The sequence below is a fragment of the Shewanella inventionis genome, assembly GCF_014641855.1.
Lineage (GTDB): Bacteria > Pseudomonadota > Gammaproteobacteria > Enterobacterales > Shewanellaceae > Shewanella > Shewanella inventionis.
On the sequence record NZ_BMII01000012.1, the window covers coordinates 58,592 to 116,262 of the forward strand.

Genomic DNA, 57,671 nt, shown 5'->3' on the forward strand with positions numbered 1-57,671 from the left:
ATCAAATGGGTTACCCACTTTATGGTCAGTATATTTACGGCCTTTGTCGTTAGTCACTTTAGGCATATGGCAATCAACACAACTTACATTGTTTTGACCGTGAACACCTAACTGCCAAGTTTCATAACCAGGGTGCTGCGCTTTTAGCATTGGCGTTTTAGAAACCGCGTGAACCCAATCAGAGAACTCCATGCTGTCGTAGTACACTTCCATTTGTTCAACGGTAGTGCCCATATCCCAAGGGAATTTAACAAAGCCAGGACGCTCTGCTGTTTTTTCAAAATAGTACTCTACGTGGCACTGAGCACACACCATTGATTGCTTATCTTTACGAGAAGCTTTATCAAATGGGGTATTTAGTGTTGTCATTGCACGCTCTGCAAATGGACGAGACATGCGTAATTTTGGAGAGCCTTTTTCATGGCAATCTGCACAACCGAGTGCGTTAACAATTTCAGGGCCGCCTTTAGCCCATTTACCACTAAAGTAACCGTCTTCGCCTTGCTCTTCAATTACGCGAGGTACGTCAGGGCTTTTACAGCTCCAACAAGCCATTGGCATTGGGCCATCTTCCGCGTTTTTAGGTGCGCCAGTACGTAATGTGTTGGTCACATCCGTTACCGCGTACATATGGCCGCGAGGTGCGTTATAGTCTTTTGCGAAACCGTAACCAGCCCACAACACAACTAGGCTAGGTACTTGCTCCAACATATCAACAACTTCTTCGCTTTCTGCAGTTGCATGCCAGCTGTTATATTGATTTGAAAATTTATCTTTATAAACCTCACTACGAGGCTCAGTTTTATCACTCGCCATTGCGCCAGCAGCCATAAAGCTTGCTGCGATAACGGCACTGAGTGCAATTGATTTTGCGTTCATCTTCATCACCCTTTATCTCCGTGTTACATTATATTTAGTTTAATAACCACGACATCTCCAAGGTCAAAAGTAGCTATTAACCCCAAATTTATACATACCTCCAATGGGGTATAGAGAAGAAAGTTTGCGCCAGATCAACATGTAAACAGGATGTATCTCACAGTTCTGTAAACTTGCTAATGTAAAGCAGGCAAACCTAATGTAGAACACACTATTAGACAGGGGGCAGAAACCCTACTTTAGTCTGATGCTGATACTATTATTTACCAAGCAAAGTAGGATTTTATGTTTACTCGAGGCAGTCTCACCTCAACAATTTTAGGCTTAATGCTGTTGTTAATTTTATTATCGTCAAGCTTAGCGGTTTTTTCGATCGTGAATTTAACCTTCAGTCTTGGTGATGCTAAGGGGATAAATGCCTCTGGCTCTATGCGTATGCAAAGTTACCGCTTATTGCTATTTACCAATGCAGGCAGCATTAATACCCATGAAAAAATCGTCGAATTTGAAAACACCCTTAATTCAGATGCACTAAAAAGAACACTCGATTGGTATAGCCCTAAAGAGTTAAGCGACCAATACCTGCTAGTGATCGACAAATGGCAAGTTATGAAAAGCTATATAGAGGCTGGTGACGCCCGCCTTTATTCTGCTGCATTAAAAGACTTTGTCGATACCATAGATACACTAGTATTGAAAATGGAACTGTTTGCTGCATTTAAGCTAAAATTGCTAGTAATCGGCCAAATAATTGGGTTAATTATTTTATTAGCGATTGCTTTTGTTGCCGTGGTGTTTACCCGTAAACGAGTCGTTAAACCGCTGCAATTATTAATGGACAGCGCCGCGACTATCTCTAAAGGTAACTTTAAAGTTAAGATGCCTAAAACAGATTATATTGAACTCACAGCACTAGGTAACGCGTTACAGAAAACAGCATCAGAATTAGCCGATCTTTATGATGACCTAGAAGGGCAGGTTAACGAAAAAACCACTGCACTCACCCGAGCCAATAACGAATTGAGTTTTCTTTATGACAACCTCGTGATGCTTCATGCCGACAAACTTGACTACAGAGCATTGCAATCTGCTATCAATCAGCTCAAATACTATGAGGATTTAGATTATCTCAGATTAGTCATTAACCATGAAGACGGTTCAAATGATGTAATTAACGCTGAAGGTGGCTGGCCAACAAACAAAAATGAAATTAATTCGGTACACTTTCCACTGACGATAGAAGCCACACAACTAGGTTATTTGGACGTAATATCAAGCCAGACACTTAACCGGCAACTGTTTGAAAACTTTGCCATGATGCTAACCCGATCTATCACCATTCATAATGCCACTGAGCAACGTCAGCAATTAGCATTAATGGAAGAACGTGCGGTTATCGCCAGAGAACTACATGACTCGATTGGTCAGGTATTATCATTTTTAAAAATTCAGGTCAGCTTGCTGAAAAAAAGCCTAGTGTTAAGTTGTCGCAGCCCTGAAGTAGAAGCACAATTGGTGGAGATCAACGAAGGTGTCAGCACGGCTTATGTACAATTACGTGAGTTACTGTCTACATTTAGATTAACCATTAAAGAGCCAAATTTAAGCCAGGCTATTGAGGTAATGCTTGATCAATTACGGCAACAAACCGATGTTGACATCAAGCTAAATTACAAATTATCGGCGCATTTACTTGAAGCTAAACAGCATATTCACATTTTACAATTAATTCGCGAAGCGACACTCAATGCAATAAAACACGCCAACCCTAGTCAAATAGTGATAGATTGTCAGTTAACAGCCAATGGCATGATAACCATCGCAATATGTGATGACGGTATTGGTGTTTCGCATTTACAAGAACGCGACCAACATTTTGGTATTGGCATTATGCATGAACGAGCCAATAAATTAGATGGCGTAGTGTCATTTAACAGTAACAAGCATGGCGGTACCACCGTTACGCTCAGTTTTCCACCTCAACAGGAGCCTTTAAATGGGTAAGCCGTATTCCGTACTTGTTGTCGATGATCACCCTTTGCTAAGACGTGGTATTTGCCAACTGATCACATCAGACAGTGACTTTTTACTTTTTGGCGAAACCGGCACAGGTTTAGATGCACTCACAGCCGTAGCCGAGAATGAACCCGATATTATTTTGCTAGACCTAAATATGAAAGGCATGTCGGGCTTAGATACACTTAACGCAATGCGCCAGGAAGGCGTTACCGCAAGGATTGTCATTTTAACCGTCTCAGACGCAAAACAAGACGTTATACGCCTATTACGTGCCGGCGCAGATGGTTACTTACTCAAAGACACTGAACCAGACTTACTGCTTGAACAACTCAAAAAAGCCATGCTTGGTCATCGCGTTATAAGCGATGAGGTAGAGGCTTATTTGTACGAATTAAAAAATGCAGCAGATGATAACACCTGGATCGACAACCTCACTCCACGTGAATTGCAGATATTGCAAGAACTTGCAGAGGGTAAGAGTAATCGAATGATTTCAGAAGACTTGCACATCAGTGAAGGCACGGTGAAAGTCCACGTGAAAAACTTACTGCGTAAAGCTAACGCAAAATCGCGCACAGAAATGGCGGTCCGTTATTTAAACCAATAACACTTGCAGCCTACATTTTGTATAAAGTGATCCCCACTCAATTAAGTGTGGGGTAAGCTTTATTTCTGATTGATAAATGCTAACCAACTTTGTAATACAGACTCAAAATCTTCTAACCCGCAATAGGATTCAGATTCAGCATCATATAAATTCATTGCCTCATCTAAATCATAGTCTTCTTCAAAATCAATGACATTAGCAAATACCCTAACTTGTTCTGAATCGATATCAATCGTTAAATCTGCGCCAATATCACGCCAGTGATTTTGACTGCCTGCTTTAATCATAATAATTTGAGTGAGTATATGATTCGCCCGGCTGTTATCATCGCCAAGCTCTTCAGCAAACCATCTCCCCAGCACTTCATGATCCATACTAAACTCAGCAAAAACCGTTCCTTCTAGGCGGTTACGACGAAATTGGTATTCCATTATTATTGCTCTGTAATTTGCGTTCCCTCTATTTTAACCGAAGAAAAGCAAACCTGCTGCCAGTAATCTATTGCGATGAACTAAATGATAGATAACTATCCAGTTTTACCTGCCATGCTCGTTATACTTGGGCCAAGCTCAAAAATAGCGTAAATTGCTTCGATAGGCGAAAACGAGAGATCAAAAATAATGAACAAAGGTTTTATTTACAGCTTACTGTTAACTGGCCCCAATGCCGGCCAGTCACTTACCGAACAGCAAGTGGCTCAATGGCAGCCACAAGACGGGCTATTATGGTTACACCTTCGCTATCGTGAGCCCAAAGCGCGTAAATGGATCTTAAACTCAGGGCTAGAACGTGTTGAAACTGATACGTTATTGGCAACAGATACACGCCCTCGAGTTGTCAATTCAAACAAAGGTGTCTTGCTCGCACTACGCGGGGTTAATTTAAACCCCAACTCAGATCCTGAAGACATGGTTGCTGTGCGCATTTATGCTGAAGAAAACAGAATAATTTCAACCTGCGAACGTCAATTACAATCTGTCATCGATATTGCAGATGCCATCACCCAAGGCAAGGGGCCTATAGATACCGCAGCGTTCATCATGGCCATTTGTGAGCGCTTAACCCAGCGTAAAGTAGAGTTTATCGGCAAACTTGAAGAACAACTCGACGAGCTAGAAGAGCGCGTTGTCACTCAAGTGAACAAAACCTTGCGTACTGAAATTGCAGAACTGCGCAGGCAAACTGTAGTACTGCGTCGCTACCTTGCACCACAACGAGAAGCGTTTTCTCGAATGCTTCACGAGACCAGTGAGTTATTTGACGACAACGACAAAGTGCGTTTACGTGAAATCCATGAAACCTTAATTCGCGTTATTGAAGATCTCGACGCCATTCGCGACAGAGCCAGTGTGACTCAAGAAGAGCTGCAATCGCAGCAATCTGAACAAGTAAACCAGCGATTGTATTTTTTATCTTTAATCTCAGCAGTGTTTTTACCGCTCGGTTTTTTAACAGGCCTACTCGGTGTCAATATTGGCGGTATCCCCGGCGCAGAGACAAATTGGGCATTTGCAGCTTTCTGTGGTGGGTTATTTGCCCTTATCGCGTTACAAATGTATTTGTTTTATCGCCTAAAGTGGCTTTAATTACATAGCCAACAAAAGACTTTATGGATTGCAGACAACAAAAAAGGACGCTGGGCGTCCTTTTTCATTATCGCGTGTTGCAACTGGGCGCTAACCCAAAATACAAGCTGCACACACTATACAATCAATTATTTAGTTGCCGCTGCAGCTGCTGCAGCCGCTTTTTCAACTGATACAAGTTCAACTTCAAAAATCAAAGTTGAATTAGCTGGAATAGTCCCAGTGTCTCGCTCACCATAAGCTAGATCTGCAGGGATAACAAACTTGTACTTAGCACCAACAGGCATTAACTGTACGCCTTCAGTCCAACCAGGAATAACGCGATTAAGTGGGAACTTAGCGGTTTCACCACGCGCATATGAACTGTCAAACTCAGTACCATCAATTAATGTACCACGGTAATGTACTTCAACAGTGTCTTCTGCAGCAGGTTTGTCACCTTTACCGGCTTCTAACACTTCGTATTGAAGACCAGATTCGGTGGTGGTTACGCCTTCTTTGGCTTTGTTCTCTTCTAAGAATTTTTTGCCTTCAGCAATTGATTTAGCCGCTAATGCTTCAGCTTGCTCTAAACGCTTGTCGTTTAACTTTTTGTCTAGATTTTGCAATACCGTTTGCATTTCTTCTTCGGTTAATTGCATTTCTTCGCCTAAGCCATCGCTAAAGCCTTTGATAACCATGGTGCGGTCAACAGCAAAACCTAACTCTTCTTGCTCTTTAATATGACCAGACATGTACTTACCAATTGAACCACCCACACTGTATGCTTCTTTTTGAGCGTCAGTTGTTAGCTCTACTTTCTTTTGTGCAACGTCTTGTTCTTGGTTACATGCAGTCAATCCAACAACAGCTAATGCAACTAACGATAATTTGTAAATAGATTTCATTAAAGCTTCCTCAGCATCCTTTAGTGGTTACAATAACCTAATACATTCAACTACGAGATGTTTTAGTGGTCATGTTCGTTTGCCACTTTATACTAGTTAATGGGGTTATACCATTGGGTCGACCTTATATCACAGGGTTTACGACAATAATTCAAGGGGCAAGTTCATGACAAGAGGTTTAATGCTGTTATTTTGCTCAACTTGGCTCTGTGTATGGTGTTTATCCGCTTGCCAACCTGTACCGAGTCAGTCAATCGAAATCACCACAGACGCCAGTTATAGTGCCAGCCTATCAGACAACGCAGAGCTAGCATTAATTAGCACGGCTAATAATGGCGTCCAAGTGTGGGACCTAAGCGGCCCGAGCATGACTTACCAATGGCTTCAAGGCAAAAAAGATAACACCAGCAATGTCATTGACACCGCCATCTCAGCCAATAACACCTTTGCCGCCACTATAAGCAGTGACTCCTTAGCTATTTGGCGCTTAGATGATGGAAGCTCTGTTGGATGGTGGTCACTGCCCTCTTATGCTCAAAGTGTCGCTATCGCTGATAATGGTCAAACCTTAGTAGGACTGGTTGATGGTTCGGTAATGTCATTATCACCACAGCAAAATCGTTTGATTCAATTTTTAGGTCACCAAGAAAAAGTGAACAGTGTCTCAATAAGTGCTGACGGTCAAAAGGCTCTGACAGGGGGAAATGATGGTAAAGTTATGCTTTGGTATAGCCAAAGTGGTCAGCCTATTCAGCAATGGCAATTGAGCTCACGCATCACCAAGGTACTCATTAGTGATAGCGGTAACTTAAGCTTTGCAGGTGACATAACCGGTAATGCCGCGATATGGCAATCAACAAGTGGAACCCAAATCAGCCAGTTAAATATCATCCGCAGGCAAATGAACTTCTCCTCAGCGCGCTTTGTCAAAAATGATCAGCAACTACTGACTGGCACGCCATCTAAAGAAATCTTTTTATGGCTCGTTGGGTCTGGTACACAAGTGGGTCATTGGCAAGTTCAGCTGAGTAAAAACACCCAAAACAGAGGCGCTGTAGTATACTCTGCCGCAATGACCCCAAATGGCGCTATTGTCAGTATAAGTAGCCAAGGGTTAATTGAATATTGGCAGCAGTAACAACAATAATTAGAGGTTTACGTGGAGCACATTTTACACAAGATTGACGATCTTGAAATGAAACTGTCTTTTCAAGAGGTCATGCTTGAAGATCTTAACCAAGAAGTGATAAAACTCAATGCGTTAGTTGCCAGACAGCAACAGCAAATGATATTAATGGTCAATAAATTACAGGCCATGGAGCCAAGCAACATGGCTTCGCAAGCAGAAGAAACGCCACCACCACACTATTAATATTGTTATGCTATCCACCCAATCTAGCGTACGGTTTACTCGCTGGTGAATAGCTTTACGAAGTAAAATAACGATTAGCAGGCAAATATGCATTCAAGTCAACATCTCACAATAGCAACGACAGGCGATAACATTCTGACGTTAAAAGCCGCTCCTGTGACAGTATTTGATGACGAACTAGCCGTACTTGCCAGCAATATGTTATTAACCATGCAAAAAGCTAACGGTGTCGGCATTGCTGCAACACAGGTATTTAGCAACACGGCAATGTTTATAATGGCATCCAATCCAAACGAGCGTTACCCTGATGCGCCTATCATGGAACCCACCGTGGTCATTAACCCCAAAATCTTATCGGTATCCACTGAAACAGAAAACGGTATTGAGGGGTGTTTGTCTGTCCCTGGGAAACGGCTCAACATTGTGCGTCACCGCCAAATCGAGGTGCAATACCAATCACTCAATGGTCAAATACACCACCAGGTTTTACAAGGGTTTGTCGCTCGAATTTTTCAACATGAATATGATCACTTGCAAGGTATCACTTTGCTTGAGCGTATTAATCTGATGACACCTCCAATAGAGGTCTTACCATGTTAAAAACAGTTTCATTATTATTAATATTATCCTGCTTAACGGGTTGTGCTTATAACAGTGTATTCATTAATTACCCATCGCAAATTGCCCCTTACAAGCAGCAATTAAACAGCGAATTACCCGTCGCAAATATAGATGAGTTAGCCAATAATATTGATGGAAATGATGGGCTATTATATGCACAAGAAACCGGACGAATTATGCAAGTTGCTGGCGATTTTGAGCGCAGCAAAACCTTCTATCAACAAGCTATTACGGCCTACCAAGCCTTTGACGATAAAGCCATCATTAGCGCCAGTAAACTCGGATCTGGTGCAACCAGCCTACTCTTAAACGATAATGCAATACCTTATCGCGGTCCTGGTTATGAGCGAATTATGCTGCATCAATACCAAGCCCTAAATTATTTGTTTAGCGGTGACGCTCAAGGTGCATTAGTTGAGGTGCGCCGCAGTAACGAGCTGCAAAGCATGGAGCAAGCACGTTACCAACAATCGCAAAAGTCAGTGCAAAACATGGCTAATGGCACTGTTGATGCGCAAATGGCACAATTAAGCCGATCTGCAGGTAGTGTCACCAGTTCATTTTTAAATGCCTATAGCTATTACATAACAGGTTTATTGCACGAACTGGCTAACGAACCCAATGACGCCTTTATCGATTACCGCAAAGCTGCGCAAATCACACCAGATAACCGCTATTTACAACAAGATTTAGTGCGACTTGCAAAACAATTAGCGATGCCACAATACGACGAATTTAAACAACGTTGGGGCGATGCAATTACCCCTACACCAGAGCAAGGCCAAGTGGTATTTATAGTTGAACGTGGTTTTGTTCCAGAAAAACAAAGCATAACGGTTCCATTCCCAATCAATGACAACTTACAAAGTGCCTCGCTTGCCACTTATCAACCCCAAAGCCCGCTGCCGTTTGCAAGCAAAATACAGGGGTTAGATACCCCCTTAGAAGCACAAAACATCGCCAATATAGACGCGCTTGCGATAAATGCATTAAAAGAAGATTTGCCCGCTGCGTTATTTCGCCAAGCAGCTAGAATTTATGCAAAATACGAATTAAACCAAAGCGTGCAAAGCAGCAGCCGTCGAGCGAATAACCAGGTTGATGCTGGCGCACTGGTGATGCAAATTTTTAACGTAATCAGTGAGCAGGCAGATCGTCGTAGTTGGTTAACCTTGCCGCGCCAGGCGCAAATCGCAAAGCAATTTGTTGATGCGGGCCATTATGATATTCGTGTAAATAACAGCCAAAACACTAAAATTGAAGTAAAACCAAACCAGACAACATTAATTTGGGCAATAGAGACTGGAAATCGTACCCGTTTTTATTCGATAATCATCTAATAGATAATAACCTTATCAACTGTCACTCATCACCATTGGAATTTATTATGAAAAACTTGAAACTGATATTTGTGTTAGCCGCAGTGATAGGGCTAAGCGCCTGTCAATCTAAAGTAGAATATGGCAACGCCACCGAAGTCGAAACCGTCAACGAAAACTTTGGCTCTACCGATCTACAAGATATTGCAGCTAAAATGGTCGACTCCATGATGACATTCCCACCAGTGGTTGTGATCACCCAAAATAATCGTCCAATTATATTTGTAGATAAAATTAAAAATAAAACTTCTGAGCATATTGATACTGAGTCTGTAACTGACACTATCAGTAACAAGTTACTGCGTTCTGGTAAGTTCCGTTTTATCGACATGACCAAAGTAGACACGGTACGTAAACAATTAGACTATCAAAATAATGCTGGCATGGTAGACCCAACCACAGCGATAAAATTTGGCCGTCAAATTGGTGCGCAATACATGCTCTACGGCAACCTATCGAGCATCGTTAAGCAAGATGGCAGCACTAAAGACGTTTACTACAAGATGACCATGCGTTTAATGGATCTTGAAACAGGCTTAATTGAATGGTCAGACGAAAAAGAAATTCGTAAGGTTAAATCGAAGTCATTTTTGGGCTTGTAATACACAAGCACATAGCAATAAAGCCGACATTGATGTCGGCTTTTTCATACACCCAATAATAAGTTAGGAACACTAACGTGAAATTGTTATCCACTGAATTGTTTAGTCCACGGGTTATAAAGACCAGTTTCGTTGCCCTATGCTGCGCGAGCATAATGAGCTGCAGTAGCTCATTATCAACCTCATTGTTACAACGTGATGGCTCAGCTTATATTAGCCAAGCACAAGCTCAAGCACGCTCAAATGTCATCACTAATGTACAATATGATCTCACCTTCTTTTTAAGCGAACATAGCCAATTCAGTGCAAAATCAATCGTCCATTTTGACCTAAGCAGCGTCCCTAAATCATTAACACTGGACCTCAACAAAGCTAACATTAAACAATTCACCATTAATGGCACCAAGGTTTATCCTAACTACAACGGCGCTTATATTGTGATTAATCAAAGCCTACTGGTGAGCGGCAATAACACTGTAGAAGTTGAGTTTACCCGTGAGCACAGCACTAACGGCGAAGGCTTGCATCGTTTTGTCGATCCCGTCGACAACAAGGTGTATTTATACTCACACTTTGAGCCAGCTGCCGCACAACAAATGTTTGCCGTATTTGACCAGCCAGACTTAAAAGCCACTTACCAAATTAATGTCCATGCCCCAAAAGATTGGCATGTGATCAGCGCCATGCGAGAAACCAATGTAGTCGATCAGGGTGATACTAATCTATGGAGCTTTCCTGCCACACCCAAATTAAGTCCATACAATTTTTCAATGCATGCTGGGCCATATAAAGTTTGGGAAGATAACTCAGGCCGCTACCCTATGCGTTTATTCTCGCGTCAATCAGTTGCAGAGCAAGTCACACCACAAGATTGGTTTACTTACACAAAACAAGGGTTAGCATTTTTTGATCGTTATTTTGGAATTGATTATCCATTTAAAAAATACGACCAACTCCTAGTGCCTGATTTTTTATATGGCGCGATGGAAAACGCAGGAGCCATTACCTTCTCTGAAGATCGCTTCTTATTTAATGGCCAAATGACAGCTGAGCAAAAAGAGCGATTAGCCGGCGTCATCATGCACGAAATGGCCCACCAATGGTTTGGTGATCTCGTCACTATGAAATGGTGGAATGGCTTATGGTTAAACGAAAGTTTTGCCTCATTTATGGGGACATTGGCCACTAGCGAAGCCACAGAATTTAGCCATGCTTGGCGTACTTTTTATGCTTCAGGCAAGCAAGCTGCTTACCACCAAGACAGTTTAGTCACCACGCACCCCATTGAAGTACCTGTGGCTACCAGCCAAAATGCCTTTGATAATATTGACGCCATTACCTATCAAAAAGGCGCATCGACCATCAAACAGCTTAGGCACTTACTAGGCGAAGAAACCTTTCGCCGTGGTGTTAGCCAATACTTACAACAATACAGCTACAAAAATGCTGAACTTAATGATTTTATTAATAGTTTAGCCAAAGCCAGTGGCCGTGATTTATCGCAATGGACAAAAGAGTGGTTATACGCTGCGGGGGTCAACACCATCAAAGCACAATACACTTGCCAAGGTAATCAAATAGACTCATTTGCAGTTGTCCAAACAGCAGAAGACAGCCAACATCCAACACTGCGCGAGCAACGAGTACAAATTGGTTTATTTACCAAGCATCGCTACGGTTTAGAAATGCAACAATCCGTTGCCGTAACCTATAAGGGAGCTTACACCGAGGTTAACGAACTCATTGGTGAAATCTGTCCAGATTTAGTGTATCCAAACTATGATGACTGGGGGTTTGTGAAAGTTGAACTAGACCAGAAGTCATTCACCACAGCTAAGCAACAACTCGGCCAAGTAAGCGATCCACTTCTGCGTTCTATGTTATGGCAAAGCATGTGGGACAGTGTCGTTGATGGTAAAGCATCAATGGAGCAATTCATCAATATTGCGCTCATCAATGCACCACTGGAAAAAGACTACACCATATTAGGTCAGGTGCTTGATAACCTGCAACGAGCCAAAAACTATCTCGACTTAATGGCTCCTATGCATGCCAGTTATAACAGCAAAATCTCAAAAGCACTCAGCCAAATGAGCCTTAGAATGAGCATGGAGCATTACCGCAACCGTGATTTTCAGCGGCGCTGGTTCGATGCCTACATCAGTTTATCGAGTCATGGAGATGCACTAGAACATATCCAGTCTTTGTTGAAAAACAAAAGCCATATTAAAGGGCTTAACTTAGATCAGGATTTACGCTGGGCAATGATCCGCCAACTTAACCGTTATGATTACGACGATGCTCATGCATTATTAGCAAGAGAGAAAAGCCTTGATCAATCAGACTCTGGAGAAAAAGCCGCAATTGCTGCTGAAGTTATACGTCCAGAGTCGGCCCTTAAACGTCAATGGCTAAATTGGATTGAGCATAACAACAGTATGGCATTCTCAAAAATCAGGGTTGCTATGTATAACCTCTACCCTGCCGAGCAAAAGCTATTAAGCGCTGCAACAGCAGATCAACGCTTTGCTAACTTGCAGCTAATGGATGATAAAGGCCCAGTGTTTATGCGCAGTTTCGCATCACAACTTATCCCTATGGATTGTAGTTCAGCCAATATTGACAGCATTAACAGTGTATTAAATCGCGAAACAGGGCTATCTACATTGGCCAGACGCGCGCTGCTTGAAACTCGTCAACAAGAACAGCGCTGTGTGAGCATTAAGCAAAAACTCTAATATCCATTCTGTAAAAACAAAAGCCGGAGCAATCCGGCTTTTTTATGTTTATACCTTGATGTTTGTAACGGTATGACTCAACGGCTTAGGATAGCAACTTATACCAATTCCACTAATTATCTGGTCATTCAGCGGGAATTCTGTACCTTCTAGGCAAGTAATAGGATTGTAGGCATAGTTGCTCTCGGCAACTGCTCCTGCGTTGCTCTACCTCCTGCATCCATGCAGTCGTACGTCAAAATACTATTAAGCAGCATAGAAGGCACAGAAACCCGCCTTGCAGGAGACGCTCAGACAGTCCATTTCTTTGTTGCATTGCCTTAGAAGGGAATAACCATTATTTCAACAATGCGCCTCAAACTGAACAGTCTGAGCGACTCTGATTGGTCACATAATTAATGGAAATGGTATTAAACCAAATTAGCCTGCACGTAATGATAATATTTTGCTGATATCCAATGGTGGTTGATATTGACTCAATGCTTGGTTTGTTTGATCAACAGCGTAAATCGACATACGGTCAGCCAACTCATTACCTTCAATGCCACTGTGTGCTGCCACATGCTTTAATGCGAATTTATCTTTCATCTCGTCATATAACTCATGCGCTTGTTTGATGATATCTAAATTGGCAATCTCACCGCCTTTGCGAGTCCAACCTTTTGCCTTCCAACCATAAGCCCAGTTGCTAATGCAGTTAATTGAATATTGTGAGTCACTCATAATGCACACAGTTTGACTGTTTTCGATGGCGTTTTTTGCCATCAGCAATGCTTGATACAACGCATTTAATTCAGCAGTATTGTTGGTACCGTTTGGGTTAAATAAACCATACCATAGCTGGGCAAGTTGGCCTTTGTGGTATACCGCAATTCCCGACCCCGCTTTACCCGGATTAGGCTCACAACCACCGTCGGTGTATATCACCACATCAAACTGGCTTAACACAGCCTCATTATCGCTAATGGATTTTGTTGTGTTAACAGATTGGGGGCTTACAGGCTTTGCCGATGTGCGGCCAATACTGCTAGTTGGTGACTTAGCAAAAGCCGCTTTTGCCTCTGCCTCAGTGGCAAATGATTTGTATTTAGCTTGAGGAAACTTATCAACTGAGCGTTTAGTCACATCCCAACTCGTAAAAATTCCGGTTTCACGCCCAGCCCAAACTACATAATACTTCTTCGCCATTGTGTATACCCATGCAAAATCAATGCTGTATGATGCCACGATTAAGCAAGCCTTTAAAACAAAACCTGCAACTTTGGCAGGTTTTGTATTGGCTAAAAACAGTTCACTTTACTTCACGACAATGGGGCCATCAATATCCTGGTAATTAACACTCCCCGAGCCAGCATTAACGACCTCAAGCCCTTTGCTATTATTAACATTAATGCTGCCAGAACCATCACTAATGGTGACTTGGCCTTGCACCTGACTAATATGAATTGAGCCAGAACCATCAACAAGATTAACCCAGCCATTAACGTGATCGATAGTTATCGAACCTGAACCATCTTTTAAGACTAAATTACCCTTAGCATGGTTAATCACCACAGAGCCAGAGCCATCATCTAGGGTAAGTTCGCCAATGTTATTCATCACTATGCTACCACTGCCGTCATCAAGATTGATGGCAGCTGAAACATCATCGATACGAATAGATCCTGAACCGTCGGTTAGATCTAATGCTAAAGTGCTCGGTACTTGAACACGTAAATCAATATAGGGCGACTCTTGCATAAACCCATCAGACTCAATGCTAGCAACCAAAAAGCCCTTGTCGCCTTTTTGAGTCAGGGATAAATCCATGTCAACATCGTCAGCATCTTTGTCAGTGTAAATATCAGCGCTGACCTTAATTTGCGTTAAGCCGTCGACACCTTCAATAACTAATTTACCCGCACCAGTATTCGCCACTAATTGAGTAATCTCGCTAGCATCTAAGCTTAATTGTTGTTGTGTCAGGGTTAAATCGGTATCAGTTAACATCGAATCAGCCACACCAAACACTGACTCTGCTTCACTTTGAGAAGCGCCAAATAGCGTTGCGCCTAAAATTAACCCCACAGTCACACTCACAGTTGCAATACGAACAGACATAGTATTAATTCCTTTTATAAACACATAAAAATAGATTAGGCTTTATCGTATTCGTCTGCGACCGCCGTTATATAGAATCTATAGCAGGTTTCATGCCAAACACTAACATGCTGTTTTATAATAAATAAAAAGTATAAGCTAATTTTAAATTAGCATATTTAACCAACTAATTATCGAGTTACACAAAAATTAGCCAATATAACAACGGTAAAAACGCCTTATTCTTTTTGACATTAAGAAGCACTTTTTATGACCACATCTTCAACACCACAATTTATTGATGTTATTGTCGGCTCTACCAATCCGGTAAAAATTAATGCCGCCAAAAATGCCATTGCCCAATATTTTCCAAGCAGCACCATACGCTGTCAGGGTATGCATGCGCCCTCGTTAGTGGCAGAACAACCTATGACCGAAGCAGAAACAAAATTAGGTGCAATAAACCGCGCGCGAGATTGCCAGCAACAGGCTCAAACTGCCGACTTTTATGTTGCAATGGAGGGCGGTGTAGATCAATTTGATCATGGTCCAGCCACATTTGCTTATATGGCCATTATCAGTAATAACACCTTATCTGTCGGTCGCAGTGCCAACTTACCTTTACCACAGATTATTTTTGATGCACTGGAAAATGGTGAAGAGCTCGGCCATGTAATGGATCGACTATTCAATACTGAAAACATTAAACAAAAAGGCGGCGCAATTGGTTTACTGACACAAGGTTTAGCCACAAGAGAAAGTATTTACACTCAAGCACTAGTGCTAGCAATGACCCCTTTTGTTAATGCGGAATTATTCAATGACTCAAACCACTAAACAAATCACCCATGCACATTTGCACATTCGCCAACTCACACCAGCAGACAACGCAGCGCTAGCACAGGTTATTCGAGATGTGTCGGCAGAATACGGATTAACGCCTGATAAAGGTTTTAGTGTGGCAGATAAAACCCTCGACTGTTTAAGTGAGGTCTATCAACCTGAGGGATCACAATACTGGGTGATTGAATACCAAGGCAATGTAGTTGGCGGCGCAGGCGTTGCTCCACTCGCCGGCAATGATGGCGTATGCGAATTGCAGAAAATGTATTTTAGTCACGTTATTCGCGGTCAGGGCATGGCAAAAACATTATCACGTCAATGTATTGAGTATGCAAAGCAGCAAGGCTACCAATCCATGTATTTAGAAACAACCGCCGTGTTAGGTGAAGCCCTAGCACTCTATAAAAAATTGGGGTTTCGCCACTGTCAGCACTTAGGGCAAACCGGCCACGATGCCTGCGAAATCGCAATGATCTTAGATTTATAGCTTAACACGTTGCATTAATCTCCCGAATGCGTTGCTTTAGATTGTTTTTTAAGCGGTCCTCACCTAGCAGCCTGATAGCGCTTTGCAAGTAGATAAAAGCTTGGTAGCCTCAGATTAAGCACATTCCATAGGAGGAAGATAATGGAATATCAACGTATCGGACACTCAACCCTTGAGGTCAGTAAAATTTGCCTCGGGACAATGACTTGGGGCGAACAAAATACCCAAGCACAAGCTTTCGCGCAACTCGATTACGCCATTGGGCAAGGTATTAACTTTATTGATACCGCCGAAATGTACCCAGTACCTCCCAAAGCCGATACTCAAGGCGAAACTGAACGCATTTTAGGGCGCTATTTAAAAGCCCAAGGCAATCGTGACGAGCTCGTTATTGCCAGTAAAATTGCCGCGCCTGGTGGTAAAGGCGACTATATTCGTGACAACATGGCCCTCGACTGGCGCAACGTTCATCAAGCAGTCAATGACTCTCTTACCCGTTTACAAATCGACACCATCGACTTATACCAGGTGCACTGGCCAGACCGAAATACCAATTTTTTTGGCGAGATGATGTATGAGCACGATGAAGATGAGCATTACACCCCAATTTTAGACACCCTTGAAGCCCTCGCAGAAGTCATCAAACAAGGTAAAGTTCGCTATATCGGTATTTCAAACGAAACCCCGTGGGGCTTTATGAAATACCTAAAACTGGCTGAAAAACATGACTTGCCACGCATCGTGAGTGTGCAAAACCCCTATAACTTGCTTAACCGCAGCTACGAAATTGCCATGTCTGAAATTAGCCACCGTGAAAATGTGCCGTTACTGGCCTATTCGCCATTGGCATTTGGCACATTAACGGGTAAATACGAGAACGATCAATGGCCAGAAGGCGCACGTCTTACGGTATACAAACGATTTGCTCGCTACAACAGCACGCCCGTTGCATTGCAAGCCACTCAGGCTTATATCGACCTTGCACGTGAGTTTGACTTAACCCCAACAGAAATGGCCTTAGCGTTTGTAAATAGTCGCAAATTTGTGGCGGCTAACATTATTGGTGCAACAGACTTGCATCAGCTCAAACAAAATATCGACAGCCATAAAGTGACATTGTCGGCTGAGTTAATGGCCAGGATCAACGAACTGTCGGCGCTGTATCGCTTTCCTTGTCCGTAAATTCACTCGTAACGTAGCGCAAAGGCCACAAAACCTTGCAATAGGCATCAAGATCACTGAAGATCTTGATGCCTTTTATTTTAAAAAGAACCCAATACTGATGAAATCGACATCACCAATTCCGTCTCAAGCGCCATTTGATCACCAAGCCATTCGCGATCAATTTCCGGCATTAAAACAGACCATAGGCGATCATCACTTGTGTTATTTAGACACCGCAGCCACCAGCCAAAAACCACAAGCCGTGATTGATGCGATGAACGAGTATTATCAACTCAACAATGCCAATGTGCACCGCGCAGCACATCAATTATCAACCCGAGCAACTCAGCAATATGAAGCCGTTCGCCAGCAAGTGGCTCACTTTATTAATGCCTCAAAATCCCAAGAAATTATTTTTACTCACGGCACTACCGAATCAATCAATATGGTGGCCTACGGTTTAACGCCACAATTCACCCCAAACGATATCATTTTAATCGACACAGCAGCGCATCATGCCAACATAGTCCCCTGGCAAGAGCTCGCTAAGCGTTCGGGGGCGACAATCAAGCCAATACCGCTAACCGCAGATGCACAGCTTGATATCAAGGCCTATGAACAGCTACTGCAAGCCAAACCAAAGCTAGTTGCCTTATGCCACGTATCAAATGCACTGGGCACAGTTAACCCCATTAACGACTTAATCGCCATGGCAAAAAACGCAGGGGCATTAACCTTAGTCGATGGCGCCCAAGCAGTCGCCCACCTTGATGTCGATGTACAAAACACTGATTGCGATTTTTATGTGTTTTCAGGCCATAAAATGTACGGCCCAACAGGAGTGGGGATTTTATATGGCCGCTTTGAACAATTAAATACATTAACGCCAATGCTTACCGGCGGCGAAATGATCAAAACCGTTAGCTTTGATCGTACTGAATACGGTGAGCTGCCAAACAGGCTTGAGGCAGGTACGCCAGCAATTGCTGAAGTCATAGGGTTAGGCGCTGCAATCAGCTTTTTGCATGGTTTGCCACGAGAACACATTCATGCACACGAGCAAAAATTAATGCAGTACTTACAAGCACAATTGCTTAACCTCGGTGATGTCAGCTTGTATGGTATTGCAAACGATAAGCGCCAAATCAATGTGGGATCTGTTGCCTTTAACTTGGCAGGTGAGCACCATCAAGACGTAGGGATTTTATTAGATCAACAGGCCATAGCAGTGCGATGCGGTCATCATTGTGCCATGCCTTTAATGAATGAGCTTAACTTGGCAGGTTGTTGCCGTGCGTCCATCGGCATCTATACTAATAAGCACGATATTGATCAATTTATCCAAGCGTTAAATACGGTAAAAGAGTTACTGTTATAACTTGGCAATTAAAACGTTTTATGAGACAACACAGTTAATGACACTAATAAGTCCAAAAAATATACCCGACAGTCAGCTATTTACCGACTTACCAGCCGACGTAATTGCCGCGGTAAACCACATAGAACAAGCTAAAAACTGGCAAGATAAGTATCGTCACATCATGCTACTGGGTAAACAATTACCGACATTAGCAGATAATTTCAAGCAAGCTGACGCTCAAGTTAAAGGCTGTGAAAGCCAAGCCTGGTTATACCATCATCAGCTAAACGGCCAACACTATTACCTCGCAGACAGTGATGCGAGGATTGTAAAAGGGTTAATTGCAATTTTACTGGTAGCAAACCAAGGTAAAACCACCGAACAAATTAACCAGTTTGACGTATCGCACTACTTCGACACATTAGGATTAAGCGGTCAATTAAGCCCATCACGTACGAATGGACTCGCCGCATTAGCAAACGCAATTAAGCTCTACGCAAACGGTGTTATCACCTAATTTCTGGCAAAACTAAGGAATAATAATGACTCATAAAGTCTGCAACCCAACACGCCGCAACATCATCAAAGGCCTTGGAGCAGCCACATTATTAAGCCCACTTTGCACGCTTTCAGCCTGGGCCGCTAAGCCTCGACGAATATATATAGATGGACTGTCCTTTTTACCTAGCAATATTGCTGACGTAAAAGCGTCAAAACTTGATGGGTTTATTGCTGATATCTCGGCAATCGAGACCATAGAACAAAGCGATGGCACCCAAAATTATAAGCGCACCTACCAGGCTTGCATTAACAGCATAAAACAAGCTGCCAATACAGTTAGCGCCAATCCAGATACTTATTTACAAGGGTTAACGGGTGCAGACATAGACAAAGCAAGAGCTCAACAACGCACCGCTGTATACTTTCAAATCCAAGGTGCTGATTGTGTTGAATCCGATGGCATATCAACCAATGGCGACCTTCCGCTTTGGCCACAACTAGACTCACTGCATCAACACGGGCTGAGAGTTCTACAACTGACCCATCATTACGGTAATCGCTTCGCTGGTGGTGCCTTAGACAACGATGGACATCAAGGCCTTAATAATCCGCTAACGCCTGCAGGACGTGCACTAGTAGCAGAACTCAATCGCAAAAACATACTAATTGATGTCAGTCACGCAAGTGAACAAACAGCGTTAGACACCATAAAAGTAAGCCAATCACCCATAGTACTTAGCCATGGCGCAGCAAGACATTTTGTTAATCATGCGCGCTGCTCATCAGATGAAGTCATTCGTGCAATTGGTGACAATGGTGGCGTATTTGGGGTCTTTATGATGAGCTTTTGGCTTACAAACAAGCCCGTACCAACCATAGAGGATTATATCAATCAACTTGAATATATCGCTAAAATTGGTGGAGTAGATTGCGTGGCGATTGCCAATGATTTTCCACTGCGCGGCCAAGAAAATCTTTTAGCATTAGAGAACAACAATAACGAAGGCGTAAAAGAGTACCTTGACTGGTGGCACAGCCTACAAAGTAAAAACGTACTCGGTTTTGACGTAGAGCCTAAACACGTAGTGATCCCAGAGTTTAATCATATCGACCGCATGAGCCGCATCGACGACGCCCTCAAAAAAGCCCGCTTTAAATCATCAGATCGCGATCGTTTTATGGGCGGAAACTGGCAAAGAGTGATGAAAAAGGTGCTGATTTAACCTCTGGTAAAAGTAAAAAGGCTGAATAGTAATATTCAGCCTTTTTTTAATTATTTGTTAAATGAGGTTAACATTCGCCGTTTAAATTCCCGCGCCAGCAATTTGCCTCGGTGGGTTTAACACCTCAATGGCTTTTAAATAAGCTAATAAACCATTCACTTGAGTTTCAAGATCGCCTTTGCTGGTATCAATGGTTAACTCAGCAGATTCAGGCACTTCGTAAGGAGATGAAATACCGGTAAAGTTAGCGATTTCACCTTTACGAGCTTTGGCATATAAACCTTTAGGATCTCGCGACTCACACACGCTCAATGGCGTTGATACGTGCACTTCAATAAACTGACCTTGAGGAAACAATGCCCGCACGCGATCACGTTCTTGACGTGTCGGAGAAATAAATGCCGACAACACCACCAAGCCAGAATCCACCATTAATTTAGATACTTCCCCTACACGGCGTAAGTTTTCATCACGATCTTCGAGGCTAAAACCTAAATCTTTACATAAACCGTGGCGAACGTTGTCACCGTCTAATAAATAGGTATGAAATCCGTGTTCAAATAACGCTCTCTCTAATGCCCCCGCAAGCGTAGACTTGCCAGAACCAGACAAACCAGTGAACCATAACAACACTGGGTTTTGGCCTTTTTGCGCGCCACGGGCAGCTTGGTCTATCGAATGTTGATGCCAAACAATATTGCTCATAATAGCTCCTGATCTACGGCAATATATACCGCATTAAAACTCATACTAAAACGGGAAAAAATACGGTACAGACAACAGTACAATCACAGAATAAAGAATCGATAAGGGTAATCCTAAACGAACAAAATCACTTAACTTATAATTACCTGCGTTGTATACCATCAGGTTAGTTTGATAACCGTAAGGAGAAATAAAACTCGCACTGGCGCCAAACACCACAGCCATAATAAACGGGCGAGGATCAACGCCAAAACTCATTGCTATTGCATAAGCCACAGGGAATGCTAACGCAGCTGCAGCATTGTTGGTTATCAGCTCTGTGACAACTAGCGTGATAAAATACACACCCACAAATGCAGCAAACACACCATAGCCGTTAAACACACTCAATAATCCCTGGGCCATTTGGTCAGCCAAACCAGTAGTCACCATTAGGTTTGCTAACCCTAACGCACTGCCAACAATAACCACCAATTCAATTGGGAACCGGCGCTTAAGTTCTGTTAAGGTCACAGCCCCAATAGCCACGTAACTGAGTAGTAATAGCACCAACCCTTTTGCTAATGGCAATAACTCAAAAACACTTGCCAGAATAGTTAACGCGAATCCCGCTAATACCCAATTGCCACGCTTTTCATCTAAACGAACACTCAAATCTAAACCGCTAATGGCGGCAAAGTCTGTGGTCAAATTAGGGCATTTTGAAAAACGATCGCCTGGCGTTAAGAGCAGTACGTCACCAGGTTGTAATACGATGTCACCTAGCCCACCTTTTAGCGGTAGATGACCACGACGAATCGCCATAACCGCTGCGTCAAACACTTCACGAAATCGAGAATCCTTTAAAGTCGTCCCAACCAAGCTCGATGATGGTGCTAATACGGCTTCGACTAAGTTTTGTCCTTTAGCGTGCTGCTTGCCAAACCACTCTAAGCCATCAAATTGATGCAATAATTCAACCGACTCAACTGCACCGCTAAATCGCAATACATCATCAGCTTGCAAAACCAGCTGTGGTGGCACAGGGCAAATACGAATACCGCTACGCTCTAACTCAACTAAATAAAGTTTTTTTAGTGCCCGCAAGCGGTTATCAATTACGCTTTTACCGACTAAACTTGATGTTTTAGCCACATGCGCTTCTAGTAAATAAGGCAGTGATTCATCTTCCGATTCTTCACGTCTATCCGGCACAAAATTAGCTAAAATGGTTAATAAAACCAATCCACCCACAACCACCAACGCACCGACTTGCGAAAACTCGAAAAAACCCAATGGTTCTAAACCTGCGTTTTCAACAAATGAGTTAACAATTAAGTTAGTTGAAGTACCAATTAAGGTTAATGTGCCCCCGAGAATAGCAGCGTAATTGAGCGGTAATAATAACTTAGCAGGGGCATGAGCCTGATTACGGCGCACAACACCAATTAACGAGGCCACTACAGCGGTATTGTTAGTAAAAGAGGACAATAATGCTGTCGACACCCCCAGTTTAGCTAAGGTTGAAAATAGCGAACCTTTACCAATCACTTGACTTAATTTGCCCAATAAAGAGGTTTTTTCCAGTGCTGTGGCCGCTAGCACCAACAGTACTAAGACAATTAAACCATTATTGGTAAAACTGCCCAGAGTGGTACTTAAATCGACCAATCCGAGCATGTAACATAACAATGAAGCGAAAAAAAACATGGCGGCCGGTGTAGCAAGCCCCGCAAGGAGTCCACCGACCAATGCTAACAAGATAATCGCTAACAACCATATTTCGCTCATTGATTATTTTCCAAGCAGACTAATATCACGAGCATTCCAGTGTGGAAAATGCTTACGCACTAGGGCATTAAATTCAATTTCAAATGCACTAAATTCAGTGTTGGTTTGCTTTTCACCTTGATGACCACTGACCACCATAACAGCGGCCACTGTCGCATTCGATAAACGATCGATTAGGATCATTCCACCGGTGTCACGCACCAGGCTATAGGCATCTAAAACGACAGATTCAGTTAAATCTAACTTAACCCGTGCAATGGTATTTAAGCTCAACGTCGTCGCAGCGCTGCGCTCAAGTGTATTAACGTCGGTAACGTATTCGATTTCACTCACAACGGCCTGGGTCTTCTTACCCGCGACTTTTACATCGTATAACTGACCAATTTGTAATGGCTTTTCATCCATCCACACTAAGTCTGCCACGATATGATTAGCTATTTCTGGCGCGCTGTCAGGTTTCGCCAATAAATCACCACGAGAAATATCAATTTCATCTTCAAGTGTGATAGTCACAGCTTGACCAGCTACAGCCTCTTGTAGATCACCATCAAATGTCACAATGCGTTCAATTTTACTGCGCTTACCTGAAGGTAGTGCAACAACCTCATCTCCAACCTTAAGCACACCCGACGCTAACGTACCTGCAAAGCCACGAAAATCCAAATTAGGACGAGACACATATTGCACAGGGAAACGAGCGGGTAACTCACTGAGTTCACGTTGAGTATCAATGGTTTCAAGCAGTTCGAGTAAGGTACCACCTTGATACCATTCACACTGAGTACTGCGGTTAACCACGTTGTCGCCATTTAATGCCGATAACGGCACATAATGAATGTCTAAATCACCAAAGTCTTTTACAAAATGAGCGAAGTCAGCTTGAATTTTATCAAACACTGTTTGATCAAAACCGACTAAATCCATCTTGTTAACTGCGACTACAAAGTGGCGTAAACCAAGAAGAGAAGCAATAAATGCATGACGCTTAGTTTGCGTTTGAACGCCGTAACGTGCATCAACCAAAATCACGGCCAAATCACAAGTCGACGCCCCAGTAGCCATGTTACGGGTATATTGCTCATGGCCCGGCGTATCTGAAATGATAAACTTACGTTTTTCACTAGAAAAGTAACGATAAGCCACATCAATGGTAATGCCTTGCTCACGTTCAGCTTGCAAGCCATCAACTAATAACGCTAGGTCAATCGCTTCACCTGTTGTGCCCATTTTTGCGCTGTCGTTTTTTAAGTTTGCTAATTGGTCTTCATAAATCTGAGCGCTATCGTGCAATAAACGACCAATCAAGGTACTCTTGCCGTCATCAACACTGCCACACGTTAAAAAGCGTAATAAACCTTTATTTTGCTGTAACGCTAGGTATTCTTTTACACCGTGCAGCTGTATCTCTGCTGCCATACGGTCTGTATTTGCTGTTGCTTTATCCATCATCTCTCTCACTCAAATTGTGTCTAGTGGCGTTGTCCGCAGGGGCTATTAGAAATAACCTTGACGTTTCTTGTGCTCCATAGATGCACTCTGGTCTGAATCAATTAATCGACCTTGGCGTTCACTTGAGCGAGTCAGTAACATCTCTTCAATAATTTTTTCTAACGTATCGGCTTCAGATGGCATTGCCGCCGTTAACGGATAACAGCCTAATGTTCTAAAACGCACGCGCTCAACAGATTCAAGATCACCTTCTTCAATAGGCATGCGGTCATCATCTTTGAGAATAAGTTGGCCGCCTTTATTAACTACAGGGCGAGGTGCAGCAAAATATAACGGTACAATTTCAATATTTTCTTGATAGATATATTGCCAAATATCAAGCTCAGTCCAGTTAGACAATGGGAACACGCGAATGCTCTCGCCTTTATTTACTGCACCGTTATAGGTACGCCATAATTCTGGACGTTGATTTTTAGGGTCCCAGCGATGGTGTTTATCACGGAACGAATACACCCGCTCTTTTGCACGAGACTTTTCTTCATCACGACGTGCGCCACCAAAAGCAGCATCAAAACCATACTTGTTTAAAGCTTGCTTTAACGACTGGGTTTTCATGATGTCAGTGTGTTTAGCGCTACCATGAGTAAATGGGCCAACACCTTGCTCAACCCCTTCTTGGTTGGTATGAGTTAATAACTCAAATCCAAACGCTTTTGCTTGAGCATCACGAAAAGCGATCATTTCTTTAAATTTCCAACCGGTATCAACATGCAATAGCGGGAATGGAATTTTGCCTGGATAAAAGGCTTTACGCGCAAGATGCAGCATTACCGATGAGTCTTTACCTATCGAATACATCATGACAGGGTTATCAAACTCTGCGGCAACTTCGCGAATGATCTGGATACTTTCAGCTTCCAGTTGTTGTAAATGGCTTAATGAACGGCCTGCCATGATGAGTCTCCATTACCTTATAAGCTGTCTAAACAGCGGGTTAAAATTGTATCGCTACAGCGCTTTAGCTGCAGCCTCTAAATCGGATGTGTGTTTATCTGTATTCGGCTCAAACCAGTGTAAGCTGTCGGCAAGCTCAACCACTTCACCAATAATCATTAATGCTGGCATCTGTAATGCTGGGTCTGCTGCTAGTTGGGCTAACTCACCCAATGTTCCGAAAAAACGTTGCTGCGCTGATGTCGTAGCTTTAGAAACTATTGCCACAGGAGTATCAGCGCTTCTTCCTGCACCGATTAAGCCTTCGCTAATAATGTTGGCATTTAAAATACCCATATAAACCACTAGCGTGTTATTAGGATTGGCATAACCTTGCCAATCCATAGGGCGACTGGCTAACTGGCAATGTCCCGTAATAAAAGTGACACCTTGGGCATAATCGCGATGAGTTAACGGAATGCCAGCATAAGCAGACGTGCCACTTGCTGCAGTAATACCTGGCACTACTTCAAAAGCAATGCCCGAGGCCACTAGTGTTTGTAACTCTTCACCACCACGACCAAAAATAAATGGGTCGCCGCCTTTTAAACGCACCACATTTTTACGGGTATACGCTTTGGTCACTAGCAGTTGATTAATATCATCTTGGGCGGCACTGTGTTTACCGGCACGTTTACCTACGGCAATTTTTTCAGCACTATGGGGAATTAAATCTAAAATATCTTGGCTCACGAGTGCGTCATACAGCACGGCATCTGCACTTTTAAGAATGCGATAGGCTTTTAGGGTTAATAGCTCAACGTCACCTGGACCTGCGCCAACTAACCATACTTTGCCTTTGGCTTTCTGGCCTGGCATCGATACTAATTCCATCACAACGACCTCAAGATAATTTACTAGGCTCAAATATAACGGTTTACATATTCCATATACAATAGTAAAAAGTTAGTTTTTATAACAAAAAAGAATATACAAGTCTTTTGATCTAAACCTGATATTCAGTCGTCATCGTTATACTGTAAACCGACAATATTGAAGTTTGTTCGACAAAAGCAACACAATTGATAACAATGTGTCTTTAAGTATGTGTAACGACAATTTTGCTAATGGATAACGTAATGATAAAAAGCACTCAATACCTTGGAATATCACTGTTGCTTTTAGGCAGTATTACCAGCGCATTTGCTGAAGATTCACTAGTAGAAGAACGTGTAAAAGAAGAACTTGCTACCTCAGAAAAACCCTTTGTGCTCACACCGCACAAAGCCAATTATTTGCTGCCTGTTACCTACCAAACCAGAACAAACCCATCACCATTTGAAGCTAGATACCCAGACGATGATATTGATATCGACAATTTAGAAGCTAAATTCCAAATCAGTTTTAAATTTCCGGTGTGGTACAACGTTTTTGGCGATAATGGCCATTTATATGTTGCTTATACCAACCAATCATACTGGCAAGTGTATAACCAAGACGCGTCATCACCGTTTCGTGAAACCAACCACGAACCTGAAGTGTTTATGCTGTTTAACAACGACTGGAAAATTGGCGGTTTTACTAACTCATTTTTAGGCTTTGGTCTTGTGCATCAATCTAATGGGCAAACCACTGAGTTATCGCGCAGTTGGAATCGCATTTATGGTAGTGCTGTATTTGATAAAGGCCCATTCGCATTAGGATTAAAAGCGTGGTGGCGAATTCCTGAAGATGAAAAAGAAACCCCAACCGCAGCTGATGGCGACGATAACCCTGACATTAACGACTACATGGGCAACTTTGAGTTAACGGGTGTGTATGGCCTAGACGAGCATCGTTTTACGCTATTAGTGCGCAATAACTTCCAATCGCCAAATCGCGGCGCGCTTGAGTTTACCTGGAGTTATCCAGTGATGGGTAACTTGCGGATCTACACCCAATATTTTAATGGTTACGGTGAAAGCCTTATCGACTATAACCACCATAATCAACGTATTGGTATTGGTATTGCGTTAAACGATATTTTGTAATTCGTGTGCGTTAATCCAGGATAAAACAAAAAAGGTGGCCTAATTAGGTCACCTTTTTAATTGCTATTAAGACCAGATGAGTACTACTCAGCGCTGGCTTTGCTGTTCACTTTAGAGCCAATCACAATACCTTTATCGCTAAAGTCGAAAGACATTTTTAACCGCATATTGTAGTCTTTTAGTGCCTCGAGCTCTTCAGGCATAGGCTCGCCGCTCATTTCAATCACATCCACTAATGGCATAAACATTTTTTGATAATCCACTGCAAAATCAAAAAAACCATTGGCTGATAATGTTTGTTTAAATAAGCCATCAGCAAGTTCAGTTCCTTTATCACCAGTATAAACCACTAAATGATTGCCTTTAACGGCCATTTTGGCACTCACGCCAAATTCAGGTGGTAGCATTAGTAAAGGTGTAATATCAACAGGATCACCATTATCTTTTAACTCGATGCTGGCTAAAGGCGGGAAGAATGGCTTCACCATATCAATTAACATGCTTGGGTTTTCAGCCGAAATACTAATTAACGCATCTAGCTTCTCAAAACTTGGCTCACCATTAACCTCGGTTAATTTATAATCTGCCAACGTCACGCTCATGCCTTTGACGCCATTGGCCATGCCAGTCATCATCCCTAACATTGCAGGGTTTAATTCATCAAGTTCGCCTTGCATTTGGGCTAACGCTTCACATTGATAACTTGGGGTTTGCAGATCTTTCCACACTTCGGTTAGCGCTGGAGCAAGTTGGCTTACATCCATTCCAAGAGCCATCGATAAAATATTATCGTGGTCGCTGTTGTCAAACGCAGGAATAAAGCCACGCATTTTAGCCAGTGCAGACAAAATAACCTGGTTATTGCTTTCAACTACGACAACGGCATCGATGTCGCTTTCTTCACGGCTAATTGAATAGCTATTTAAGCCCATCACGGTGCGTGGCCAGTTGGCGGCTATTGCTGCAAACTCGGTTTGGCATGCAGGCACTTTTAATTCAGCAAAGGGATCTTCACCTTGAGTTTCGACCATTTTGCTAATTTGTTTCGCAAGCATATTGCCATCAGCAGTGGTTAAGCCTTTGATCAATTCAACATGGTTAACAAAACTAATGCTGTCTTGCATAAAGCCATGACTTTTAGCAATGTCTTGCAGCATTGTCGTGCCACTTAATGGCTGCTCTACGGTTTTTTCACCAAGGGCCATTTCAAGCAGCTCTATTTGATTAAACGAGGTATTTAACGTTACGGTTAACCAGCCTTGTTTTTCAGCAAACACTAGGTTGATTTGCTCTTGTTCATTGGCATCGGTTAATGCATAAGCACGATACTCTGTGGTGCCAACTTTTCCTGTTGTATGCATTGAGCCACTGTCTTGCTCGGCACGGTCAAGCTCAGCCCAAAATGCACTTGGGTTGCTTAACTGTATTTTCATGACTGGCAGCGCACCTAACGTGTAAAAATAACTCTTAATGGTGTCTGGTAATCCATAGGTGGTTAACAATACATCAGGGGTTGGCAATACGTTCATATATTGCTTGTACAAGCTGACAAAGAATCGCTCTTGCGCCGATGAACTGGCATCAAGCTGAAGCAGTTCATCCATACCATTAACTTGGTAATTACCTGCAATACTGTACAAATAATCTTTTAATGGAAAAGGCGCCAATTGGCCTGAGAATACAACGGTGTCTGCAGGGATAAAATCGAGCATAGGATCATTTTTAACAACCGATGCATCTTGTTGTAACAGGAAATACCCACCTGCACCGACGGCTAATGCCGCTGCCGCTATTGCCATTTTGTTCATCTATAAACTCCAATTTATATTGTTGTTAACTCTTCCATGAGATGAGTTAGCGTTAAAATGATGTTGTACATTCAAAATTTATTATCGATTACACCGATAAACTGCGGATTAATCTAACATTAAATGAAACATTACGCATTAGTAGTGGTGATTCAAAAAAGGCAGTAAATGGGCAATTCATTCAAACAAGAGGATGAGAGGCAGACAAAAAAGATCAGGAAAGGAAAAAATAATACCCGATAACCCATACAAAACAGGGTTACCGGGTTTACAGTGATGATTGCTTATACGCTAACAAGTCAATCAAAGTGCTCGAGGAAGCGAGCGAAGCGTTTGAAGGTACGCGGGTTGCAAAAACAACCTCAAAACGTCAACAAAAACACTCTCTACGGGAACGTCTAAATCTAGACTAGTATCGGCATACTTGCATGAAAATTTAAATAAAAATTAATCGTATAATGCATTATTTGCGTACAACACCATGATTTATCAACATTACAAAATAATGACTTGTTGATAGCATGATATAAATTCAATCTTTTGGGTGATATGTCGTGAGCCAACAGCTGACATCACACTCAATCTTATCGCTAACATTTACTCGTTTTATTGGCTGTAATACCAATTCCACTAATTATCTGGTCATTCAGCGGGAATTCTGTGCCTTCTAGGCAAGTAATAGGATTGTAGGCATAGTTGCTCTACGTCAAAATACTATTAAGCAGCATAGAAGGCACAGAAACCCGCCTTGCAGGAGACGCTCAGACAGTCCATTTCTTTGTTGCATTGCCTTAGAAGGGAATAACCATTATTTCAACAATGCGCCTCAAACTGAACAGTCTGAGCGACTCTGATTGGTCACATAATTAATGGAAATGGTATAAATGCAAGGGCGTGTTTATCTTTATTGATAAACACGCCCCAGTAAGCCTTTACGTCATTGAGAAATAAATTAAAAATTAAATATCAAAGTGCAAACCACACTCACGCTTTAAGCCATTAAAGCGGGTTTCTTCTTCTGTCATACCTAATTCTAACGGCTTGCTAGAATGAGTATCACCCACTGACACATAGCCATGATCCCACAAAGGATGATATGGCAGATTATGCTCAGTTAAATACATGTGTACGTCTTTATTGTTCCATTCAATAATAGGCAGCAACTTAAAGCGTTTGCCGCTGATTGCCAATATGGGCAATGCCTCACGCGTGCTCGACTGACTGCGACGTAACCCCGCAAACCAGGTGCTGACATTCAATTCAGCTAATGCGCGCTGCATAGGCTCCACTTTATTGATGCGGTTATACTTTTCTAGGCCATCAATCCCCTGCTCCCACAGCTTACCAAAACGCGCTTCTTGCCACGCTTGAGTTTGCTCAGCCTGGTACACTTTAAGGTTGAGGTTTAAACGCTCAGTTAACTGATCAATAAACTGATATGTTTCAGGAAATAAATAGCCTGTGTCGGTTAAAATGACCGGAATATCGCTTTGTGCCTGAGTCACCATATGCAACATCACCGCGCCTTGAATACCAAAGCTTGACGACAAAGCATGCTCGCCTGGTAAATAGGCTAATCCCCAGGCTACACGCTCTTGAGCCGTTAAACCCGCTAAAAACTGGTTTATGCTTTCCAGCGCAGCCACTTGCTCATCTTTAGGCGCTGATAACAGCGCCTGCAATTGAGCGGGAGTCACACTATGATCGACGCCTGCACCTGTTGATGCAGTCGTTACCACTTCTTTAGGCATGAAAATCCTTAGCGGCGTCATTAACCGCCTTCACAACGCCAATGCGCACTGTGAAGTTACCAAAGGTTTCGCCAGCATCACGCTCAGTGGCGTAGCGGCCAAACAAGACATCCAACTCAGCTAAAATTTCAGCTTCTTGAATGTTTTCTTTATGCATTTTATTTAAACGCGTGCCTTCAAAGCTGGCGCCTAAATACAAGTTATAACGACCAGGCGCTTTGCCCACTAAGCCAATTTCAGCAGCAAATGGACGAGCACAGCCGTTTGGACAACCTGTCATACGTACAACAATAGATTGCTCACTTATACCGTGTTTTGCCTGTAGCGCATCAACATGATCGATAAACTCTGGGAAATAACGCTCTGCTTCAGCCATGGCTAATGGGCAAGTCGGTAATGCTACGCAGGCAATAGAATGGCCGCGAGTACCACTTAATACTTGACCTAATAAGCCGTGTTTACGGGCTAAGCCTTCAATTTCAGCCTTATCTTCAGCAGCAACGCCGGCAATGATCATGTTTTGGTTAGAAGTCATGCGGAAATCGCCTTTGTGAATTTTGGCAATTTCACGTAAACCCGTTTGCAGGGTTTGACCAGGCATATCTTTAATGCGGCCACTTTCAATAAACAGCGTTAAATGCCACTTATTATCGATACCTTCAACCCAACCATAACGATCGCCGCGATCGCCAATGATCACGTCACGTTTTGGTTCAAATTTAACCCCGGCACGCTTTTCAACTTCGGCTTTAAATGCCTCATAGCCATGGTCAACAATGGTGTACTTTAAACGCGCACGTTTACGCACAACACGGTTACCCCAGTCGCGCTGAACAGTCATAACCGCTTCTGCAAACTTGGTGACATCTTCTGTTTTGATAAAACCAAAGTCATCCGCTAACCGTGGAAAGGTTTCTACTTCGCCGTGGGTAGACCCCATGCCGCCGCCAGCAACGAGGTTAAAGCCAACTAATTCGCCATCTTCTGCAACGGCAATAAAACCAAGATCGTTAGTGTAAACGTCCACGTCATTATCAGGCGGCACAGCAACAGCCATTTTAAACTTACGTGGCAAATAGGTTTGGCCATAAACCGGCTCTACGGTTTCAGTGCCTAATAGCTTTTCTTCATCTAACCAAATTTCAGCATAAGCACGAGTGTGCGGCAGCAAGTGATCAGATAAATGCTTGGCAACCGCGTAAGCCTGTGCATGTAACTTTGACTCAACAGGGTTTGGGTTACACATTACGTTACGGTTTACGTCACCACAGGCGGCAATAGAATCAAGCGCTGCGCGATCTAATCCCTGGATTAGCGTTTTTAAATTACGCTTTGGAATACCATGGTATTGAAACGTTTGACGCGTGGTTAAACGAATGCTGTTTGATGTGGTCAATGTTGATGAAATTTTATCAACTTCTAACCACTGCTGTGGGGTACAAATACCACCAGGCACACGAGCACGTAACATAAAGCTATGCAAAGGCTCTAACTTTTGCTCTTTACGCTCGTTACGCAAATCGCGGTCGTCTTGCTGGTAAAATCCATGGAATTTAATTAACTGCTGATCGCCATCGCTAAACGAGCCGGTCACTTGGGTGTCTAACCCTTCCTGGATGCTACCTCGCAAATAATCACTGTCAATTTTTAAGTATTCGTTTACTGCTAACTTTTGCTCACTCATGGCCTGGGCCTCTCTCAATTCTGTTCTATTCATTAGTGCGGTTGGGTTGCGATACTTGACTCACAACCGGGTCGAATTTAATACACGTCTTTTTGATAGCGTTTTTCGCTACGTAGTGTTTCAAAGTATGCTTCGGCGTCATCAGCGCTTAAGCCACCTTGTTCAACCGCAATATTCACTAATGCTTGGTGTACGTCTTTTGCCATGCGTTCTGCGTCACCACAAATATACACATGAGCGCCATTTTGTAGCCACTGCCATAAGGCTTCAGCCTGTTCTGCAATACGATGCTGGACATACACTTTATGAGCCTGATCGCGTGAGAATGCGACATCTAAACGCGATAAGTCGCCGTTTTTAAGATATTGCTGCCACTCAACCTGATATAAAAAGTCTTGTTCAAAATGCGGGTTTCCAAAGAATAACCAGCTGTTGCCCGATACACCGTCAGCAACACGTTGCTGCATAAAGGCGCGAAATGGCGCAACACCTGTACCAGGACCAACCATAATCACCGGCGTCTCTGGGTTTTCAGGTAAACGGAAGTTGTTATTAGGTTCAACATAAACGTTAACCTGTTGGCCTTCTTCCGCCGAGGCTAAAAAGTGCGATGCACCGCCAAAACGCGCATGGCCTTGACGTTCATCTTCAACTAATGCAACCGTTAAATGTACTTCCGATTCAACTTCGGCCTGACTTGAAGCAATTGAGTACAGGCGAGGTGTTAATGGGCGTAGCATATCAACAAGCTGTGCTGCACTAACTTTCGCTGGGTATGCCGCCACTACATCAGCAAACTGGTGCGTCAAAATAAACTGCCTGATTTGCTCTTTGTCTTCACAAATGGCTGCAAGCTCGGCACTGCCACTCAGCTCGGCCCATGACTTTACAAGTCCTGGGTATAACTGGGTTAATTCTTTCTTGTCGGTTAATGCCGCTTTTAATGAATACGACTCTTTTGATACGGTGACATTTTCATCAGCGTCTAAACCAAGGCCGCTGATCACTTCATCCACTAAGGCTTCGTTGTTACTAAACCACACACCTAACGCATCACCTACTTGATAAGTTAGCCCTGACTCGCCTAAATCAATTTCAACATGGCGTACGTCACGGTCAGAATCACGGCCGGTAATTTTTTGGCTAACTAGCACTTCAGCGCTGTATGGGTTTTGCTTGGTGTATTGGCTTTCACCAACAACAGAAGCTGAACCAATAGCGGTAACGCTAGCACCTGTGGTTTGAATATGAGGCTTAGCCGCTTCTATTACGCTGTCTTGCCATTGTGCAGCTGCGTCTTCGTAATCAACGTCACACTCAACAATAGGCAGTAATGCTTTAGCACCAAGCGCACTTAAACGCGCATCAAAGTCTTTACCAGTTTGGCAGAAAAACTCGTAGCTTGAGTCACCTAAGGCCAAAACTGAGTAATGTAAGTTATCTAATTTAGGCGCACGTTTTGAGGCTAAAAATTTATGCAGCTCAATAGCATCATCGGGCGCTTCACCTTCACCGTGAGTACTCACAACCAGTAGTAACACCGTTTCTTGCTTAAGCTGACGTACATTGTACTCACCCATAGAGGCAAGATTGACGGTATAGCCTTGTGCTTGGGCTTTTGCCGCTAATGCTTGAGCAACACCGCGCCCATTGCCAGTTTGGCTGCCATATAAAATGGTCACTGTTTGTGCTGCAGAAGTCTCTGCTGCCGGCACGCCTGCAGTTTGGCCCTGGCTTGCTGTTGCAGCCAAATAGCCGCTGACCCATGCAAGCTGCACAGACGATAATTCTGATGTGAATTGTTTTAGCTTGTCGACTTGCCCTTGAGACAATGGCGATGCTAGCGCTGAAAGTTCTTTTAACAACATAAGACGGCCTTATAACAGTGTAATGTGAGTTAGCTTACTACTAGCGTTGAAAACCAAAAAAGAATAAAAGATAATTTTTTATTCCATTTAGGAATATGCAAAGGTGCTTTTTTAGGCTACAAAAGTGTGGCGTAGTTAAAAGTTTTTAAATTACCTCAATTTAAAACCAAGGAATTAGCCCAAAGGCACTTGTACCGAACACGCCTCATGTCGCAAGCTAGGAGGCCAAATTAACTCATGAAAAACTATCAGGTTAATTGTTCTCTGAGTAAAACGACATTTGAATATGATATCGCGATGTCATCGCAATACCATTGGCTAAATAGTTTACCCGACTTCAATGGTCATATGCTGCACTTTTTCTATCCTCTAAGTGCCCATGTGGAGCAGTAATACTCAAACACAATGGTCTATTGATGGGGAAAGCAATAGACGGTCTTTCATTAACCACCAGGAAACAGTCATGCAGATTGGAATACCGAGAGAAAGTATCGAAGGTGAAACTCGAGTCGCGGCGACTCCAGCCACTGTGGTACAACTAAAAAAACTCGGCTTTAGTGTGGCAGTCGAAGCACAGGCAGGTGTTAAGTCAAGCTTTGATAATGCTGCATTTGAAGCCGCTGGGGCAGATGTAGTCGACGACGTATATCAAGCAGACTTTATTTTTAAGGTCAATGCACCGTCCGATGAAGAAATTGCAAAAATGAAATCGGGTACCACCTTGGTCAGTTTTATTTGGCCAGCGCAAAACCCAGAGCTTGTTGAAAAACTTTCAAGTAAAAATATTACCGTAATGGCCATGGACATGGTGCCACGTATTTCACGGGCGCAATCTCTAGATGCGTTATCATCAATGGCCAACATTGGCGGTTACCGTGCAGTGGTAGAAGCCGCACACGAGTTTGGCCGTTTCTTTACGGGCCAAATCACCGCAGCAGGTAAAGTCCCTCCAGCTAAAGTCTTAGTCATTGGTGCTGGTGTTGCAGGTCTTGCTGCTATTGGCACGGCAGGCTCTCTTGGCGCTATCGTTCGCGCATTTGACACTCGCCTTGAAGTGGCGGAGCAAATTGAGTCAATGGGCGGCAGCTTTTTAAAGCTTGAGTTTGAAAACAAAGAAGGCGGGTCATCTGACGGCTACGCCAAAGTCATGAGTGATGAGTTTATTGCTGCTGAAATGGCGTTATTTGCCGAGCAAGCAAAAGAAGTCGACATCATTATTACTACCGCGCTTATTCCAGGTCGCCCAGCGCCAAAGCTTATTACCAAAGACATGGTAGACACCATGAAACCGGGATCGGTGATTGTCGATTTAGCGGCGGCAACAGGCGGTAACTGTGAATACACCGTCACTGGTGAGCGCTTTATTACTGACAATGGCGTGAAAGTATTAGGTTATACCGACCTTCCAGGTCGTTTACCTGCACAGTCATCGCAGCTTTATGGCACTAACCTAGTCAACTTGATGAAGTTAATGTGTAAAGCCAAAGACGGCAATGCAATACTGGACTTTGATGATGTAGTAATGCGCAATATGACCGTGACTCGTGGCGGCGAAATTACCTTCCCACCACCCGCCATTTCAGTCTCAGCTGCACCAGCAAAACCTGCTGCGAGCGCTGAACCTAAAGCCGAAAAAGTAGAAAAAGCACCGTCGAAGCTTAAATATATCTTAGGTGCACTCGGCATTGCTGGCTTTGCCGCGGTGGCATCTGTGGCACCAGCTGAGTTTTTATCTCATTTTACCGTGTTTATTTTGTCGTGCGTGGTCGGTTACTACGTGGTGTGGAACGTGTCTCATGCGTTACATACACCATTAATGTCGGTCACTAATGCGATTTCAGGCATTATTGTGGTAGGTGCGCTATTGCAGATTGGTCAAGGCTCAGCCCTTGTCACTGCACTTGCGTTTGTTGCGGTGCTTATCGCCAGTATTAACATCTTTGGCGGCTTTACCGTCACTCAGCGTATGCTGAAGATGTTCCGTAAAGATTAAGGGGGAATATCGTGTCTCAAGGACTGGTTACAGCATCTTATATCATTGCCGCGGTATTTTTTATTCTCAGCTTAGCTGGGTTATCAAAACAAGAAACGGCTAAAAATGGTAATTTATTTGGCATAATTGGTATGGCGATTGCGCTGGCAGCCACCATACTCAACCCTGCTACAAGTGGCGTAGAATGGATCATTCTGGCCATGGTGATTGGTGGTGCAATCGGTATCCGCTTAGCATTAAAAGTTGAAATGACTGAAATGCCAGAGCTGGTTGCCATTTTGCACAGTTTTGTGGGTTTAGCAGCCGTATTAGTGGGCTTTAATAGCTTTATTGATATTCAGCCTCACGAAGTCTCTGAAGTTGTTGTGGTTTTAGGTCAAGACTTACATACAACTCTAGAGTCTGCCAAGGCCGCTTTTGTTGAAGCAAGCCAAGTACAGCAAGCTGAACACTTAACTGGCGCCATGCTAAACATTCACTTAGTTGAAGTATTCTTAGGGGTATTTATTGGTGCAGTGACCTTTACAGGCTCAATTGTTGCCTTTGCTAAGTTACGCGGACTTATTTCATCAAAAGCGTTAATGTTACCGCACCGCCATAAGTTTAACTTGCTAGCGGTAGTAGTATCATTCATTTTGATGGTGATGTTTGTACAAGCAGGCGGCGCTGTCACTCCACTAATTTTAATGACCTTAATTGCCTTTGCATTTGGCTGGCATTTAGTGGCATCTATTGGCGGCGCAGACATGCCAGTTGTTGTTTCAATGCTGAACTCATATTCAGGTTGGGCAGCGGCAGCAGCAGGCTTTATGTTGTCAAATGACTTACTGATTGTTGTGGGCGCGCTAGTGGGCTCATCGGGTGCAATTCTGTCTTACATTATGTGTAAAGCCATGAACCGCTCGTTTATTTCAGTAATTGCCGGTGGTTTTGGTAACGACAGCGCTGCCGCATCTGGCGATGAAACCGTTGGCGAATACCGCGAAACCAGTGCTGAAGATGTCGCAGAAATGCTTAAAGCATCAGACTCAGTCATCATCACACCGGGCTATGGTATGGCTGTTGCTCAGGCGCAATATCCTGTAGCAGAAATCACTAAAAAGCTGCGGGCATTAGGTATTAAGGTTCGCTTTGGTATTCACCCTGTTGCAGGGCGCTTACCTGGCCACATGAACGTACTGCTAGCAGAAGCCAAAGTACCTTACGATATCGTGCTCGAAATGGACGAAATCAACGAAGACTTTAGCGACACTGACACAGTATTAGTAATTGGCGCTAACGATACGGTTAACCCTGCTGCGATGGAAGATCCAAATAGTCCCATCGCCGGTATGCCAGTACTCGAAGTGTGGAAAGCGCAAAATGTGATTGGCTTTAAACGTTCAATGAACACAGGTTATGCCGGTGTACAAAATCCATTGTTTTTTAAAGATAATACCCAAATGCTGTTTGGCGATGCCAAAGACAGTGTAGAAGCGATTTTAAAAGCACTCTAGTATTGTAAGTCACCATAAAAATACCAGCTCATTTGCTGGTATTTTTTTACATCAAAGTTAGCTAAACTGGACCGCTGTGACGTTAAAGGATTATCAGTTATCAATGGCATTGCAAGACAACATCGCACAATTGCAGCTTGAACTTGAGCAGTGTAGGCTCAAAATAAAGCAACTAGAACGCGAGAACAGCCATCTCACACTAGTGAACAAACGGGTTAACGAGCAACTCAATGCCGCTCTTGATGGCACAGGCCTATGTTTATGGGAACAACATATTCCCACGGGCAATCTCACCATTTTTAACCAACAATGGGGCCATCTTCTCGGCTTCACTCGCCAAGAACTCCCGGCTCATATCGACAGTTGGAAAAACAATTTACACCCAGAAGATAAGGCTTGGGTTATCGAAGCATTCGAGGATCACGTTGCGGGTAAAGCGGAAACCTACCAAGCTGTACACCGCATGACTCACAAAGATGGAAGCATTACATGGGTATCCGATCGTGGCCGTGTTATTGAGTACGACATTAATGGTAAACCATTACGTATTATGGGCACCCATATTGATGTCACAAAAGAAAAACGCTACGAAGAAGAACTGTCCAAATTGGCTCATCGCGATCCACTAACTCAACTACTTAATCGCACGGCACTTATCGCAGCTTTTGAACATAGCAAAAAAACACTAAATAAAAAGCACCATGGCGCATTATGCTTTATCGATCTCGATGGTTTTAAAGTCATTAATGATCATTTAGGCCATCGTTATGGCGACAGTGTACTGATCCATATCGCCACAAATCTCAGCCACACATGCCAACAATATTTAACCCCTTTAAAAGCCAATCAAAAACATTACCCTTTTCATGTGGCGCGTTTTGGCGGAGATGAGTTTGTCATTTTAACTCAATGCAATAACGTTGAGTTACTCACAAAAATGGCCAACACCTTGTTAGATTTATACCGCCCGTCACTGGAACTCGATGGTGAAACCATCAACATCGGCTTAAGTATTGGCATTAGTTTATTCGACGAATTAGATGAGTTTGCCAACGTATGTGAGCAAGCAGATAAAGCCATGTATAGCGTCAAAAAACACGGCAAGCACAATGTCTTGTTTTGGTAACGATCCAAGGCGCAAAATATCAGCTAACTCATGCCTATGACCAACAAATCAGGACAAGATTAGCCTTAACAACACTCGCAACCCATAGTCATCGGGTGAGTTTATTTGACGTTTTAAAGTAAACTCTCGTGCAATTAAACATTTTATTAATATATTGCTGCCCAAAAGCGTGTTTATTACTGCATAATCAGTAACAAACCGCTGTAGTGTTACAGCAAACAACTGACCAATAAGAATAATTCTTTATGTTTTTATCACCTTATTTTACTAAGCAAGATCAAAGTGTTTTTATCTCTGCCCAGCAGGCAAGTGACTTTGCCAAAAAAGTGGCTGAAGACTTCAACCCGATACATGACGTAGGCGCCAAACGCTTTTGTGTTCCAGGCGACTTACTGTTTGCATTAGTATTAACCGAATATGGGTTAAGCCAAAATATGCAATTTAAATTTGCTGGTATGGTCGGTGATAATGTCGAACTTCATTTAGATAAAAGCGTCACCAGCAAATTCAGCATTTGCGATACCAAAGGTAAAGAATATCTGCATATTGAGCGTCAGGGTGAGGTGTGTAAATGCGATGTGCAAACCGCCGCATTTATCAAAAGTTATGTGGCTTTTTCAGGCCTAAACTTCATCCATGTGTTAATGCCAATGATGAAGCAACATCAAGTGATGATTAATCCAGATCGACCATTGGTTATTTACGAAAGTATGTCGTTTCACCTTGATCATTTTGACTTTACCACCATGAGCCTTCACCTTGCTGACCAAAACCTCGTCATTAATGGTAAACGTGGTGATGTCACCCTCACCTTTGAACTGCAAAGCGAAGGTAAAGTAATAGGCAGTGGGGTAAAAACATTGGTATTGAGCGGTCTTCGTGAGTATGACGATGAAAAAGCACAATTATTGTGCGACGCTTATGAAAGTAGAAAACAAGCGTAATGTTTGCTCGTACCGCAAGGTAAAACGCGAGTGCACATTATTGCGCAACTCGCGTTAATATCATTAATCAGTAATGTTTAGCATTCAATTTTACCAGTAAAACTGTACGCTTACGGTATAGATAATGATAGCCCGTTGTTTTATTGATCATATCGCCAATTTAAACACCGAGTGTTACTTACAAGGTAAAATGACTACATAGTCAAATTTTATACTCTACGATTGCTTACTTATGACGCAGCATGTTCATCTTGTAACAATGCTAGCGCACTGTGTCCAATTAATTGCTCAACGCACTGGCTCCCCGCCAGAGCAAAATGACGATTAGCCGTCTCTCTTGCCAGGTTAAGCGATGTCAGCGTTTTTACACTGTCATCGGCACTGCCACACAAACTAAAAAACAGTTTTAATACGGCTTTACGCTCTGGGTTCTGCATTAATGCCCCCCAAGATTGCTGCAAAGACTCTATTGAAGAAAAATCTAAACCTTCAATGAAAAACTGTCCAATTCGTTCATCTAATCGCACTAAAAATTCCGTTTTACGTGGAAAGTGATGGCTAATACCCGTTCGGCTGACCCCAGTGGCAGCTGACAAGGTAGTGTATGACATGGCCTCAAAACCAATCGTGAGGATTTGTTTAAAGGCTTGGTCTAAGATTTGGTTAACGGTTAACTCAGTTTCAACGCGTGAACGCTTGGCCATAAACTCGGTCTCTCTAATTATTTTTGGAGCAAGAGCTTAACAGACCAAACTAGAAAATTCTGCTAAGAATCAGCAAATTTACAACATTTTTAACCGTACAACATCCAGAAACACAAGATAAAACAGAACATTATCGCGATAACTAACAATTTCCCCCTTTAAAATCAAAGGTTATAGAAATTGTATGATAATTAACGACCGTACGGTAAAAAGAAGGCGTGATTTAATTGAGTTACAAAGCGTTACAAATTACTCAAGTGTGCTGAATTGATTTCGTAGCCAACGCTGCGCAGAGTCTTTACCCATCAGCTGTTCGAGTGTAGGGGATAATACTTCAATCAGCTTAGGTTGCCGCCAAAACATGTATCCCGGTAAAGGTTGTACAACCCCTGCGCCAAACGTCCGTTGCACTAAACTTGAAAATTCGGCCATATCCCGTGATGACCATAAAGGCATTAAAGGATATACAGCAGCAATAAAATCATCGTACAGAATAAAACTCTGCAATTTCTCAATGTTATAGTGAGTTAATGCAATTTGTAGCTGAGGAGAACTCCAATGTGTCAAATTGCCACTGTCATTAATTAATGCAAGGTTACGTCGATGAAGTTGTTGCCAAGCAAGATCAAGTTCATGATGGTGCTGAGCTATGCGCCATAGTAAATACAAATCGGCCAACCACTCATGCTGATACTCCGTTAATGAGGCCGGTAGCAGCGAGTTTTGTAGCCTAATGTTATGCAAATGCCCAATTTCATGCCAAAGCGTTAGTTGTGCTTGTTGTTGCAACGATAACTGATAAGTTGTTAAGCCTATAGAGCCACTTTGCACCGTCATTTCTTTAGAGGGGTTAAGCACAATAACACCGGCAATAACCTCATCATTAGCCGATAACACCATGGCACTTTTAAAACCAATAGCACGACGGATAGAAGGTTCCGAAAATACGCTTTGTTGACTAAGTGATTGAGGTAATCGCTGCAAGCATGGCTGTAAATACGCTAACTGGCAAATGAGTGCGCGCTTGTCTCCTATGTCGGTAAATTCACCATGCGTTTTTGCAGACGGGATGACACGTTCAGGTGACGCGGTAGCCGTTGTAACAACAGTGGCCGCAAAAGAGGTGGGAAACGGCTCACTGGCAACAGCAACACTGAAACCGATAAGGCTAACGAATAACCATTGCCAGTGAAAAGTCATCACTACTTTTTAGACATGATGTTTTGAATAATCGCCGTGGTCGATACACCCTCTTCAAAACCAAGCACTTCCACTTTACCGCCAGCAGCAATGACCTCTGCACCACCAGCAATATCTTCCACTTTATAATCGCCACCTTTGACTAAAGCATCCGGTAATAAACGGGCAATCACGCGTTGTGGGGTATCTTCAGCAAAAGGCACAACCCAATCAACAGATGCCAAGCCAGCTAACACGGCCATACGGCGATCAACTGGGTTAACCGGGCGACCAGGCCCTTTTAAGCGCGTGACTGAATCATCGCTATTTACCGCCACAATTAAGCGATCGCCTAACGCTTTAGCTTGTTGTAAATAACTCACATGGCCTGCATGTAAAATATCAAAACACCCGTTAGTCATCACAATCCGTTCGCCACGCAAACGCGCTTGTTCCATTGCATACGCGAGCTGATCTTCAGTCATCACGCCAAATCCAGACTCGCCATGGTTTAGCGCCAACGCCTGAATAAGCTCAATACGGCTAACGGTCGACGTACCGAGTTTACCCACAACCACACCGGCAGCAGTATTGGCTATCGCACATGCCTGGGCTAAGGTAGCTCCTGCGGCAATCGATGTGGCTAAAGCAGAAATCACCGTATCACCTGCGCCGGTTACGTCATACACCTCACGGGCAACGGTAGGAATATGCAACTCAGGCTGGTCTTTAGACACTAACGTCATGCCCTTTTCTGAACGAGTGACTAAAATGGCCTTAAAGTCGTGTTGTTTAATTAATGCTTGCGCCTTTTCAATCAGATCGCTTTCACTTGTCACACTGCCGACTACAGCTTCAAACTCGCTCATATTTGGAGTAATTAATGATGCACCATGGTAGCGGGTAAAATCATGGCCTTTAGGGTCGACCAATACCGTTACGCCTTTTGCACGGGCTTTAGCGATAAAATCTTTGGGTTCGTTAATCGCGCCTTTGGCGTAATCAGATAGCACTAATACATCAACGTTATCTAAAATCGCTTCACTTTGGTCAAACAATGCCTGACTGCTGGCTTTATCAAACGGCTCTTCAAAATCTAACCGAATTAATTGCTGGTTACGCGACAACACACGCAATTTTGTAATCGTTGGCTTATCGGCAACACTTAACCATTGCGGCTCAACACCAAACACTTTAACCCCTTGGGTCAGTGCGTCTGCGGTTTCGTCTTGGCCCACAAGGCCAGCTAAATGAACATGCCCGCCCAATGCTGCAATATTTAACGCCACGTTCGCAGCGCCACCGGGTCTATCTTCAATTTGGTTAATTTTAACAACAGGCACAGGCGCCTCAGGTGAAATGCGCCCAGTTGGGCCAACCCAATAGCGATCCAGCATGACGTCGCCAATCACTAAAATACGCGCGTTTTCAAACGCTGGCAGAGAAACCTTCATTATGTATTCACTGTGTTGCAAAAATTTAACCGCAATTGTACCTAATTTTCATCAGAATAATGAGTTAGAATAACAAATAATTTTTGAGAACAAGACGAGTGACCCGTGGTAGAAAAAGCCGAATTTTCTTCTGATTTATATCATCCTAAACATTGGCCGATGTGGTTTGGCGTATTACTAATGCGCTCTACTTTGTTACTGCCGTTGCGTTGGCAAATGAAAATGGGCACAGGCATTGGCCGTTTAGTTAAAAAATTCGCAAAAGGTCGTGTACACACAGCTCGTCGTAATATTGATTTATGCTTTCCGGACATGAGCGAAACAGACAAACAGCAGCTTCTTAATAACACCTTTGAAGAAACCGGCAAGGCACTTTTTGACACCATTAATGCCTGGTGGTGGTCAAACGAGCGTATTCAGCAGCACATGACCATTAAAGGCACAGAGCATGTCAGCAATAGTTTAGACAACGGCAAAGGGGTGATTTTATTTGCCGTGCATTGCTTACCACTTGAAATGGGCGCGCGTATCTTTGGCCAATTTGCTCCCGGGATTGGCGTTTATCGCCCCCATAACAACCCAGTGATGGAATATTTACAGGTTAAAGGCCGTTTGCGTTCTAATAAAGGCTTAGTGCCTAAGCGTGATGTACGCCAAATGATCCGCAGCTTACGCGCACCTGATGTTATTTGGTATACCGCCGATCAAGACTTTGGCCGCTCAAGCGCGGTATTTATCCCGTTTTTTGCTGTACCAGATGCGGCAACCATTACCGGTGCTACCTCACTAGCAAGACTAGGTAAAGCCAATGTGTTACCTTTCTTTGTTGAACGAAACGCCGATGACACAGGTTATAATCTCGAAATTATGCCCGCACTGGACAACTTTCCCGGCGACAACGAAACCGATGATGCCATTCGCGGCAATCAAATTGTTGAGCAATTAATTAACCGCAACAGAAACCAATATATGTGGCTGCATCGTCGCTTTAAAACCAGGCCAATTAAAGGTTCACCGTCGTTATACAAATAATAAAAAAGCGCCATAACGGCGCTTTTTTATTCAGCCTTCAACAATGTTTTAGGTTTTTTTAGGTATAAACTCAAACTCTTGAGAAATATGCGCCGCCTTAAAACTGGTCGGGTTTTGCATCAAATTAGTGGCAATAAAGTCGGCTGCCATGCCAAAAGGTTTTTCATTCACTTGACGTTGAAACGCCATACCTTCAGCTGATTTTTCCAATAGGTATTCATAGGCTAATCGATTACATTCAACCACCCAATCAGCATTGATACTGGCCGCTTGGGTTTTAGGTAAGCAACTTAAGCCAATAGAATGGTCATTAAGTGTTATCGACAACTCGACTAGATCGCCCTGAGTAGATTGAGCCTGTTGATTGTCCGCTTCAGCGAGCATTGACACCATGCCACCTAATGCAACTATCAACAGCGAGCTTGTTACATTCATATTAACTCCATTTAATACGCTTATTTATACACGAAAAAAGTCTAGAACTAATGCTTATACCATTTCCATTAATTATGTGACCAATCAGATAATTAGTGGAATTGGCATTATAGATAATATCTTACTTTAGCAAACCCCAATACGCTTTAACAAGATTAAAAAAAGTACAGCCAAATATCATGATTAAACTTAGATAAAGTCGCAAATCTCAGCGAGGGATTTTTTATCCACGGCATGCTGCGGGATGGTTGCGTCCTCAGCAGGATAACCCGCAATAATTAACATATAAGGTCGCTCATTATCGTTGTCGCGGCCACACACTTTACTCAAAAAGCTCATGGGTTTGGGGGTGTGAGTTAACGTACCTAACCCTGCATGATGCAAGGCCTGAATTAAAAAACCGGTCGCAATGCCGACAGACTCATGCACATAGTAATTGGTTTTTTGTTCACCCTCTTCCTCGCTACGTTTTTTGCTAAACACCGCAATTAGCCAAGGCGCATGCTCTAAATATGGCTTATTAGCGTCTGTACCCAATGGTTTTAACGCATCGAGCCATTCTTCACCAGCCCGACCTGCATAAAAAGCCTGCTCTAACGCCTCTGCTTGCTGACGAATTTGCGCTTTTATCTCAGGGCTATTAATAGCCACAAAATGCCAGGGTTGATGATTTGCGCCATTAGGTGCGGTGCCCGCGGCCAAAATGCATTGCTCAATAATGGCCTGGGGTACGGCGCGATCAGAAAATGATCTTATCGAATGGCGTCGTTTGACTTGCAAGTAATTATCTTGCGCGCGTTTAAGCATTTCATCTTGAGGATATTCTATAAAATCGGTTAGCGGCAAATGTGCAGTCATAACAAGTCCTTAAAAATGAGCCGATTGAAATCATTGCCATAAGCTAACAAACACTCCCAAAAATGCTATAAAAATATTCTTATTGAAACCCTATCACCGACAGATTAGAGTCTTTGTATAGATTCATTTTTTGTTCAACAGTAATAAAGGACTATATGATTGCAGCAATAATGGGAGCAACGGGCTTAGTAGGTAACGCATTACTGAGCCAATTAATAGAAAGTGAGCATTACAGCAAAGTCATCGTGTTGGGGCGGTCAACGCCTGCGCTAGTTGATCATCAATTTGGCGCTGAAAAAGTCCAATTTATTGCCTGCCAAATCGACGAAATACATGAGCTAACCCTTACAGATACTGTTGATCACGCTTTTTGTTGTTTAGGCACAACCATAAAACAAGCGGGTAGCGAAGAAGCATTCATTCAAGTTGATAAATTGGCCGTGATTGCTTTTGCAAAATTGTGCCAACAACAGGCTAACCCCAAGCTTAAGTTTTTAGTGGTGACGGCACAGGGCGCGAATGCTAAATCAAGCGTGTTTTATAATAGAGTCAAAGGTGAAGTAGAACACGCGCTCATCGGCTTAAACATACCTGTATTAACTATATTTCAGCCAAGTTTATTACTCGGTGAACGCCATCACAATCGCTTACTTGAAGGCATAGGCCAAACTTTATTTAGCGCTTTATCATGGATGTTTGTTGGGCCATTACAACAATATAAACCAATTAACGCACAAACCGTTGCACAGTCAATGTATCAGGCTGCGCTCAGCCCTCAAGTTGCGCCTAAGACACAAACTGTCACGAATTTAATGATGCACAACCAGCGTTTTTAACAATCTGTTCTATACTGTTAACCATTAAGTTTACAATAAATCAAACGCTATGAAACCAACCAAAACAGTTGTTTAGATGGAGAAAAGCATGAGTGACAATGATTATTTAACATTAGATGAAGTGTGTAAAATACTCGATAAAAGTCCTACAACCATTAAACGCTATGCCCGCGAAAATCTGTTGTCGAGCGAGCAAAATGGCCAGGAGCTAAGCTTCAATAAAGATGAAGTAATGCGCTATTTAGCTTTTTCAGAACGCCTGGGCTAACCCAGCCATTGAATGGCAGCGCCATAAAAATCCCCAACGCTTATCACGTTGGGGATTGTTATTTGTGGCGTAGGTTAATCACCAAAGTCATCGAGTAAAATGTTTTCAGACTCAACACCTAGGCTTTCCAGCATGGCGATAACAGAGGCGTTCATGATTGGCGGGCCGCACATATAAAACTCGCAATCCTCTGGCGCTTTATGCTGTTTTAAGTAGTTCTCATACAACACATTATGAATAAAACCAGTATAACCCGTCCAGTTATCTTCAGGCAGCGGATCAGACAGTGCGACATGCCATACAAAGTTATCGTTTTCAGCAGCCAGCTGATCAAAATCTTGTTGATAAAACACTTCACGAGTTGAGCGAGCGCCATACCAAAAGCTCATTTTACGCTTAGTTTTAACACTTTTTAATTGGTTAAAAATGTGCGAGCGCATTGGCGCCATACCCGCACCACCGCCAACAAACACCATTTCTGCGTCGGTCTCTTTAACAAAGAACTCACCAAATGGCCCTGAAATAGTCACCTTATCACCTGCTTTTAAATTAAAAATGTACGACGACATTTTACCTGGTGGCAAGCCCTCTTTTGGCGGAGTAGCAATCCGCACGTTAAGCATAATGCGGCCCTTTTCATCTGGGTAGTTTGCCATTGAGTAAGCACGTAATACGTCTTCATCAACCTTAGACACTAAGTCGAACAAACCGTATTTAACCCAGTCTCCACGATATTCCTCTGGAATATCAAAATCGGCATAACGCACTTCATGGGCAGGTGCTTCGATTTGAATATACCCACCGGCTTTAAATAGCACTTCTTCGCCATCTGGGATTTTTAATAGCAATTCTTTAATAAAGGTTGCCTGGTTATCATTTGAAATAACCTCACATTGCCATTTTTTAACCCCAAAGATTTCTTCGTCAACTTCAAGCTCCATGTCAGTACGCACGGCAACCTGACACGCTAAACGACAGCCCTCTTTGGCTTCTTTCTTGGTAATGTGGTCAAGTTCGGTGGCCAAAATATCACCGCCGCCCGATTTAACTTTAACGCGACATTGGCCACACGTGCCGCCACCACCACAAGCCGAAGGAATAAAGATTTGTTGCCCAGCTAACGCGCCAAGTAACTTGTCGCCCGCTGGCGTTCTAACTGTTTTTTCAGCATCACCGTTAATACTAATAGTGACATCTTCAGTACTGACTAACTTACGCTTGGCGAGTAAAATCACCATTACTAGGATGCATACCACAATGGTAAACATGCCTATACCTATTGCCATTTCCATTACATAGCCCTTCTTATCAATGCGTTATAACGTGATGCCAGCAAAAGACATAAACCCAAGTGCCATTAATCCGGTGGTGATAAAGGTAATACCAATACCTTGTAACCCATCAGGAATGGCATGAAACTTCATCCGCTCACGTAAACCAGCAAGTAATACAATCGCCATCGCCCAACCCACAGCCGAACCTGAAGCAAATACCACAGATTCCGTTAAGTTGTAGTCGCGGTTAGCCATAAAAATGACTCCGGCAAAAATGGCGCAGTTAACGGTTAATAGTGGTAAAAATATCCCCAATGACTGATACAAAGTCGGAATGTAACGGTCTAAAAACATTTCTAAAATTTGCACTAATGCGGCAATAACCCCAATAAAGGTAATCAGCTGCAAGTAGCTTAAATTCAGTTCAGCAAAGCCTGCCCAAGCTAAAGCGCCTGGCGCAAGAATATTGACGTAAATGATTTGATTTAATGGCACAGCCAACATCATCACCACAATCACGGCAATACCTAAACCAAAGGCGGTAGACACCTTTTTCGATACCGCAAGAAACGTACACATACCCAAGAAAAATGACAGGGCCATGTTGTCGATAAATGCAGCCTGGATAAATAAATTAATATAGTGTTCCATGATGCCTCCTTAACTGCGCTTACGCTGAACGACTTTAATGGCCCAAATCATCACGCCAATTAAAAAGAATGCGCTAGGCGGTAACGTGAACATTTCATTTGCAAGGTACCAACCACCGTTTTCGATGGTGGTTAATATCTCATGACCAAACAAACTGCCACGGCCAAATAACTCACGCACAAATGCAACACCTAACAAAATTAAGCCGTATCCCATTGCATTACCTAATGCATCCACCAAGGCTAAATGCGGTGGATATTTCATGGCAAAAGCTTCAGCTCGTCCCATGATGATGCAGTTGGTAATAATTAAACTCACAAACACCGACAGCTGTTTTGATAGTTCATATGCGACATCTTGCAGCACCATATCAACGATAATCACCAATGAAGCAATCACGGTCATTTGCGCAATAATACGCACACTGTTAGGAATAAAGTGGCGAATACTGGAAATAATTAAGTTTGAAAATACCAGTACAAAAGTCACGGCTAGGGTCATTACCAACGCGGTTTGCATTGAGTTACTTACCGCTAACGCAGAACACACCCCAAGCACCTGCATGGCTACTGGGTTATGCTCAAATATCGGCGATGTTAAGATCTCGCGAGTTGAAGTGTTATTACTCATTTACTTACCCTCCGCGGCAATTGCATGTAGATAGGTTTGATAACCTTCAACGCCAAACCAAAACTCAACTAAACGTTGAATCCCAACACCTGTTCGGGTTGCACCACTGACACCATCGATGCCATGAACATCACCTTCTTTAGCGCCGCCCTTAATCACTTTAATGGCCATTTTGCCTTTTGCATCAAACAGCTTTTTCCCCTGCCATAACGCCAACCATTGTGGATCGGTAACAAAATCTGCAATGCCAGGGGTTTCCCCATGCTCATAAAACACGATGTTTTCAATGGTGTTAAGATCAGGTTTTATCGCCATATAACCATAAATAATCGACCATAAACCTTTACCGTAAATCGGCATTACTATGCTAGATAACTGGCCATTGGTGTCGTAAACCTCAAAAATACGGATATCAGTTGCCATGGTTTTAATTTTGGCAATGTCCTTTTTAGGTTTGGTTGACGTTTCAGGGTTAATGGCCGCCATGCGCTCATCATAGTCGAGCAAGTTGGTTTTTTCGGTCACTTGACCACTGGCTAAATTGACCATTTTAGGCTGAACACGCTGCTCAAACAGATCGCTAAAATCACCTTGGCTAATATCAATACCCGCGGCTTTTAATACAAACTGCTTCACTTCATCACGTTTTTTAGCCAACTTGCGTTCTTTTAATATCTCAGCCGTACCTGTGATCATAAACGAGCAAATTAAGCTTAAAACGATGATAAAAATCATTGTTCCGGTAACGGTATCTTTTTTAATTGCCATGACGTTTTAGTCTCCGTTTGATATTGGCTTGAGCAACTAAATAGTCGAACAATGGCGCCCATAAATTGGTAAACAAAATGGCTAACATGATGCCTTCTGGCATTTTTGCATTGAGCAAACGGATCACTATGGTCATTAAACCAATCATAAAACCATAAGCAAACTTGGCCGTGCGGGTATAAGATGCAGTAACCGGATCGGTCGCCATAAACATCATCCCCAAGGCGAAACCACCTGTCACTAGGTGCCAAGTCCAAGGCATTGCTGACATTGGGTTTCTGCTTGAACCAAAGTAGTTAAACAACACCACGGTTAAGATCATCCCAATCATCACGCCAGCCACAACACGCCAATCAGCCACACGAGTCAGCAATAAAATACCGCCACCAATTAAAATGGCTAACGTGCTGGTTTCGCCAACTGCGCCTGGGGTAAAACCTAAAAATGCATCCCACCAAGTGCTGTCGCTAAATACACTAAACCAGCTTGCATCGACAAAACTGAGCTTTTTAGCCACCGTAAGAGTTAAAGTGGTTGCGCCAGAATAACCATCAACTGCCACAAATTGACTTAACGCCACGACCTCTGTTGGGTAAGCGAAATAAATAAATGCATAACCGGCAAGCGCAGGGTTTAAAAAGTTATACCCCATGCCACCAAACATCTCTTTAGCAACTACCACACCAAAACTCAGGCCCAGTGCCACAATCCATAACGGAGTTGAAATCGGTAAAATGAGCGAGAACAATAATGCGGTAACAAAGAAGCCCTCATGCAGCTCTTGACGACGAACCCTGGCAAATACCACCTCCCACACTAAACTCACCACCAATGCGGTAAGGTAAAAAGGCACATAAAAACTGGCGCCATAGGCAAATAAACTGATTAAGCCTGAGCTCTCAGTTAATGGGCCAAACAGTAAGTTATAAATAGCCAGTTGCCATGCATCAGGTTGCGTAGCACCAGCCATAATGGCCACCTGAGCCTGCAAGCCCAAGTTGTACATTCCAAATAACATGGCAGGGAATAAGCACATACCCACAATATGCATAGTGCGCTTAACATCAATTGCATCACGAATATGCACACGACCTTTAGTGCTGCGGCCATTAGCTATCCATAATGAACGTAAGTAGTTACGCATCGAGTCGCCATGAGCATAATAGCTATCTTGACTGGGCTTTTTTTGTTGCTGACTCATTAACCTTCCCTCTCGATAATATCTAGGCAAGCACGAAGTTCTTTACCAAAGTCATACTTTCCTGGGCAAACAAACGTACATAAGGCTAAATCTTCTTCATCTAGCTCTAATGCACCGAGTAGTTGCGCTTCGTCGGTATCACGTACCACTAAATCACGTACAAGTAAGATGGGTAAAATATCCAAAGGCATCACATGGTCTAGCTGGCCAAACGCCATCATGGCGCGAGGTGAGCCACCAGCATGAGTGGTAAAATCAAAGAGTTTTTTAGTGCGACTAAAGCCAGACATCATGATGCCAGTGAGCGAAAATTTATTACTGTCATGGCGCACCCAAGGCAACACCTCTTGACGATCATTTTCAGTTAACACACTCACCTGGTTGTGAAATCGACCAAGGTAATCATAAACGCCAGTAGCCGTGTGGCCAGACAGTAATGATCCAGACACAATTCGTGAGTGCCTTTGATCAATTTCGTCGCTTACCCACTCACTTAACTTAGCACCCAGCTGAGTGCGCACTAACCGAGGCTTTAATACATTGGGGCCGCCAAGTGCAACAATGCGGTCGGTGTACAGCTCACCAGTTAAAAACAGTTTGCCAACGGCTATCACGTCTTGATAACCCAAGTGCCATACCTGACGCTCAATACTTGCGGGTAATAAATGGTGGATATGAGTACCCACTAAGCCTGCTGGGTGAACACCGTTAAAGCGATGAATGCTAACAGAAGTTAAATCGTAATCTTCGCTCTGCTCAACGAGTGACTCACCGTCATCCTGGCACAAATACACTTTACCGGGAGTTAATAGGCTTAACACATATAACCCGGCATGAAATGCTTGCGGTTGCGTGGCAATAACAACTCTTGGATCAGCGGCTAATGGATTGGTATCCACGGCAGTCACAAATAGACCGGCTGGAGTTGCATCAAGCTGAGGTACTCGAGAAAACGGACGGGTTCTAAACGCTGTCCATAAACCACTTTCAACTAACCCTTGCTTAACGCTTTCAAGGCTCAAGCTTACTAGTGCCTGTGGCTGTATGATGCTTGCACAAGCTTGCTCAGCATCACAGTCAATCACGACCGACTGCAACACACGGCGCTCACCACGATTAATGGCAGAAACTACGCCACTTGCAGGCGCGGTAAATCGCACTCCGGGTGTTTTTTTATCTTCAAATAAGGTTTGTCCCTTACTGACTCGATCACCAACCTCAACCATCATGGTTGGTTTTAAGCCAACATATTCTTCGCCAATTAATGCCACCTGAGAGGTCTTTATTGACGCGCCATCTATTTGCTGTAGTGGTTCACCAGCAACCGGGACATCAAGCCCCCGCTTAATGGTTATCACTGGGTTTGCAGCACCAGCCATGTCATTCACCATTTAAAAAATTTCGATAGCTTATGGTATATGTTTGTAACTGCTAATATATGAACAAAGATCACAGTCCCAGCGCAGACTGTAATTTTGAAACACAACCTAATGGCAAATTTGTGAAGCTGATCAATCAATCGCCAAAAGCAGAATCGCTTGATGTAATTTTTGTATCAAAAAGGTTGTTACATTTCTGAGTATTTATGCTTACCTACTAATACAGCAAGTAAGCATAAACCTATGTTTAGACGGGTTTTAGGAGGGATTAACAATCAACACAAAAGCGCTGTAACGCGCCTTGTTCTAACCGATAAACAGCATCCATTTTATCTAATGCCGTTGTGCGGTGACTAATCATCAATAAGGTTTTATTTTCAGCAAAACTCAAAAGCAGCGAAAGTATCTCGCGTTCGGTGCGCTTATCGAGCCCTTCGGTAGGCTCGTCAAGTAGCAATAAAGGCGCATCACGCAGTAACGCTCTAGCCACGCCAATACGGCGCTGCTCACCACCCGATAACTGTCGGCCGCCTTCACCAATCCACATATCCAGCGGTTTGTCGCCTTGCAACAATGCCTCAAGTCCCACTTGCTGCAAAACTGAAATTAAACGCTCATCATGGGCTTTTTTCGGTTCACCTTGTTGATAAGGTAAAGCCAGTGCTAAGTTTTCCCGCAGGGTGCCAGCAAACAGATAAATACGCTGGCTGACTACTGTCATCGACGCTCTAAGTTCGGCTTCATTGTACTGGGCTAGCGGTTGGCCATCGAGAGTAATCTCACCTTGCTGTGCTACCCATTCACGCGTAATAAGCCCAAACAAGCTCGACTTACCACAACCAGTTGAGCCCAATATTGCTACCTTGTCACCAGCCTCTAAAGTCAAGTTCACGCCTTGTAAAATCGGCGCAGTGGGCTGATAAGCAAAATGCACATCTTGTAGCGTCAACGCGCCTGATTTGGCTTTAAGCTGGCTGTGCGAATTAAAGCTGACTGCGGGCGTTTGCTCAACAATATGAGTTACACGCTGTGCGGCTAACAAGGTACTGGATAAATGTTGAAACGCGCCCGCTATTGGCATCATCATCTCGAGACTTGCCATCGTTGCAAATACCATTAATGCCATTAACGGCCCAGGTGGTGTTGCATCACCTACACTTTGACTGGCTAAATACAACATCAACACAACCGCAGTACCATTAACTAAAATTAGCATAGCTTGGCTTAAACCAGTAATATTGGCCATGGCCGTTTGCTGGCTAAATAACCGAGCTTGCGCCTGTTCAAGTTTGGTCAAATAACGCGTGTTTGCCGCAAACAAACTTAACTCGGCTTGCCCCTGAATAACATCCAGCAGCATTACTCTATATTGTTGTTTCGCATCAACTAATGCCCGGCCGGGTGCTTTACCTAGTACATAAAACACCACTGGCAATACGCACCAGGCCAGCAGTAAAACACTGCATAACATCATGGCGAGGCTAAGGTCAAACCAGGCTAAAAAAACAAACAACCCAGCAATCATCAATAATGACGCCACCAAAGGTGTCAGCAAGCGTAAATACAAATGATCTAGGGTGTCGATGTCAGCAATTAATCTATTAAGCAGGTCGCCTCTTCGTAAGCCTTGAAGATTAGCAGCACTAAGCGGCAACAGCTTTTGCCACGCCCAAATACGTAACTGAGTTAGCAATTTAAATGTGGCTTCGTGGGTGGCTAAACGCTCCCCATAGCGACTTGCTGTGCGCGCTATAGAAAAAAATCGTACTCCGCCGGCAGGAGTAAAAAAGTTAAAGACTTGCGCGGTTGCAACCGTTAAGCCCGCCACAGCCGTTGCCGATAAAAACCAGCCCGATAATGACAACAATCCAATACCGGTTAACAAGGTGGTAAAGGTTAAGATTAAGCCAACCAACATCATTAACCATTGGCGACGAAACAGCGCAAAAAAGGGGGCTAATACCCGCAATGAGGTGTTTGGTGACGATGTCGATTCAGTAACTTGAGTCATGATTACACCTCCTGCTGCTGATTAATCATTTGCGCTAACAAGCCATCTTGATGTTGTAACTCACTCAGATGACCTTGCTGAACAATAAGGCCTTTATCCATCACCAACACCTTGTCCATTGTATTTAAATCATCTAACCGATGGGTCACGGTTAATCCACTTGCTCCTTGCATGGCAGCTTGAAGAGACGCCAACACACTCTGCTCACTTTGAGCATCTAAACTGGCAGTCGGTTCATCTAACAAAAATAACTTTGCCGGTTGGGCTAAAGCACGAGCTAAGGCAAAACGCTGCGCCTGGCCAACAGATACCCCCGCACTTTGATCGCTTATCATCAGGTCGAGGCCTTGAGCGTGTTGAGTGACAAAGTCGCTAATATTAGCCTTCTCAAGTAGCGTCATAATTTGCGAATCGGTTAAGAGTGGGTTTGCCAGTGCAACATTGTCGCGCACCGTGCCATAAAACAACTGCGGGTCCTGGCCAAGCCAAGCTAAATGGCGTCGCCAATCAGCCAATTGAAGATTCGAGAGGGGTTGTTGATTCACCATTAATTGGCCTTTGTAGGGTAAAAAACCTAACAAAGCATTGAGTAAACTGGTTTTACCTGCGCCACTTGGGCCAACAATCGCCCAATGTTGACCGGCAGGCAGTGTAAATGAAATCGGCCCAATTAAACGCTGTCCGTCAACACTAAATACCTCAAGATCAATCGCGTCAATGCTAATAGAGTCTGCCGAAAACAAGGTTTTAGCTTGGCAACTATCTGCGGTGTCATGACGTTCAACATGAAAATTGAGAAGCTCTACTAAGGTTTCTGCAGCACCAACAGCCTGGGCTTTAGCATGATAATGGGTGCCTAAATCGCGCAGCGGCTGAAAAAACTCTGGCGCTAAAATAAGTACAAACATGCCGGTAAATAAACTAATGCCGACGCCGTAATGGCCAAAATCTAAATGATCTAAATAACTAAAGCCAAAATACACCGCAAGCACAGCAATAGACACAGCGGCAAAAAACTCTAATACCGCAGAACTTAAAAACGCTAAGCGCAGCACCGACATAGTACGGCTACGAAAATCTTCAGATGCGGTTTCAATATTGCTAAGCTCAGCGGCACCACGATGAAATAGTTTAACGGTTTGTAGGCCTTTTAAGCGGTCCATAAAATGGCCACTTAATCGCGCTAATGCGGTCACGTTTTTACGGCTCGCATCTGCTGCCCCCATACCGACCAAAATCATAAACATTGGAATTAACGGCGCTGTGGCTAATAAAATAATCCCAGCAGCCCAATTGAGCGGAAATACACACACTAAAATCAGCAAGGGGATAAAACCGGCTAGCATCATTTGCGGCACATATTTGGCGTAATAATCGTGTAAGTCTTCAACCTGCTCAAACACCAAACTCGCCCAGGCGCCTGACGGCTTACCTTTAATGAACACAGGCCCTAACTCAACCAATTTATTCAGCACAGCTTGACGAATATCACTGCGTAAACGCTTACCCGCCTCAAAACTGACTCGCTCACGCACTTGCGCCAATGCTGCACGCACAAGCAATAATAAAACGAGACCAACAAACTCGCTGCTCGATGCTTGCAATGGCATATTTTGCATAATCACCTGTTGCAAAATGCGCGCAATACAATAAGCCTGGCCAACAATAGCAATGCCATTAAGAAAACCACATAAAATCGATAATTTAAGGAAGATACCACAAGAAAACTGTTGGCTTTTTAGCCACTGAGTTAATGATTTTTCTAACGACTTATCCATAATGCTCCGCAGTGATAGTCAACACCCTAAATTGGCAGTGCAGTATCGCAGCACAGAGGGTGAGATAACACCTTAAACAATGTAAATGTTAACTGTTTCACATTTTGCTAATAAACTATCAGTAATGGATATCAGTTATAGGTAATCGTGCTTAAATCAAGCTGAAACTACAACAAATATGGCTCATTGGAGGGAGTGTGACCATACTTAACCAACACATGCCATAGCAGTTTTAAATCTTGCAGCTTTTTGGTGTGGGCGCCGCGCTCGCTCCAAGATGTGGGTTGTTTTTGCAATTGATATGCCGCCCGACCAATAATATCGGCATTAATGATGTCATCTTCTGCAATGCTTTTTGCCAAGGTCGGCATAATTGCACCTCTAAAATCATCTGGCACCTTATTAATGTGCATTTGTCTGCCATTGTGCCAGTGCAACTCAATGTCATACTCGTCGCACAATGCCACCAATGATGCACCAATTTTGCTGCCATTAAACGACGGGTCAGCCACCAACACGGCAATATCTTTATCTAATGACACATCACCGTGGATCTGGGCTTCAATATAATGGTCTAAATTGCCACTAGGCGGATAATTAAAACGGCTTGCCGTTGCATCAACCAAATGCTGACTAAAATGAGCAATTAATTTACTCGGTTTAAGGCCTGCACAACCTAATGCATATTGGCGCTCAAAACTTTCACTGAGCAAGGCGGCTAAAATGGCATCAAAACATTTTATGGTGCCCTTTTCTTTTGGCAGTCGATAAGAGTCCATGTAACTAAATGTACAACGCGATAGAATTTGCGGGTGAGTAATGAAATAACAACTACCAAAACGGGGCGCTGGGCCTAACGGACACAACCCAAAATCAAGCGCGCCGTATTTAGGTCGATGCTTAATGCCAGAATAACTATGACCAAATAATTGATTTTCCCAATGGTCGCGTGAGCCACCTAGCTCCGGTGATAAATGCCCATTAGACACATGGGTTTCAAATTGGCTTTTATACACACCGTCACGTAAAAGACCATCAATGACACACAAACCACGATTATCAATACGGTCAGGATGAAAATGCAGTGCCACCCGACTATGGCTAGACAGCTGACGCATGGCCATTTGCAACTCTAAGGTTGAAATATTCGACATTAGCAACACATTTTTGATCACGGCATGAGCATGATCTCGCTGCTCATAGGCCGATTTCTCAATATGTGATAGCGCCGTTAATTTCATCAGTTGGTCATACCTTAACGTTTGATAACATCAGCTAAGCCGCTGAATAGAGCTTGCCATTTTATTGT

52 protein-coding genes (1 of these 52 cut by a window edge) are annotated in these 57,671 nt (G+C 43.3%); 24 read left to right on the top strand and 28 right to left on the bottom strand.

Annotated features, from left to right (window positions below; translation table 11 throughout):
* Positions 1-885, bottom strand: partial view of an ammonia-forming nitrite reductase cytochrome c552 subunit gene (gene nrfA / locus IEW93_RS08445; protein ID WP_373284895.1) — the 5' portion only. 513 nt of this gene lie to the left of the window's left edge; the window shows 885 of its 1,398 coding nt (coding positions 1-885); it begins with the start codon at positions 883-885; its stop codon lies off the left edge, out of view.
* Positions 886-1,164: 279 nt separating this feature from the next.
* On the opposite strand from nrfA, the gene narQ reads away from it, so the two are divergent.
* Together narQ and IEW93_RS08455 are read left to right on the top strand one after the other, a co-directional pair.
* Positions 1,165-2,883 (top strand): nitrate/nitrite two-component system sensor histidine kinase NarQ, encoded by a 1,719-nt coding sequence (gene narQ, locus IEW93_RS08450; protein ID WP_188738893.1) that lies wholly within the window; start codon positions 1,165-1,167, stop codon positions 2,881-2,883.
* Positions 2,876-3,505 (top strand): response regulator, encoded by a 630-nt coding sequence (locus tag IEW93_RS08455; RefSeq protein ID WP_188738894.1) that lies wholly within the window; start codon positions 2,876-2,878, stop codon positions 3,503-3,505. Before narQ ends, IEW93_RS08455 begins: the two co-directional genes overlap by 8 nt.
* A gap of 59 nt (positions 3,506-3,564) precedes the next feature.
* On the opposite strand, the gene IEW93_RS08460 is transcribed toward IEW93_RS08455, so the two are convergent.
* Positions 3,565-3,936, bottom strand: a complete 372-nt coding sequence (locus IEW93_RS08460) for a YacL family protein (RefSeq protein ID WP_188738895.1) — start codon at positions 3,934-3,936, stop codon at positions 3,565-3,567.
* Between the two features lie 189 nt (positions 3,937-4,125).
* Here IEW93_RS08460 and IEW93_RS08465 point away from each other — a divergent pair, with 189 nt between their 5' ends.
* On the top strand, positions 4,126-5,091 hold the full coding sequence (locus IEW93_RS08465; RefSeq protein ID WP_188738896.1) for a zinc transporter ZntB: 966 nt from the start codon (positions 4,126-4,128) through the stop codon (positions 5,089-5,091).
* Between the two features lie 128 nt (positions 5,092-5,219).
* On the opposite strand, the gene fkpA is transcribed toward IEW93_RS08465, so the two are convergent.
* Entirely contained in the window at positions 5,220-5,978 is a 759-nt protein-coding gene (gene fkpA, locus IEW93_RS08470) for an FKBP-type peptidyl-prolyl cis-trans isomerase (RefSeq protein WP_188738897.1), read from the bottom strand.
* 166 nt (positions 5,979-6,144) lie between these two features.
* Between fkpA and IEW93_RS08475 the strand changes: the two genes are divergently transcribed.
* From IEW93_RS08475 to pepN, 6 genes are all read left to right on the top strand, one after another.
* A complete protein-coding gene (locus IEW93_RS08475; RefSeq protein ID WP_188738898.1) occupies positions 6,145-7,116 on the top strand; it encodes a WD40 repeat domain-containing protein in 972 nt (323 codons plus the stop codon).
* A 21-nt stretch (positions 7,117-7,137) separates the two neighbouring features.
* Entirely contained in the window at positions 7,138-7,350 is a 213-nt protein-coding gene (locus IEW93_RS08480; protein WP_188738899.1) for a SlyX family protein, read from the top strand.
* An 87-nt stretch (positions 7,351-7,437) separates the two neighbouring features.
* Positions 7,438-7,950: a peptide deformylase gene (def, locus tag IEW93_RS08485; protein ID WP_188738900.1), complete on the top strand. Its 513-nt coding sequence runs from the start codon at positions 7,438-7,440 to the stop codon at positions 7,948-7,950.
* Positions 7,944-9,311, top strand: a complete 1,368-nt coding sequence (locus IEW93_RS08490) for a COG3014 family protein (RefSeq protein WP_188738901.1) — start codon at positions 7,944-7,946, stop codon at positions 9,309-9,311. The genes def and IEW93_RS08490 overlap by 7 nt, the downstream gene beginning before the upstream one ends.
* Before the next feature lie 47 nt (positions 9,312-9,358).
* Complete coding sequence (lpoB, locus tag IEW93_RS08495) at positions 9,359-9,952, top strand: penicillin-binding protein activator LpoB (protein WP_188738902.1); 594 nt, start codon at positions 9,359-9,361, stop codon at positions 9,950-9,952.
* Positions 9,953-10,107: 155 nt separating this feature from the next.
* Positions 10,108-12,690, top strand: a complete 2,583-nt coding sequence (pepN, locus tag IEW93_RS08500; protein WP_188738903.1) for an aminopeptidase N — start codon at positions 10,108-10,110, stop codon at positions 12,688-12,690.
* Between the two features lie 420 nt (positions 12,691-13,110).
* Here the strand turns inward: pepN and IEW93_RS08505 are convergent, their stop codons facing one another.
* Both IEW93_RS08505 and IEW93_RS08510 read right to left on the bottom strand, forming a co-directional pair.
* Entirely contained in the window at positions 13,111-13,878 is a 768-nt protein-coding gene (locus tag IEW93_RS08505) for a ribonuclease H family protein (protein WP_188738955.1), read from the bottom strand.
* A gap of 108 nt (positions 13,879-13,986) precedes the next feature.
* Positions 13,987-14,790: a DUF4097 family beta strand repeat-containing protein gene (locus IEW93_RS08510; protein ID WP_188738904.1), complete on the bottom strand. Its 804-nt coding sequence runs from the start codon at positions 14,788-14,790 to the stop codon at positions 13,987-13,989.
* A 249-nt stretch (positions 14,791-15,039) separates the two neighbouring features.
* On the opposite strand from IEW93_RS08510, the gene yjjX reads away from it, so the two are divergent.
* From yjjX to IEW93_RS08540, 6 genes are all read left to right on the top strand, one after another.
* A complete protein-coding gene (gene yjjX, locus IEW93_RS08515) occupies positions 15,040-15,606 on the top strand; it encodes an inosine/xanthosine triphosphatase (protein ID WP_188738905.1) in 567 nt (188 codons plus the stop codon).
* Entirely contained in the window at positions 15,590-16,099 is a 510-nt protein-coding gene (locus IEW93_RS08520; RefSeq protein WP_188738906.1) for a GNAT family N-acetyltransferase, read from the top strand. The genes yjjX and IEW93_RS08520 overlap by 17 nt, the downstream gene beginning before the upstream one ends.
* A 141-nt stretch (positions 16,100-16,240) precedes the next feature.
* Positions 16,241-17,281 carry an NADP(H)-dependent aldo-keto reductase gene (locus IEW93_RS08525; RefSeq protein WP_188738907.1) on the top strand — a complete coding sequence of 347 codons (1,041 nt, stop codon included), beginning with the start codon at positions 16,241-16,243 and terminating at the stop codon, positions 17,279-17,281.
* A 100-nt stretch (positions 17,282-17,381) separates the two neighbouring features.
* Positions 17,382-18,641 (top strand): aminotransferase class V-fold PLP-dependent enzyme, encoded by a 1,260-nt coding sequence (locus IEW93_RS08530; protein ID WP_188738908.1) that lies wholly within the window; start codon positions 17,382-17,384, stop codon positions 18,639-18,641.
* A gap of 37 nt (positions 18,642-18,678) precedes the next feature.
* Positions 18,679-19,140, top strand: a complete 462-nt coding sequence (locus IEW93_RS08535) for a SufE family protein (protein ID WP_188738909.1) — start codon at positions 18,679-18,681, stop codon at positions 19,138-19,140.
* 25 nt (positions 19,141-19,165) lie between these two features.
* Entirely contained in the window at positions 19,166-20,347 is a 1,182-nt protein-coding gene (locus IEW93_RS08540) for a membrane dipeptidase (protein WP_188738910.1), read from the top strand.
* Positions 20,348-20,428: 81 nt separating this feature from the next.
* On the opposite strand, the gene cysC is transcribed toward IEW93_RS08540, so the two are convergent.
* From cysC to cobA, 5 genes are read right to left on the bottom strand one after another with little or no spacing between them, the layout of a single operon-like run.
* On the bottom strand, positions 20,429-21,052 hold the full coding sequence (cysC, locus tag IEW93_RS08545) for an adenylyl-sulfate kinase (RefSeq protein WP_188738911.1): 624 nt from the start codon (positions 21,050-21,052) through the stop codon (positions 20,429-20,431).
* A 45-nt stretch (positions 21,053-21,097) separates the two neighbouring features.
* Positions 21,098-22,822 carry an SLC13 family permease gene (locus IEW93_RS08550; protein WP_188738912.1) on the bottom strand — a complete coding sequence of 575 codons (1,725 nt, stop codon included), beginning with the start codon at positions 22,820-22,822 and terminating at the stop codon, positions 21,098-21,100.
* A 3-nt stretch (positions 22,823-22,825) separates the two neighbouring features.
* On the bottom strand, positions 22,826-24,268 hold the full coding sequence (gene cysN, locus IEW93_RS08555; protein ID WP_188738956.1) for a sulfate adenylyltransferase subunit CysN: 1,443 nt from the start codon (positions 24,266-24,268) through the stop codon (positions 22,826-22,828).
* Positions 24,269-24,316: 48 nt separating this feature from the next.
* A complete protein-coding gene (gene cysD, locus IEW93_RS08560; RefSeq protein WP_188738913.1) occupies positions 24,317-25,225 on the bottom strand; it encodes a sulfate adenylyltransferase subunit CysD in 909 nt (302 codons plus the stop codon).
* A 54-nt stretch (positions 25,226-25,279) separates the two neighbouring features.
* Positions 25,280-26,098 carry a uroporphyrinogen-III C-methyltransferase gene (gene cobA, locus IEW93_RS08565; RefSeq protein ID WP_188738914.1) on the bottom strand — a complete coding sequence of 273 codons (819 nt, stop codon included), beginning with the start codon at positions 26,096-26,098 and terminating at the stop codon, positions 25,280-25,282.
* A gap of 245 nt (positions 26,099-26,343) precedes the next feature.
* On the opposite strand from cobA, the gene IEW93_RS08570 reads away from it, so the two are divergent.
* Entirely contained in the window at positions 26,344-27,234 is an 891-nt protein-coding gene (locus IEW93_RS08570; RefSeq protein ID WP_223418765.1) for a phospholipase A, read from the top strand.
* Between the two features lie 83 nt (positions 27,235-27,317).
* Here the strand turns inward: IEW93_RS08570 and IEW93_RS08575 are convergent, their stop codons facing one another.
* The 4 genes from IEW93_RS08575 to IEW93_RS08590 all read right to left on the bottom strand — a co-directional run bounded on the left by IEW93_RS08575 (position 27,318) and on the right by IEW93_RS08590 (position 34,345).
* Positions 27,318-29,042 (bottom strand): hypothetical protein, encoded by a 1,725-nt coding sequence (locus IEW93_RS08575; RefSeq protein ID WP_188738916.1) that lies wholly within the window; start codon positions 29,040-29,042, stop codon positions 27,318-27,320.
* Between the two features lie 959 nt (positions 29,043-30,001).
* The gene (locus IEW93_RS08580) at positions 30,002-30,793 is read right to left on the bottom strand and encodes a phosphoadenylyl-sulfate reductase (protein ID WP_188738917.1); all 792 of its coding nucleotides are present in this window, start codon (positions 30,791-30,793) and stop codon (positions 30,002-30,004) included.
* On the bottom strand, positions 30,786-32,477 hold the full coding sequence (gene cysI, locus IEW93_RS08585) for an assimilatory sulfite reductase (NADPH) hemoprotein subunit (protein WP_188738918.1): 1,692 nt from the start codon (positions 32,475-32,477) through the stop codon (positions 30,786-30,788). The genes IEW93_RS08580 and cysI overlap by 8 nt, the downstream gene beginning before the upstream one ends.
* A gap of 77 nt (positions 32,478-32,554) precedes the next feature.
* Positions 32,555-34,345, bottom strand: a complete 1,791-nt coding sequence (locus IEW93_RS08590; RefSeq protein WP_188738919.1) for an assimilatory sulfite reductase (NADPH) flavoprotein subunit — start codon at positions 34,343-34,345, stop codon at positions 32,555-32,557.
* Between the two features lie 237 nt (positions 34,346-34,582).
* On the opposite strand from IEW93_RS08590, the gene IEW93_RS08595 reads away from it, so the two are divergent.
* From IEW93_RS08595 to IEW93_RS08615, 5 genes are all read left to right on the top strand, one after another.
* Positions 34,583-34,738: a hypothetical protein gene (locus IEW93_RS08595; RefSeq protein ID WP_188738920.1), complete on the top strand. Its 156-nt coding sequence runs from the start codon at positions 34,583-34,585 to the stop codon at positions 34,736-34,738.
* A gap of 70 nt (positions 34,739-34,808) precedes the next feature.
* Positions 34,809-36,338, top strand: coding sequence for a Re/Si-specific NAD(P)(+) transhydrogenase subunit alpha (locus IEW93_RS08600; protein ID WP_188738921.1), 1,530 nt, complete (start codon positions 34,809-34,811; stop codon positions 36,336-36,338).
* Between the two features lie 11 nt (positions 36,339-36,349).
* Positions 36,350-37,834, top strand: a complete 1,485-nt coding sequence (gene pntB, locus IEW93_RS08605) for a Re/Si-specific NAD(P)(+) transhydrogenase subunit beta (RefSeq protein ID WP_188738922.1) — start codon at positions 36,350-36,352, stop codon at positions 37,832-37,834.
* A 103-nt stretch (positions 37,835-37,937) separates the two neighbouring features.
* A complete protein-coding gene (locus tag IEW93_RS08610; protein ID WP_188738957.1) occupies positions 37,938-38,960 on the top strand; it encodes a sensor domain-containing diguanylate cyclase in 1,023 nt (340 codons plus the stop codon).
* 245 nt (positions 38,961-39,205) lie between these two features.
* Positions 39,206-39,904, top strand: a complete 699-nt coding sequence (locus IEW93_RS08615; protein WP_188738923.1) for a DUF3581 domain-containing protein — start codon at positions 39,206-39,208, stop codon at positions 39,902-39,904.
* Between the two features lie 230 nt (positions 39,905-40,134).
* On the opposite strand, the gene IEW93_RS08620 is transcribed toward IEW93_RS08615, so the two are convergent.
* The 3 genes from IEW93_RS08620 to hldE all read right to left on the bottom strand — a co-directional run bounded on the left by IEW93_RS08620 (position 40,135) and on the right by hldE (position 43,241).
* Positions 40,135-40,608: a TetR family transcriptional regulator gene (locus IEW93_RS08620; protein WP_188738924.1), complete on the bottom strand. Its 474-nt coding sequence runs from the start codon at positions 40,606-40,608 to the stop codon at positions 40,135-40,137.
* Positions 40,609-40,857: 249 nt separating this feature from the next.
* Positions 40,858-41,808 carry a hypothetical protein gene (locus IEW93_RS08625; RefSeq protein WP_223418766.1) on the bottom strand — a complete coding sequence of 317 codons (951 nt, stop codon included), beginning with the start codon at positions 41,806-41,808 and terminating at the stop codon, positions 40,858-40,860.
* A gap of 2 nt (positions 41,809-41,810) precedes the next feature.
* Positions 41,811-43,241: a bifunctional D-glycero-beta-D-manno-heptose-7-phosphate kinase/D-glycero-beta-D-manno-heptose 1-phosphate adenylyltransferase HldE gene (gene hldE / locus IEW93_RS08630; RefSeq protein ID WP_188738925.1), complete on the bottom strand. Its 1,431-nt coding sequence runs from the start codon at positions 43,239-43,241 to the stop codon at positions 41,811-41,813.
* Between the two features lie 105 nt (positions 43,242-43,346).
* On the opposite strand from hldE, the gene IEW93_RS08635 reads away from it, so the two are divergent.
* Positions 43,347-44,273, top strand: coding sequence for an LpxL/LpxP family Kdo(2)-lipid IV(A) lauroyl/palmitoleoyl acyltransferase (locus tag IEW93_RS08635; RefSeq protein ID WP_188738926.1), 927 nt, complete (start codon positions 43,347-43,349; stop codon positions 44,271-44,273).
* A 48-nt stretch (positions 44,274-44,321) separates the two neighbouring features.
* On the opposite strand, the gene IEW93_RS08640 is transcribed toward IEW93_RS08635, so the two are convergent.
* Both IEW93_RS08640 and IEW93_RS08645 read right to left on the bottom strand, forming a co-directional pair.
* The gene (locus tag IEW93_RS08640; protein ID WP_188738927.1) at positions 44,322-44,708 is read right to left on the bottom strand and encodes a hypothetical protein; all 387 of its coding nucleotides are present in this window, start codon (positions 44,706-44,708) and stop codon (positions 44,322-44,324) included.
* A 189-nt stretch (positions 44,709-44,897) separates the two neighbouring features.
* On the bottom strand, positions 44,898-45,566 hold the full coding sequence (locus IEW93_RS08645) for a nitroreductase family protein (RefSeq protein ID WP_188738928.1): 669 nt from the start codon (positions 45,564-45,566) through the stop codon (positions 44,898-44,900).
* Between the two features lie 155 nt (positions 45,567-45,721).
* On the opposite strand from IEW93_RS08645, the gene IEW93_RS08650 reads away from it, so the two are divergent.
* A complete protein-coding gene (locus tag IEW93_RS08650; RefSeq protein ID WP_188738929.1) occupies positions 45,722-46,402 on the top strand; it encodes a Rossmann-fold NAD(P)-binding domain-containing protein in 681 nt (226 codons plus the stop codon).
* An 88-nt stretch (positions 46,403-46,490) separates the two neighbouring features.
* Positions 46,491-46,670 carry a helix-turn-helix domain-containing protein gene (locus IEW93_RS08655; protein ID WP_188738930.1) on the top strand — a complete coding sequence of 60 codons (180 nt, stop codon included), beginning with the start codon at positions 46,491-46,493 and terminating at the stop codon, positions 46,668-46,670.
* A gap of 74 nt (positions 46,671-46,744) precedes the next feature.
* Here the strand turns inward: IEW93_RS08655 and nqrF are convergent, their stop codons facing one another.
* The 9 genes from nqrF to IEW93_RS08700 form a co-directional block, all read right to left on the bottom strand.
* Entirely contained in the window at positions 46,745-47,962 is a 1,218-nt protein-coding gene (gene nqrF, locus IEW93_RS08660) for an NADH:ubiquinone reductase (Na(+)-transporting) subunit F (RefSeq protein ID WP_188738931.1), read from the bottom strand.
* Between the two features lie 24 nt (positions 47,963-47,986).
* Entirely contained in the window at positions 47,987-48,595 is a 609-nt protein-coding gene (nqrE, locus tag IEW93_RS08665) for an NADH:ubiquinone reductase (Na(+)-transporting) subunit E (protein ID WP_188738932.1), read from the bottom strand.
* Between the two features lie 9 nt (positions 48,596-48,604).
* The gene (locus IEW93_RS08670; protein ID WP_188738933.1) at positions 48,605-49,225 is read right to left on the bottom strand and encodes an NADH:ubiquinone reductase (Na(+)-transporting) subunit D; all 621 of its coding nucleotides are present in this window, start codon (positions 49,223-49,225) and stop codon (positions 48,605-48,607) included.
* Positions 49,226-49,993 carry a Na(+)-translocating NADH-quinone reductase subunit C gene (locus IEW93_RS08675; RefSeq protein ID WP_188738934.1) on the bottom strand — a complete coding sequence of 256 codons (768 nt, stop codon included), beginning with the start codon at positions 49,991-49,993 and terminating at the stop codon, positions 49,226-49,228. It abuts the gene before it with no gap.
* Positions 49,983-51,194 carry an NADH:ubiquinone reductase (Na(+)-transporting) subunit B gene (locus IEW93_RS08680; protein ID WP_188738935.1) on the bottom strand — a complete coding sequence of 404 codons (1,212 nt, stop codon included), beginning with the start codon at positions 51,192-51,194 and terminating at the stop codon, positions 49,983-49,985. Before IEW93_RS08680 ends, IEW93_RS08675 begins: the two co-directional genes overlap by 11 nt.
* Positions 51,194-52,573, bottom strand: a complete 1,380-nt coding sequence (locus IEW93_RS08685; protein ID WP_188738936.1) for a Na(+)-translocating NADH-quinone reductase subunit A — start codon at positions 52,571-52,573, stop codon at positions 51,194-51,196. The genes IEW93_RS08680 and IEW93_RS08685 overlap by 1 nt, the downstream gene beginning before the upstream one ends.
* A gap of 268 nt (positions 52,574-52,841) precedes the next feature.
* Positions 52,842-54,542, bottom strand: a complete 1,701-nt coding sequence (cydC, locus tag IEW93_RS08690; protein WP_188738959.1) for a heme ABC transporter ATP-binding protein/permease CydC — start codon at positions 54,540-54,542, stop codon at positions 52,842-52,844.
* 44 nt (positions 54,543-54,586) lie between these two features.
* A complete protein-coding gene (gene cydD, locus IEW93_RS08695) occupies positions 54,587-56,362 on the bottom strand; it encodes a heme ABC transporter permease/ATP-binding protein CydD (protein ID WP_188738937.1) in 1,776 nt (591 codons plus the stop codon).
* Positions 56,363-56,529: 167 nt separating this feature from the next.
* Complete coding sequence (locus IEW93_RS08700; protein WP_188738938.1) at positions 56,530-57,603, bottom strand: DUF3626 domain-containing protein; 1,074 nt, start codon at positions 57,601-57,603, stop codon at positions 56,530-56,532.
* Between the last annotated feature and the right edge of the window lie 68 nt (positions 57,604-57,671).

Bases quoted from the DNA above. Each gene is read 5' to 3' on its own strand.
- narQ (WP_188738893.1), top strand. From the start codon at position 1,165: ATGTTTACTCGAGGCAGTCTCACCTCAACAATTTTAGGCTTAATGCTG.
- IEW93_RS08455 (WP_188738894.1), top strand. From the start codon at position 2,876: ATGGGTAAGCCGTATTCCGTACTTGTTGTCGATGATCACCCTTTGCTA.
- IEW93_RS08460 (WP_188738895.1), bottom strand. From the start codon at position 3,936: ATGGAATACCAATTTCGTCGTAACCGCCTAGAAGGAACGGTTTTTGCT.
- IEW93_RS08465 (WP_188738896.1), top strand. From the start codon at position 4,126: ATGAACAAAGGTTTTATTTACAGCTTACTGTTAACTGGCCCCAATGCC.
- fkpA (WP_188738897.1), bottom strand. From the start codon at position 5,978: ATGAAATCTATTTACAAATTATCGTTAGTTGCATTAGCTGTTGTTGGA.
- IEW93_RS08475 (WP_188738898.1), top strand. From the start codon at position 6,145: ATGACAAGAGGTTTAATGCTGTTATTTTGCTCAACTTGGCTCTGTGTA.
- def (WP_188738900.1), top strand. From the start codon at position 7,438: ATGCATTCAAGTCAACATCTCACAATAGCAACGACAGGCGATAACATT.
- IEW93_RS08490 (WP_188738901.1), top strand. From the start codon at position 7,944: ATGTTAAAAACAGTTTCATTATTATTAATATTATCCTGCTTAACGGGT.
- lpoB (WP_188738902.1), top strand. From the start codon at position 9,359: ATGAAAAACTTGAAACTGATATTTGTGTTAGCCGCAGTGATAGGGCTA.
- pepN (WP_188738903.1), top strand. From the start codon at position 10,108: ATGAGCTGCAGTAGCTCATTATCAACCTCATTGTTACAACGTGATGGC.
- IEW93_RS08505 (WP_188738955.1), bottom strand. From the start codon at position 13,878: ATGGCGAAGAAGTATTATGTAGTTTGGGCTGGGCGTGAAACCGGAATT.
- IEW93_RS08510 (WP_188738904.1), bottom strand. From the start codon at position 14,790: ATGTCTGTTCGTATTGCAACTGTGAGTGTGACTGTGGGGTTAATTTTA.
- yjjX (WP_188738905.1), top strand. From the start codon at position 15,040: ATGACCACATCTTCAACACCACAATTTATTGATGTTATTGTCGGCTCT.
- IEW93_RS08520 (WP_188738906.1), top strand. From the start codon at position 15,590: ATGACTCAAACCACTAAACAAATCACCCATGCACATTTGCACATTCGC.
- IEW93_RS08525 (WP_188738907.1), top strand. From the start codon at position 16,241: ATGGAATATCAACGTATCGGACACTCAACCCTTGAGGTCAGTAAAATT.
- IEW93_RS08530 (WP_188738908.1), top strand. From the start codon at position 17,382: ATGAAATCGACATCACCAATTCCGTCTCAAGCGCCATTTGATCACCAA.
- IEW93_RS08535 (WP_188738909.1), top strand. From the start codon at position 18,679: ATGACACTAATAAGTCCAAAAAATATACCCGACAGTCAGCTATTTACC.
- IEW93_RS08540 (WP_188738910.1), top strand. From the start codon at position 19,166: ATGACTCATAAAGTCTGCAACCCAACACGCCGCAACATCATCAAAGGC.
- cysC (WP_188738911.1), bottom strand. From the start codon at position 21,052: ATGAGCAATATTGTTTGGCATCAACATTCGATAGACCAAGCTGCCCGT.
- IEW93_RS08550 (WP_188738912.1), bottom strand. From the start codon at position 22,822: ATGAGCGAAATATGGTTGTTAGCGATTATCTTGTTAGCATTGGTCGGT.
- cysN (WP_188738956.1), bottom strand. From the start codon at position 24,268: ATGGATAAAGCAACAGCAAATACAGACCGTATGGCAGCAGAGATACAG.
- cysD (WP_188738913.1), bottom strand. From the start codon at position 25,225: ATGGCAGGCCGTTCATTAAGCCATTTACAACAACTGGAAGCTGAAAGT.
- cobA (WP_188738914.1), bottom strand. From the start codon at position 26,098: ATGGAATTAGTATCGATGCCAGGCCAGAAAGCCAAAGGCAAAGTATGG.
- IEW93_RS08570 (WP_223418765.1), top strand. From the start codon at position 26,344: ATGATAAAAAGCACTCAATACCTTGGAATATCACTGTTGCTTTTAGGC.
- IEW93_RS08575 (WP_188738916.1), bottom strand. From the start codon at position 29,042: ATGAACAAAATGGCAATAGCGGCAGCGGCATTAGCCGTCGGTGCAGGT.
- IEW93_RS08580 (WP_188738917.1), bottom strand. From the start codon at position 30,793: ATGCCTAAAGAAGTGGTAACGACTGCATCAACAGGTGCAGGCGTCGAT.
- cysI (WP_188738918.1), bottom strand. From the start codon at position 32,477: ATGAGTGAGCAAAAGTTAGCAGTAAACGAATACTTAAAAATTGACAGT.
- IEW93_RS08590 (WP_188738919.1), bottom strand. From the start codon at position 34,345: ATGTTGTTAAAAGAACTTTCAGCGCTAGCATCGCCATTGTCTCAAGGG.
- IEW93_RS08595 (WP_188738920.1), top strand. From the start codon at position 34,583: ATGAAAAACTATCAGGTTAATTGTTCTCTGAGTAAAACGACATTTGAA.
- IEW93_RS08600 (WP_188738921.1), top strand. From the start codon at position 34,809: ATGCAGATTGGAATACCGAGAGAAAGTATCGAAGGTGAAACTCGAGTC.
- IEW93_RS08610 (WP_188738957.1), top strand. From the start codon at position 37,938: ATGGCATTGCAAGACAACATCGCACAATTGCAGCTTGAACTTGAGCAG.
- IEW93_RS08615 (WP_188738923.1), top strand. From the start codon at position 39,206: ATGTTTTTATCACCTTATTTTACTAAGCAAGATCAAAGTGTTTTTATC.
- IEW93_RS08620 (WP_188738924.1), bottom strand. From the start codon at position 40,608: ATGGCCAAGCGTTCACGCGTTGAAACTGAGTTAACCGTTAACCAAATC.
- IEW93_RS08625 (WP_223418766.1), bottom strand. From the start codon at position 41,808: ATGACTTTTCACTGGCAATGGTTATTCGTTAGCCTTATCGGTTTCAGT.
- hldE (WP_188738925.1), bottom strand. From the start codon at position 43,241: ATGAAGGTTTCTCTGCCAGCGTTTGAAAACGCGCGTATTTTAGTGATT.
- IEW93_RS08640 (WP_188738927.1), bottom strand. From the start codon at position 44,708: ATGAATGTAACAAGCTCGCTGTTGATAGTTGCATTAGGTGGCATGGTG.
- IEW93_RS08645 (WP_188738928.1), bottom strand. From the start codon at position 45,566: ATGACTGCACATTTGCCGCTAACCGATTTTATAGAATATCCTCAAGAT.
- IEW93_RS08650 (WP_188738929.1), top strand. From the start codon at position 45,722: ATGATTGCAGCAATAATGGGAGCAACGGGCTTAGTAGGTAACGCATTA.
- IEW93_RS08655 (WP_188738930.1), top strand. From the start codon at position 46,491: ATGAGTGACAATGATTATTTAACATTAGATGAAGTGTGTAAAATACTC.
- nqrF (WP_188738931.1), bottom strand. From the start codon at position 47,962: ATGGAAATGGCAATAGGTATAGGCATGTTTACCATTGTGGTATGCATC.
- nqrE (WP_188738932.1), bottom strand. From the start codon at position 48,595: ATGGAACACTATATTAATTTATTTATCCAGGCTGCATTTATCGACAAC.
- IEW93_RS08670 (WP_188738933.1), bottom strand. From the start codon at position 49,225: ATGAGTAATAACACTTCAACTCGCGAGATCTTAACATCGCCGATATTT.
- IEW93_RS08675 (WP_188738934.1), bottom strand. From the start codon at position 49,993: ATGGCAATTAAAAAAGATACCGTTACCGGAACAATGATTTTTATCATC.
- IEW93_RS08680 (WP_188738935.1), bottom strand. From the start codon at position 51,194: ATGAGTCAGCAACAAAAAAAGCCCAGTCAAGATAGCTATTATGCTCAT.
- IEW93_RS08685 (WP_188738936.1), bottom strand. From the start codon at position 52,573: ATGGCTGGTGCTGCAAACCCAGTGATAACCATTAAGCGGGGGCTTGAT.
- cydD (WP_188738937.1), bottom strand. From the start codon at position 56,362: ATGGATAAGTCGTTAGAAAAATCATTAACTCAGTGGCTAAAAAGCCAA.
- IEW93_RS08700 (WP_188738938.1), bottom strand. From the start codon at position 57,603: ATGAAATTAACGGCGCTATCACATATTGAGAAATCGGCCTATGAGCAG.